The organism is Pseudomonas sp. 8209 (genome assembly GCF_028682105.1).
Classification (GTDB): Bacteria; Pseudomonadota; Gammaproteobacteria; order Pseudomonadales; family Pseudomonadaceae; genus Aquipseudomonas; species Aquipseudomonas palmensis.
Genome location: NZ_JANIAH010000001.1, coordinates 1 through 57,671 on the forward strand (window position 1 = coordinate 1; position 57,671 = coordinate 57,671).

Sequence of the window (57,671 nt, forward strand, 5' to 3'; positions counted from 1 at the left end):
GTGTGTTGAATCACGCGGTGAGACGAACTGGCGTATCTGTGGCTTGATCAGACTGCAAGGCCAACAGGTACTCAGAGGCTTCCCGGGCCTGACCACTGGCGCGGAAAATGGCTCGTTTGTCTTCCTTGAGTATCTTCAGCCAGGACGCTAGGTATTCCTCGCGACGCAGCTCACCCTGGGTACCGGTGAGTGCGCAGAGAAGCGCGGCGCCCATTTCTGCGACCAGCTCCTCAAAGGCATACGCGGTGGAGCCGAATGCATGCCCGCCGGTGATACCTTCACGGTTCAGACGCGACCGGTGGCCCGACCAGTGCGTCAGCTCATGCAGAGCCGTTGCGTAGTAGCTGCCGACGTCTTCGAACTGCGCCTTCGTAGGTAGTTGGATCAGATCATGAATCGGCTGATAGAACGCGTCATCGCTGTAGCGATGCTCGATGCGCGCACCGCTGGCGACCAGCAGTTGCTCGGCCGGTTCATGATCGATGAAGGTCGCCGGCTCAGTGTGCTCGGTGGAGGCTGGCTCCTCGTCAGGCAAGCCTTCGGTCTGCTCAATGTTGAACAGGCAGTGGGTGCGCAGGATCGCGAACTGCACCAATTTGATGTTGCCCTGTTCATCGCGAACGACCTGGCCGTCCTCGTCATGCGCCTCCTTGCTCATCAGTTTGTATAGCACCGCGAGGGTGGATTGCTCGCCCTTGCGCATGGCCGCCAGCCTTGCGTGCCTGATTGAAGGTCAGCCAGCGATCCTGGGTGAACCCTCGCAGGCGGGCCTCAGCCCACAAGAGTGGAACGTTGATGCCGGCGTAGGGCCGCCGGGTAATGGCGTTGATGGGAAATGGGGAGTCAGCGCTCGTACCTGTGGTGGTCCAAGGTTTGATCCAGGGAATCATGCCCTGGCTCAGGGCACTGACGATCTTGTTGGTGACGTCCAAGTAGATATCGGACATGGCGTTCTCCGGTCGGAAGGGGGAACGCTGCCCGGCCGGGAAGGGTTCCCGGTGGGGGTAGAGGGGGCAGTGAAGGTGCTAACTGGGTCAGAGGGCGGCGATGTCTACCGCGCTCTCATCAGGCAGTCGGATGAGCAAAAACGTCGGGCCGCTGCGTGGTGTGACATGAGCCAGCTGAAGCTGCGGCAGATGGGCGATTGATGAGGTGCCGTTGCTCTGCAGGTCGAGTTGCAGTTCTATGGGACGGTGCAGGGCGAGCGGTGCAGAAGTCAGCGCGCTATTGATCAGTTCTGCCAAGCGCAGTGCGGACTGTCCAACCGGTTCCTCGCCTGTGGCAGGTTCAATGAACTGCCGCCAAACACCTGGGCTCAGCACAATGGCAGTGGAGAGGTGGATCATCCTGGACATTGTGGCCTCCGGTTAGCCGATTCCGCGTCACCTTTTTGAGGTTTGGTGTGCATTTGCACGATCCGATCAACCTGCCAAGCAGGTAGCGTTCGTCCATTGAAACGCGTCCGAACGTGGGGTCAATCTCCGATCCTGACCTCGTTAGAGTGGGGCCATCCAGGGTCTTCCAAGGAAGACTATCGGCCTTTAATTCCTGACCAGCGGCGATCTCCAGTTAGTCTGAACATGGTGCGGAATGCCTCCCGAGAGGTCTGCTAGGTGCCTCTCGGGAAGCGCTAAGTGCTCGCTTTTACGTTCAAGGTTTTCCCGCGGGATCAACCTCGGCGGCCAGGTACAGGTGGGTGGAGGTGGCCTCCACCACCAGCGATCCAGCAGTGCCGCGAAGGCTGGCGAGAACGGGACCATCGATGTCAAAGTACTCGGCAAAATCATCGCCGCCGAATTCATGGCGGGCGCGATTCCACCAGGTGTCGAAGCCGTCGACGGCAGGGTTGCAACCGGTGGCGTAGGCGACGCGTTTACGGCCACCGCCATCCGGTTTGCTTTCACCGATCTCGGAGATGAGGTAGACGCCGTGGTCTTTGACCAATATCACTCTGCAACCGTTGATACCGGCCTCTGCTAATACAGCGTGAAGTTCTATGCCCGTGAAACGCAGCATGATGAGATCCTCCAGAAGGTGCGGAGGAATGCCACCCATGCGGGAGAATTCCCAGCACTGGAATGGATTGGGTAAGGTGAGTTGAAGACGCTGGCTCAGTGAGCTTTGGGAATCAGAAAGCGTTCACCACCGGGGAACGGTGACCATGCGAGCTGCCGAACGCGAATCGCATTTGGGGATAACCATCACGTTCGTGACGTAGCCTTAAAGGTTATGGCTACCTGGGATGCTGGAAAACCAGCGATTGCACTTACTCAATATCAGGCAGGCTTGCTGTGGTCAACAGTGGGCAGATGCAGAGTCGGGTTTCGTGTCCGCATTGTTCCATGGCGATGTTTCAGTTCGCTTCTGAACGATGAGCGGTGCTATTCGCGGGGCCGAGAGGAGTAGACTTGAATCTTGGATCCAACGGGTTACCGGCCTGTGCAGGCGTAGGGAGGGAATTCGTCATCTGCGGGTACTTTTTTTCGAAAAAAGAAAAGTACCCAAAAATATACCCGCAGGCGCGTCGGAAATGAGTGGAATGCGACGGACGGATTTGGACTAAATTAATAAGTAAGATACTGAATTCATTAGCTTTTTTGGGTCTTGATGGAAGTCAGTCACAGGCTGTCGGGATCCCCAAAAAACATCTGAATCCGCGACCGCAACCACCGCTCCCCCGGATCATTGTCCTGCGACCCGCGCCACGCCATATGCAGCTCGAAGCTCTGCACCTCCAGCGGCGGGTCTTCGGCGCGCAGGCCGCCGGCGGCGGTCAGCTGCTCGGCGGTGTAGTCCGGCACCGTGGCGAGGATGTCGGTGCCGGTCAGCAGGCTGCCCAGGCCGTTGAACTGCGGCACGGCCAGCACCACATGGCGCTTGCGCCCCAGCTTCTCGAGAATCTCGTCCATGAACCCGCTCAGGTCGCCGGCAAACGACACCAGGGCATGCGGGCGTGCGCAGAACTCATCCAGGCTGAGGCTGCCCGGCTTGCTGTCGGCACGCAGCACCTTGGGCCTGCTGCGACGCAGCACCTTGCGCTTGGCGTTGGCCGGCAGGTCGCTGGTCCAGCTCACGCCCACCGAGATTTCACCCGACGCCAGCAGCGAGGGCATCAGCAGGTAGTTGACCCGGCGCACCACCAGCACGATGCCCGGCGCCTCGGCGCGCACACGTTTGAGCAGTTGCGGCAGCAAGGCGAACTCGGCGTCGTCGGAGAGGCCGATGCGAAACACCGCCGTGCTGGTGGCCGGGTCGAAGTCGGCAGCGCGGCTTACCGCCGTGGAGATGGAGTCCAGCGCGGGGGAGAGCAGGGCGAAGATCTCCACCGCCCGCGCCGAGGGCTCCATGCTGCGCCCGGTACGCACGAACAGCGGGTCGTCGAACAGGCTGCGCAGGCGCGACAGCGCCGCACTGATGGCCGGCTGGCCGAGGAACAGTTTTTCCGCGGCGCGGGTGACGCTGCGCTCGTGCATCAAGGTCTCGAACACGATCAGCAGGTTCAGGTCGACGCGACGCAAGTCGTTACGGTTCATCGGCTTCGCTTCATAGGTCTGGTCGGGGCAGGGGTGAATCTTAAGGGCAAAGACGGTACCCTGCACCGCATAAATTGCGCAGCAGGCGCTATCACCAATCAATGACAGGCATGTTGACTATTAATGGCCACTGATGGTCTAACCGCTATAGCCCCGATAGAGTTGCGGGTATTAGAGGTTCACTAGGCGAGGTTTGCGATGTCCCGCATGATCCGTTTTCACAAATTCGGCCAGGCCGAGGTGCTCAAGTGCGAGGACGTGGCCACGCCGCAACCGGCTGCCGGTGAAGTACAGGTGCGGGTGCAGGCTATCGGCATCAGCTGGTACGACGTGCTGTGGCGGCAGAACCTGGCGCCGTCCCATGCGCGCCTGCCAGCCGGCATCGGCCACGAAATGGCCGGTGTGGTGACCGCCCTCGGCGCCGGCGTCGACGACCTGGCCATCGGCGACAAGGTCGCCAGCTTTCCGGCCACCAGCCCCAACGAGCACCCGGTGTATGGCGAGGTCATCGTGCTGCCGCGCAACGCACTGACCCGCTACCCCGATATCCTCAGCCCGATCGAGGCCAGCGTGCACTACACGCCGCTGCTGATCGCCTATTTCGCCTATGTCGACCTGGCGCGGGCCAAGGCCGGGCAGACCGCCCTGGTCACCGACGCCAGCCACTGCGCCGGGCCGGCCTTCGTGCAGCTGGGCAAGGCCCTGGGCCTGAAGGTGATCGCCGCCACCAAGGACAGCGCCGAGCGCGACAACCTGCTCAAGCTGGGGGCAGAGAAGGTCATCGTGACCGAAGAGCAGGACCTGCTCATGCAGATCAACAAGTACACCGACAACCGCGGCGTGGACATGGTGCTCGATGGCCTGGGTGGCCCGCAGATGTCGTTGCTGGGCGATGTGCTGGCGCCACGCGGCAGCCTGGTGCTGTACGGCCTGCAGGGCGGCAACCAGACGCCGTTCCCGGCCTGTGCGGCGTTCCAGAAGAACATCCAGTTCTTCGTGCACTGCGTGAGCAACTTCACCGGCAAGCCGGAGCTGGGCATCACCCAGGACCAGGTGGCGCTGCAGCGCGCACTGCGCGATATCAACCAGTTCACCGCCGACCGCCAGGTATTGCCACACATCATCAAGGCCTACCCGTTCGACGAGGTCGTCGCCGCACACCGCCACATGGACGAGTGCCCGTGTGGAGGCCGCGTGGTACTGGTGCTGCCTGACGCCTGACAGGCTGCGCGACACGCCAAGCCCGAGCCGAGTCTCGGGCTTTTTTGTGGAAATTTCTTATTAAAGTTTCAGATGTTTCCTATTTAACTTGTGCGGACTAAGTACGGCGCTTGCGTTATGTTGTGGGCGTGGGAATAAAGACTTTCCGGTGTCCGTAAAATTACATCTTCGCGTGGAAGGGCTGCTGTTTCCTATGGGCGTCGGGCACTGTCGTGCCTAAGGCGGCGCTGTTCATCCAACCATCAATCATCTCAAGGAGCGAGATATGGTGTGCCAGCTGTACTGTTCATGGAGGTGGGGCCCTCGCGCAACGCGCCGGGGGGCGCTGTCCGGGGCAAGGGTGGTCATCGGGCGATGCTGTTTCGATCTGAGTCGGAACAATCGTAGGAAGTTGTAAGAAACATCCTAAGACCATCATTCTTTTTTTAATTCACTTTGCCGTTGTTGCGCAACGATGTCCTGTTACCCGCATCGGGTAACTTCCGGCTGCCGGCAGTCGTTATCGAATCAGGTATACACCATGAGTACCCTCCACGATCAAGCCATGACTCACATTTACCAGCAGGTCCTGCAGCGACTGCTCGAGTGCCTTACCCAGGGCCAGCGCGCGTCGCTGCAATTGCTTAGCGCATGCTGGTGGCCGCCGGCGGGATCGAGCGCATAGGCGACTTCAAGGTGATGCTGGCCCATGGCGGCGGCAAGGACAGCTCCTTCGCCCTGGCGTTTCTGCGCGCCGCGCAGTTGAGCATTGCGGCGCGTGCGCCGGCCACCTTCGAGCTGCGCGTGGTCACCGCCCGCCATGTGGGTATGTCGACGGCGGTGATCGAGAACATCGAGCGTGGCTACTCGGCGCTGGTGCTGCATGACGACCTGCGGGTCGAGCTGCTGGTGCTGGACGACGGCGGCCTCCAGCACTTCGATGCACTCAAGCCGCTGTCGCCGCGTCAGCAGCAGGTCGAGCGCTTCGACACCCTGGTTGCCGGGCACCTGACCGCCGGCCAGGTGCGGCCGATGTTCTGCAATCGCTTCTACCTGGCGCTGGCCGAACTCTACCGCCAGGGCATGGGCTGGGAGGGCGGGGTGGACGCATTGATCAACGCCGACCCGATGCCCGAGCGCAAACGCTACCTGGCGTGGGGCCGCCGCATGATGCGCGAGGCCGGGTTGAGCAGTGCAAGGCCGGCCCACTCACACCCTGGCGCCCTGTTGCAGGGCCTTGGCCAACTGCGCCGCATCTACCTCAACGAGGTGCTGGGGCTGCCAGCCGAGCCCCTTCGGCAGGTCCCGGGCCCCCGCCGTATCCCGCGCTTCATCGACATCGCCGACCTGCTGCAGGACAGCCAGCAGGGGCAGAGCGTGCTGCTGCTCGAATTTCTCAGGTTTCGCTATGACGAGCTGGCCCTGGGGTTCAGCCAGTCGGCCTGTGCCAACCCGTTGCTGATGGCACACCTTGCCGGGCTGCGCGCGCAGTGGGTGCAGGGGCAGGACTATGCGCTGGGCATTGCCGAGCACCTGCAGCAGGTCAAGGCCCAGCTGCGGCGCAAACCGGTGCCGGCGGCGCTGCAGGCACTGGCCATGGAAACCTGGCAAGACCGCGAGCGCCACGGCCAGCGCCGCCGCCTGGCAGACGACTTCGCCCTGCAGGGCTACAACCTGAACGAAGAACAGCTGGCCTGCCTGCTGTTCGCGCCCTTCGTCGACCGCGGGCGCAACCTGGAGCGCTTCGTACAGGCGCGGCACCCCGGCATGCAGGCGGCGCTGCCCTACCTGCACAAGGCACTCAAGGGCGTACCCTCGCCACAGCCCATGGTGCAATGGCTGGAGGATATCAGCGGCTTGCCCCTGAGCACGCTGCAGATGCTCTACCAGCGCGAAAGCGAAGCGGCCACCGGTGGACGTTCGCTGCTGGCGCGGGCCCGCGACAGCGATCCGGGCCGGTTGCGCCATTGATCCGCTGAGGTTGCCAAGCTCGCCTGTCTGTATGTATAACCAGTGGATTCCTTCTGCTGGTTACCCGCTCCGTGATCGCCCATTCCGTCGCCGACCCGTTCTATTACCTGTGCAACTTTCAGCAGGTACTGGCCTGGGTGCAACTGCGCTACGCCGACCTGCTCGATGAACACGAACACGCCTTCATTCAACAGTTCGCGACGCTGGGCCAGGCCTCCCAGGCCCTGCTGGTACGCATGGTGATGCGCAAGGGTGTGATGTTTCGCGCCAGCAAGCTGACCTACCTGGAAATCGGCGCAATCGAGCCTGCCGCCGCGCCGCTGGTGGCGCTGGGCTGGCTCGACGACCAGCCGAGCCTGGGCCTGGACCACCTGTTCCAGTTGCTGCGCAAGGACGAAATCGCCCGCTGTTTCGCCGACGTGCTGGAGCGCCCGCGGGCTGCCAAGGGCGAACTGCTCGAACAGTTGTCGGCGCTGTATGCCGAGGCCAGGCCCCTGCGTCAGTGGTGGCCCGAATTCGACGAACCGGTGTACGTGCTGCACCTGCAGGCGCTGTGCGATCGTCTGCGTCTGCTGTTTTTCGGCAACCTGCACCAGGACTGGTCGGAGTTCGTGCTCGCCGACCTTGGCCTGCTGCGCTACGAGCAGGTCGCGTTCGGCGAGGATTCCCGGGCGCTGCGCGAGCGCGCCGATATCGACCTGTGCCTGGCCCTGCACACCTGTGCCGAGCAGCTCGAGGCCGGGCAGCCGGTCGAGCAGGTGCTGGCACTGCTGGACGGCCTGCAGCCGAGCAACCCGTGGCTGGAACGGCGCCGCGCCAGGTTGCTGTTCCAGCTTGGCCAGCATTGCGAGCGCAGCGGCGACTGGGCCCAGGCCCTGAACATCTACCCCCGCAGCAACCACCCTCAGGCACGCATCCGGCATATCCGCGTGCTGGAGCGCAGCGCCGATCATGCCGCCGCCCTGGAGCTTGCCAGCGTAGTGGGCGCCAAACCGGCCAACGCGCTGGAGGTCCAGGCGCTGGCGCGCATCTTGCCCCGCCTGCAGCGCAAGCTGGGCGGCCCGCCACAGCGTCGGCGCGCCCCGGCAGCGATCAGCCGGCTGGACCTGTGCCTGCCTGTCGATCTGTCGACGCTTGGCGTGGAGCAGGCGGTGCAGGTGCACCTGGCGGCCGATGACGGGCCGGTGCACTACGTCGAGAACACCCTGTTCAACAGCCTGTTCGGGCTGCTGTGCTGGGAAGCCATCTTCGCGCCCGTGCCCGGCGCGTTCTTCCACCCGTTCCAGAGCGGCCCGCTGGACCTGCACGATGCCGGCTTCCAGGCGCGCCGCGCCGAGCATTTTGCCGCCTGCCTGGGGCAGCTGGACGATGAGCGCTACCGCCACACCATCCTGGCCAACTACCAGGCCAAGCACGGCCTGCAATCACCCTTCGTGTACTGGGAACTGCTGGATGCCACGCTGTTGCAGCAGGCCCTGGACTGCCTGCCGGCGGCGCACCTCAAGCGCTGCTTCGAGCGCCTGCTGGAGGATATCCAGGCCAACCGCGCCGGCATGCCGGACCTGATCCAGTTCTGGCCCGGGCAACGGCGCTACCGCATGATCGAAGTGAAGGGCCCGGGCGATCGCCTGCAGGACAACCAGCTGCGCTGGATCGCCTTCTGCACCGAGCACGGCCTGCCCGTCGAGGTGTGCCACGTGCAGTGGGCACAGCCGGCAGCATGAGCTACAAGGTAGCGGTGCGTGCGCTGTGCGAGTTCACCGCCAAGGTCGGTGACCTGGACCTGCGCTTCACCCCGTCGCCCTCGGCCCAGGAGGGCATCACCGGCCACCGCACGGTGGTCACGCGCCGGGGTCGGGGCTATGAGTCGGAGGTGGCGCTGGAGGGGCAGTTCGAGCAGTTGCAGGTACGCGGGCGCGCCGACGGCTACAACCCGGCGCTCAACCGCCTGGAAGAGATCAAGACCTACCGCGGCGACCTGGCCAGCCAGCCCGACAACCACCGCCAACTGCACTGGGCACAGGCCAGGGTGTATGGCTGGCTGCTGTGCCAGCAGCGAGAACTGGCCGAGGTGAACCTGGCGCTGGTGTACCTGGACGTGGACAGCGACCGAGAAACCCTGGTGGAGGCCCGCCATACCGCCGCCGAACTCGAGCAGTTCTTCATCGCCCAGTGCACGCTGTTCCTGCGCTGGGCCCAGCAGCAGATGCAACGCCAGGCCTTGCGCAACAGCGGCCTGCAGGCGCTCGCGTTCCCCCACGCCAGCTTTCGTATCGGGCAGCGCGAGCTGGCCGAAACCGTGTACAAGGCGGTAAGCACCGGCCGCTGCCTGATGGCCCAGGCCACCACCGGCATCGGCAAGACGCTGGGCACGCTGTTCCCGTTGCTCAAGGCGATGGTGCCGCAGCAACTGGACAAGGTGCTGTTCCTGACCGCCAAGACGCCGGGGCGGGCGCTGGCGCTGGAGGCCGTGCAGCGGGTCATGCACAGCAGCCCCGAGCTGGCCTTGCGTAGCCTGGAACTGGTGGCACGGGAAAAGGCCTGCGAGTTTCCCGGCACCGCCTGCCACGGCGAAGCCTGCCCGTTGGCCAAGGGTTTCTACGACCGCTTGCCCGCCGCCCGCCAGGCCGCCGCGCAGCAGCCGGTGCTGGACCAGGCCCGCCTGCGCGAGGTAGCCCTGGCGCACCAGGTGTGCCCGTACTACCTGGGGCAGGAGATGGCGCGCTGGGTGGATGTGCTGGTGGGCGACTACAACTACTACTTCGACCAGAGCGCCTTGCTGTTCGGCCTGGCCCAGCTCGACCAGTGGCGGGTGGCGGTGCTGGTGGACGAGGCGCACAACCTGGTGGAGCGTGCACGCCAGATGTACAGCGTGAGCCTCGATCAATGGCAATTGAAGGCCCTGCGGCGTGATCCCCCGGCAGGCATGGCCAATGCCTTGCAGCGCCTTGACCGGGCCTGGAACGCCGTGCACAAGGACCAGGACGTTCCCTACCGCGCCACCGGCCAGTTGCCCGAGGCCTTTCTCAAGGCGCTGCAGCGTTTTGTCAGCCATGTGCAGGACAGCATGAACCAGCAGCCTGCCGGCGTCGAAGGGCCGCTGTTGCAGCTCTTCTTTCAGGCTTCGCAGTTCCTGCGCCTGTGCGAGGTGTTCGACGAGCATTTCGTGTTCGACATCAGCAAGCGCGACGGCCCGGGCCGGCGCAGCCTGTCCACCCTGTGCCTGCGCAACGTGGTGCCGGCGCCGCTGATCGGCCCGCGCATGGCCGCTGCGCGCAGCGTCACGCTGTTTTCCGCCACCCTCAGCCCACGCCATTACTACGCCGACCTGCTCGGCCTGCCGGCCGACACCGCGTGGCTGGATGTGGCCTCGCCGTTTGCCGCCGAGCAGTTGCAGGTGCGCGTGATCAGCAGCGTGTCGACGCGTTTCCAGCACCGGCAGGCGTCACTGGCGCCGATCGTGGAACTGATCGCCGAGCAGTACCGCCTCCAGCCGGGCAACTACCTGGCGTTCTTCAGCAGCTTCGACTACCAGCAGCAGGTGGCGCGGCTGCTGGCCGAGCGCTACCCGCACATCGTGCAATGGTCGCAGTCGCCCGGCATGGACGAGGCGCAGCGCAAGGGCTTTCTCGAACGCTTTGTCGAAGACGGGCAGGGCGTGGGCTTCGCCGTGCTGGGCGGGGCGTTCGGCGAAGGGGTCGACCTGCCGGGCACCCGGCTGATCGGCGCCTTCGTTGCCACCCTGGGGCTGCCCCAGGTCAACCCGGTGAACGAACAGCTCAAGCTGCGCATGGGCGCTCTGTTCGACGCGGGCTTCGACTACACCTACCTGTACCCCGGCGTGCAGAAGGTGATCCAGGCGGCCGGGCGGGTGATACGTGGCACTGAAGATCGCGGTGTGGTCATGCTGATCGACGACCGTTTTGCCGAGCCCCGGGTGCAGCGGATGTTTCCCGGCTGGTGGGCACCGCAGTACAAATAGTCGCGGCGGGCGGGATCGCCGCCGTCGCGTTGTGGTCGAAGTGCCAGTAAACTGCGTATTTTCATCACCCTGTACATCTTTACTTGAGGTTTTGCATGAAGCTCAGTCCCTTGGCGGGTAAACCGGCGCCAGCCTCCGTGCTGGTCGATATCCCCCAGCTGCTGACCGCGTACTACACCGGCCAGCCCGATGCAGGCGTCGCCACCCAGCGCGTTGCCTTTGGCACGTCGGGGCACCGCGGCAGCTCCGTGGACCTGGGCTTCAACGAAGCGCACGTGCTCGCCATCAGCCAGGCCATCTGCCTGTACCGCAAGGCGCAGGGCATCGACGGGCCGCTGTTCATCGGCATCGACACCCATGCGCTGTCGACCCCGGCGGCGGCTACCGCACTGGAGGTGCTGGCAGCCAACGGCGTCGAGGTGATGCTGGCCAAGGATGACGAGTACACCCCGACCCCGGCCATCTCCCACGCCATCATCTGCTACAACCGTGGCCGCAGCCGTGGCCTGGCCGACGGCATCGTGATCACCCCGTCGCACAACCCGCCGCAAAGTGGCGGCTTCAAGTACAACCCGCCCAATGGCGGCCCGGCCGACAGCGACGTGACCAAGTGGATCGAGGCCAAGGCCAACCAACTGCTGGCCGACGGCCTCAAGGGCGTGCAGCGCATGGGCCATGCACAGGCCCTCAAGGCCAGCACCACGCACCGTCACGACTACCTGGGCAGTTACGTCAGCGACCTGGTCAATGTGATTGATTTCGATGTGATTCGTGGTGCGGGCCTGCGCCTGGGTGTCGACCCGCTGGGCGGCGCCGGGGTGCGTTACTGGTCGGCGATTGCCGAGCACTACAAGCTCGACCTGGACGTGGTCAACACCGAGGTCGACCCCACGTTCCGCTTCATGTGCGTGGACTGGGACGGCCAGATCCGCATGGACCCGTCCTCGCCTTACGCCATGCAGGGCCTGATCGGCCTGCGCGATCGGTTCGACGTGGCGTTCGGCTGCGACCCCGACCATGACCGCCACGGCATCGTCACCCCGTCAGGCGGCCTGCTGGCGCCGAACAACTACCTGGCGGTGTCCATCGACTACCTGTTCCAGAACCGCCCGCAATGGCGCGCCGATGCGGCCGTGGGCAAGACCGTGGTCAGCAGCGGCATGATCGACCGCGTGGCGGCACGCCTGGGGCGTCGCCTGTACGAAGTGCCGGTGGGCTTCAAGTATTTCGCCGATGGCCTGTTCGACGGTTCGCTGGGCTTTGGCGGGGAGGAGAGCGCCGGCGCCTCGTTCCTGCGCAAGGACGGCACGGTGTGGAGCACCGACAAGGACGGCCTGATCCCGTCGCTGCTGGCGGCAGAGATGACCGCCCGTACCGGGCGCGACCCAAGCCAGGCATACGAGGCGCTGACCGAGGCGCTGGGCAGGCCGTTCTCCACCCGGGTGGATGCCAAGGCCACGCCGCAGCAGAAGGCCCAGTTGGGCAAGCTGTCGCCGCAGCAGGTCAAGTCGACCACGCTGGCGGGCGAGCCGATCGAGCAGATTCTCAGCCATGCGCCGGGCAACGACCAGGCGATTGGCGGCTTGAAGGTGATGACGGCCAACGGCTGGTTCGCGGCGCGGCCTTCGGGCACCGAAGACATCTACAAGATCTATGCGGAGAGCTTCGTCGACGACGCGCACCTGCAGCGCCTGGTGGGTGAGGCGCAGGAGCTGGTGGACGCTGCCATCGCCTGATTCGGCCTCTTCGCCGGCAAGGCCGGCTCCTACAGGTGATGCGTGAACCTGTAGGAGCCGGCCTTGCCGGCGAAAGGGTCAATGCCTACGCCACATCCACCAGCACAATCTCGCTGTCTTGCCGCGCCACCACCCTGAGCACCTGCTCATCCTCCACCGCCACCCCGTCGCGGGCCTCGGCGCGCAGGCCGTTGACCTCGATCACGCCCTTGGCCGGCACCAGGTAGGCCCGACGACCCGCATCGATGCGGTACTCGGCGCTTTCCCCGGCCTTCAGCGTCGCCGCCACCAGCCGCGCATCGGCGCGGATCCCCAGGCTGCCTTCATCCCCCTCGCGCCCGCTGGCCAGGGTCACGAACCCTTCGCCGCGCTCGCCCTTGGGAAACGGCCGCACGCCCCACGACGGTGCCTGGCCCACACGCTGGGGCACAATCCAGATCTGGAAGATCCGCGTGTCCACGGCCTCCACGTTGTACTCGCTGTGGGTGATGCCGGTACCGGCGCTCATCACCTGCACGTCACCGGCTTCGGTACGGCCCTTGTTGCCCAGGCTGTCCTGGTGGGTGATCGCGCCTTCACGCACATAGGTGATGATCTCCATGTCGCGGTGCGGGTGCGGCGGGAACCCGCTGCCGGCGGCGATCAGGTCGTCGTTCCATACCCGCAGCGTGCCCCAGTTCATGCGGCGCGGATCGTGGTATTCGGCAAAGGAGAAGTGATGGTGGGCATCCAGCCAGCCATGGTTGGCGTGGCCAAGGGTGTCGAAGGGGCGCAGTTGCAGCATGCTCGTGTCCTCGGTAATCAGGTGGATGGCGCTGATGATCCTCTCGATAAACATCGAAAAAAAGCGTAAATATCGGCTAAATATGATCGTTATATTCGATATATAACCTGCGGTAGTTTCGCCGCTTCGTCGCCTAATCCACTGATCTGAAAGCATTCGGCTGGTGATTTGGTCGTGATAAGGCGAACATGGCCGCTGATTGAATTGATTGCCGGAGTCGGTGTGTCACACGAGCGTCCCAAGCTACCCACGGATCTAACCCCACCCGCGCAACTGCCCTGGGTCAGACGTCTGGCCGCACGCCTGCTGGGCCTTGGCCTGAGCCGGTTGCAGGCACAGCACCGCGATTCGTGGTTCCAGGGCCATGCCAACGGCCAGCGCACCGGGCATGCCGACGGGCTGCGTGAAGGCTATGAAGAAGGGCGCGTGGACGGTTTCGAGGCCGGGCGCCAGGTGCTGGTGATCCGCGATACGCGCCCGGATGCCCACGGCGTGCCGGGGCTGGACGATGCCCTGTTCGACGACTGGCGCCTGCCGCTGACCCCCGAGCTGAAGAAGCGCTTCAAGGCCGACGTCGCTGCGCGCCTGCCGGCCCACGCCCAGCCCAGCGCAGCGCAGTGGAAGATGATCTTCAGCGACACGCCGTCCACCTGCGTGATCGCCGGCGCCGGCGCTGGCAAGTCCACCTCGCTGGTGCTGCGTATCCTGTTGCTGCGCCATTACCTGGGCTTCGAGCTGGAGGCCATGACCGTGGTCACCTTCACCCGCGAGTCGCGCAAGGACTTCATTGCCCGCCTGGTGCAGGTGTTCGGCCTGTGGCAACTGGCCCTGAGCCCGGTGCAGGCGCGTGAGCTGGTGCGCACCTTCCATTCGCGCATCCTGCCCCTGGTGCGCAGCCTGCCGGGCTTCAGCCAGGTGCGGGCATTCGAGACCCTGGGCAGCGAGCAGCCCGGGGGCAGCGAGGCGGGCGTGGACAGCAACCCGTTCGACCTGCGCATCAACGATGCCCAGCGCCAGCAACTCAACCTGTGCTACCGCGACCTGCTGCACACCAGCCCGCGGTTCGCCGAGCTGATTGCCGGGCTGCGCCGCGAAGCCCTGCAGCTCAAGGCCCTGGACCGCGACCACCCCGACGTGCAGAAGCGCGTGGCGGTGACCCAGCTGTCGTCCGGGCGCGACGAAGAGCTGTGCGACGTGATCGAAGACCTGTGGTTCCAGGCAGGTGCCTGGCCGATCAAGGGTATCGAGCCCAGCCGCGAAACCGTCGAAATCAACGGCAGCCGCTTTCATTTCCACGGCCATATCGCCGAGCTTGACGCCTGGGTGGTGCTGGGTTTCGACCCCAAGGAGAATCAGCAGTACAAGCGCCCCGGCGCCAAGCTGCCGGTGTGGGCCGAATGGGTGATCAAGCGCACGCTGTTCCAGGCGTTCTGCGACAAGCCGGTGATCTGGCTGGAAAACTACGCGGCGGCCAAACGCCTTACCGCCTCGCTGGCCGGCGATGCGGTGGCCGGGCCCGGCTTTGACTACAAGGTAAAGGGCGAGCTGGGCGCGGCGCCCTTGCTGGATGCCTTCGTCGGCGCTGCCGGGTTCATCGAGAACCTGGGGCTGGATGTGAGCGTGGCGGTGGGCGGCATGAGCTTCCCGCAGGGCGACACCGACGCGCTGTTCTTCGAGGCCCTGAGCCTGTACTGGAAGGCGCTGGAGGCGCACCTGCTGGCACAGTCGCCGCCAATCATGAGCTACAACCGCATGTTCGCCCTGTTCGGCGAGAACAACCCGGAAAACCTGCGCCTGCTGCCCGACCCGATGCTGCGCCCGTTGTCGCACCTGATGATCGACGAGTTCCAGGACGTGTCGCCGCAGATCGTCTCGTGGCTTCGCGCCTGCCTGCGCGAGATCCGCCGGCGCGGCCCGGCCATGCACGTGGGGCAGGTGGCGCAGCACTCCTCGCTGCTGTGCGTGGGGGACGACTGGCAGTCGATCTATGGCTGGCGCGGCAGCTCGCCCAAGTACTTCATGGAGTTCGCCAAGCAGTTCGTCGCCCCCAGCACCACCCGCGTGATGCTGGCCGACAACTACCGCAGCCACCAGCACATCATCGATGCAGCCGAGCATATCGTTAAGTCGGCCCCGGCAATTGCCGGCAAGAAGGCCCGTGCCTGCGGCCCGGCGGCCGAGCAGCCGGTGCCGGTGATGGTGATGGAGCGCGACGAAGCCACACTGGCCCGGCAGTTGATGGACCACTACCGCGATGGCGAGTCGGTGATGCTGCTGTACCGCAAGAGCGTCGACAAGTCGGTGATTGCCGAGCACCTGCAGCCCTTGCTCAACCACGAGGCCAGCCTGCCGGCGGCGCAGCGGCGGTTCCGCCAGCTCACCTACCACAGCGCCAAGGGCCTGCAGGCCGATGCGGTGTTCATGCTCGGTGACTGCCAGCACCTGACGCGCTCGCCGTACAAGAACCAGGTGTACCGCCAGGCCGGGCTGGGCCGCGCGGGCGACCCCGAAGGCTACGACAACGCCCAGAAGGACGAGATCCTGCGCCTGGCCTACGTGGCCATCACCCGCGCGATCAAGCACTGCTACTGGCATGTGGAGACGCCGACCGGGGAGGCGGCGAACCTGCCCCGGGCGTCTGTTCAGGTGGACGGGAACAAGGCCTGCTTCGAAGACCTGCGTGGGGCGCAGCCTCAGGACGCCTCGCGGTAGGGGTTGCGTGGGTCGTGCAGCCAGTCCAGGAACGGCTTGCCGGTGTCCTGGGGCACCATCTCGATGCAGCCCTCCACCGGGCAGGTGATCTGGCACAGGTTGCACCCCACGCACTCGGCGTCGATCACCTCGTAGCGGTGCCCGCCCTCGGCCTTGACCAGGCTGGCGATGGCCTGGTGCGAGGTGTCTTCGCAGGCAATGTGGCAGCGCCCGCAGCCGATGCAGGCCTGCTGGTCGATCCTGGCGATCACCTGGTAGTTAATGTCCAGGTACTTCCAGTCGGTGGTGTGGCCCACCGCGCGCCCGCGAAAGTCCTGCAGGCTGTGGTAGCCCTGACTGTCCATCCAGCGCGAGAGGCCGTCCTTCATTTCATCGACGATGCGAAAACCATGCAGCATCGCCGCGGTGCACACTTGCACCGAGCCGCAACCCAATGCAATGAACTCGGCGGCGTCCCGCCAGCTGCCAATGCCGCCGATGCCACTGATGGGCAGCCCGTGGGTGGCCGGGTCGCGGGCGATCTCGGCCACCATGTTCAGCGCGATCGGCTTCACTGCCGAACCGCAGTAGCCACCGTGGGTACTGGCCTCGCCGACGATCGGCAGGGCGATCATGCGCTCAAGGTCGACGCTGGTGATCGAGTTGATGGTGTTGATCAGCGACACCGCGTCGGCGCCGCCCCGGTGCGCGGCGCGGGCCGACTGGCGGATGTCAGTGATGTTGGGGGTGAGCTTGACGATCACCGGCAGCGAGCAGTAGGTCTTGCACCAGCGTGTCACCTGCTCGACGTACTCCGGTACCTGGCCCACCGCCGCGCCCATGCCGCGCTCGGGCATGCCGTGAGGGCAGCCGAAGTTCAGCTCGATGCCGTCCGCCCCGGTGGCCTCCACCAGCGGCAGGATGGTTTTCCACGCGTCCTCCACGCACGGCACCATCAGCGACACGATCAGCGCGCGGTCGGGCCAGGCCTTTTTCACCTGGGTGATCTCGCGCAGGTTGATCTCCAGCGAGCGGTCGGTAATCAGCTCGATGTTGTTGATGCCCAGCACCTCGCGGTTGGGCCCGAAGTGCGCCGAGTAGCGTGACGACACGTTGACGGCGGCGGGGTCTTCGCCCAGGGTTTTCCAGACCACGCCACCCCAGCCGGCCTCGAACGCACGTATCACGTTGTAGGCCTTGTCGGTGGGCGGTGCGGAGGCCAGCCAGAACGGGTTGGGCGCCTTGATGCCAGCGAATTCGATCGACAGGTCTGCCATTTATGCGGCCTCCACGTTGAGGGTCAGTTGGGCATGGATGGCCTCGGCGGCCCGCTTGCCGTGCTGCACGGCCTGTACGGTGAGGTCCTGGCCCAGGTGCGTGCAGTCGCCGCCGGCGTACACGCCCGGCAGGCTGGTGCGCAGGTTGTCGTCCACGCGGATACGCTCGCCATCACGCTCCAGTTGCAGGGCCTGCGGGTCGCTCAGGGCCTGGCCGTCGAAGGCCTGGCCGATGGCCTTGAAGATCGCATCCGCCGCCAGTTCAAAGGTTTGCCCAGTGGTTTGCAGGCGTCCGTCCACCAGGTGCGTGCGGGCAAAGCGCATGCCGCGCACCCGGCCCTGGTCGTCGAGCAGCACCTGCTCGGGCTGGGCCCATGTCAGCAGCCGCACCTGGTTGGCCTTGGCGATGTCCTGTTCATGCTGGGTGGCGCCCATGTCCTGCAGGCCACGGCGGTACACCAGATTGACGTCATGGGCGCCCAGGCGGGCCATCTGTACTGCCATGTCGATGGCGGTGTTGCCGGCGCCGAGCACGATGCAGCGTTCGGCCAGGGGCAGGGTGCTCAGGTCGTCGGCCTGGCGCAGTTCGCGGATGTACTCGGTGGCGCTGAGCAGGCCCGGGGCGCCTTCGTCGGGCAGGCCCAACTGGCGGCTGGCGGCCAGGCCCAGGCCGAGGAACACCGCGTCGAACTGCTGTTGCAGCTCGCCCAGGCTGAGGTTGTCGCCCAGCACCTGGCCGTGGCGGATCTCGATACCGCCCACCTGCAGCACGAAGTCCAGCTCGCGCTGGGCGAAGTCGTCCACCAGCTTGTACTTGGCGATGCCGTATTCGTTGAGGCCGCCGGCCTTTTCCCGTGCTTCGAAAATCACCACCTCATGCCCGTGCCAGGCCAGCCGGTGGGCGCAGGCCAGGCCTGCGGGGCCGGCGCCGACCACGGCGATGCGCTTGCCGGTGCTGGGCGCACGCTGGAACGGGTGCTCGGCGAACTCGGCATGATCGACCGCGTAGCGTTGCAGCAGGCCGATCAGCACCGGGGCGCATTCCTGGGCGTTGTTGCGCACGCAGGCCTGCTGGCAGAGGATCTCGGTGGGGCACACCCGGGCGCAGCTGCCACCGAGGATGTTGGCCGAGAGAATCTTGATGGCCGCACCCTGCACGTTGTCCTGCTGGATGTTGCGGATGAAGGAGGGGATGTCGATGTCGCTGGGGCAGGCGTCGACGCAGGGGGCGTCGTAGCAGTACAGGCAGCGCGCGCTTTCCACGGCGGCCTGGCGCGGGGTGAGGGGTGGAGCCAGGTCGCTGAAATGCGTGGCGAGGGTGGCGTTGTCGTCTTGCGGGTGCGGGAGATGGTTCAAGGCGTTGATCACGGTAGTGGCCTCTTTGTTTTTTTATAGAAACCGGGGCGCTGGCGCGCCCATCGCGGGTCAAGCCCGCTCCCACCGGGATCGCACGATACCTGTGGGAGCGGGCTTGACCCGCGATGCTTTAAAGGCTCAGCGCTTGACCGCGCCGGGCCTGCACTGCTGCGCACGCTTGCTCAGCAGGTCGAACACCGCCGGGTATGCCGGCCGTTCGACATAGCGCCCGGCGCCGCGCTCGGCGCGCAGGTCGCCGTCGGCCCACACCAGCTTGCCCTGGCTGATGGTATGGCTGGGCACCCCGCGCACTGTCTTGCCTTCGAAGATGTTGAAGTCGACATTCTGGTGGTGGGTCTTGGCCGAGATGGTGCGCGTGCCGTGCGGGTCCCACAGCACCAGGTCGGCATCGGCGCCGACCCGCAGCGCACCCTTGCGTGGGTACAGGTTGAAGATCTTGGCGGTGTTGGTGGAGGTGAGGGCGACGAAGTCCTGCATCGACAGCCGGCCGGTGTTCACGCCTTCGTCCCACAGCACCGCCATGCGGTCCTCGATGCCCGCCGTGCCGTTGGGGATACGGCTGAAATCGTCACGCCCCGCGGCCTTCTGCTCGGCGCAGAAGCAGCAATGGTCGGTGGCGGTGGTATGCAGGTTGCCCGATTGCAGCCCGTGCCACAGGGCCTCCTGGTGCCCGCGCGGGCGAAACGGCGGGCTCATCACATAGCCGGCCGCCGTCTGCCAGTCGGGGTGCTGGTACACGCTGTCGTCCAGCAACAGGTGCCCGGCCAGCACTTCGCCGTACACCGGCTGGCCCTTGGCGCGGGCATAGGTGATCTCGTCCAGCGCCTCGCGGGTGGACACGTGCACCAGGTACAGCGGGGTGCCGAGGGTTTCGGCAATGCGGATGGCACGGCTGGCCGCTTCGCCTTCCACCTGCGAAGGGCGCGACAGCGGGTGCGCTTCGGGGCCGGTGATGCCCTGGGCCAGCAGCTTGCGCTGCAGGTGGTACACCAGCTCGCCGTTCTCGGCATGCACCGTGGGCACCGCGCCCAGCTCCAGGCAGCGCTCGAAGCTGCCGACCAGGGTGTCGTCGGCGGCCATGATCGCGTTCTTGTAGGCCATGAAGTGCTTGAAGCTGTTCACCCCGTGGTGGTTGACCAGCTCGGCCATTTCCTCGCGCACCTGCTCGCTCCACCAGGTGATGGCCACGTGAAAGCCGTAGTCGGCCGCCGATTTCTCGGCCCAGCCGCGCCACTGGTGAAAGGCTTCGAGCAGCGATTGCTGCGGGTTGGGGATCACGAAGTCGATGATCGAGGTGGTGCCGCCGGCCAGGCCGGCGGCGGTGCCGGTGTAGAAGTCCTCGCTGGCCACCGTGCCCATGAAGGGCAGCTGCATGTGGGTGTGGGGGTCGATGCCGCCGGGCATCAGGTACTGCCCGCTGCCATCGAGCACGGTACAGCCGGCGGGGACGTCGAGGTTGTGGCCGATGGCCTGGATCAGGCCGTCTGCGCAGTACACGTCGGCCGGGTAACTCTCGTCATGGGTAATCAGGGTGGCGCCACGAATCAAAAGCGTCATCACGAAGCTCCTCGCAGGCTTGACCGGTTGCTACCGGCTCTAGATTTTTGTCGTGATCGGCGCCGGAGTAATCCTGTCATCGCCGTCAAGAATTGAATCTAGTTGGCGATCCGGGATTGGGCAAGATTATTTTTTATATGCTTATTCTGTTTTCAACTTATTGAAAAATAAGAATAAAACTTCTTTTTACGGGTTAGGAAAGGTTTCTGGCGAGTCCTGTCTTGCTTGACAGGATGCGTAAATGGTCAAGATTTCTCAGATCACCTGACCGTGATTGCCTTACCTGCACGCGCAAGACTCCGGCGCCTCATCGCGAGGTGCACATAACCAGAAAAGTGGAGCGGCCAATGCACCAGACCCGATCGCAAGTGAGCGAGCGTGACGGCTTGTTCGAGCTCGACGCCGGCACCGACGTCCTCGACAGCCCTCGCTACAACCATGACATCGCCCCGACCAAGGTGGGGCAGCGCACCTGGAACAAATGGCACATCACCGCACTGTGGGTCGGCATGTCGATCTGCGTGCCCACCTACACCCTGGGCGGGGTGCTCACGGCGTATTTCGGCCTGACGGTGGGCGAGGCGCTGCTGGCGATCCTGCTGGCCAACACCATCGTGCTCATCCCGCTGACGCTCAATGCCTTCCCCGGCACCAAGTACGGCATCCCGTTCCCGGTGCTGCTGCGCTCCTCGTTCGGCATCATCGGCTCCAACGTGCCGTGCCTGATCCGCGCGCTGGTGGCGTGCGGCTGGTTCGGTATCCAGACGATGTTCGGCGGGCTGGCCATCCACCTCTTCCTGGGCTCGTTCTGGCCGGAATGGAAGGCGCTGGGCGGCACCGGCGAGGTCATCGGCTTCATGCTGTTCTGGTGCCTCAACCTGTGGGTGGTGCTGCGCGGCGCCGAGTCGATCAAGTGGCTCGAAACCCTGTCGGCACCGCTGCTGGTGCTGGTGGGTGCCGGGCTGCTGGTGTGGGCGCTGCCCAACGTGTCGTTCAGCGAACTGCTGGCGCAGCCGCCCAAACGCCCCGAAGGCGCCAGCGTGACCGGCTACTTCTTCGCCGGGCTGACCGCCATGGTGGGTTTCTGGGCCACGCTGTCGCTGAACATCCCGGACTTCAGCCGCTATGCCCGAAGCCAGAAGGACCAGATCCTGGGGCAGATCTTCGGCCTGCCGCTGACCATGTTCCTGTTTGCCGCGCTGGGGGTGGTGCTGACCGCGGCCTCGGCCTCGCTGGTGGGCGAGACGGTGTCCGACCCGGTGAGCCTGATCGGGCATATCCAGAGCCCGCTGTGGGTGGCGCTGGCCATGGCGCTGATCATCATCGCCACACTGTCGACCAACACCGCGGCCAACATCGTTTCGCCCACCAACGACTTCCAGAACCTGGCGCCCAAGTGGATCGGGCGTACCACCGCCGTGCTGCTGACCGGGCTGGTGGGCCTGCTGCTGATGGCCCATGAGCTGCTCAAGAAGCTCGGCCTGATCGTCTCGGACGTGAGCCTGGAGTCGGTGTATTCCAACTGGCTGCTGGGCTATTCCAGCCTGCTGGGGCCGATTGCCGGGATCATGGTGGTGGACTACTTCCTGCTGCGCAAGCAGACCCTCGACCTTGCCGGGCTGTACCGCGACGACGTGTACCCGGCCTGGAACGCGACCGGCTTCATCGCCTTCGGCGTGCCGGTGGTGCTGACCCTGTTGTCGCTGCACAGCCCGGCGTTCAGCTGGTTCTACGACTTCGGCTGGTTCACCGGCTCGGCGCTGGGCGGGGTGATCTACTACGCCCTGGGCAGCCTGAAGGGCGCGCGTGCCACCAGCCTCAAACCCACCGTGTAACCCCACGGCCCGCAGAGGCCGGCCAAGCAGGAGATGCTCATGCAAACCGCTAAGGACGTTCTGCAAAGTACCCAGGCCCACATCGATGGCCAGCGCCTGTGGCAGTCGCTGATGGAGCTGGCGCAACTGGGTGCCACCGCCAAAGGAGGCGTATGCCGCCTGGCCCTGACCGACCTGGACCGCCAGGCCCGCGACCTGTTCGTGCAATGGACCGAGGCTGCCGGCTGCACCGTCAGCGTGGACGGGGTGGGCAACATCTTTGCCCGCCGGCCCGGGCGCAACCCGCAACTGCCGCCGGTAATGACCGGCAGCCATATCGACACCCAGCCCACCGGCGGCAAGTTCGATGGCTGCTTCGGAGTGCTGGCCGGGCTGGAAGTTCTTCGTACACTCAATGACTTGCAGATAGAGACTGAGGCGCCACTTGAGGTTGTGGTGTGGACCAACGAGGAGGGCTCGCGGTTCGCGCCGTGCATGATGGGCTCGGGCGTGTTCGCCGAGAAGTTCACCCTTCAGGAGACGCTGGCCAAGCGCGATGCCCAGGGCGTGAGCGTGGGCGAGGCGCTGAATGCGATCGGCTACGCCGGCACCCGCGCGGTCAGTGGGCACCCGGTGGGCGCCTATTTCGAGGCGCATATCGAGCAGGGGCCGATCCTGGAGGACCAGCGCAAGACCATCGGCGTGGTGCTCGGCGCGCTGGGGCAGAAATGGTTCGACCTCACCCTGCGCGGTGTCGAGGCCCACGCCGGGCCGACCCCGATGCACCTGCGCAAGGACGCCCTGGTAGGCGCCAGTGCGGTGGTGGCGGCGGTCAACCGCGTGGCTCTGGAGCATCAGCCCCATGCGTGCGGCACGGTGGGCTGCCTGCAGGCGTACCCGGGCTCGCGCAACGTGATCCCCGGCGAGGTGCGCATGACCCTGGATTTTCGTCACCTGGAGCCGGCGCGGCTGGACTCGATGATCGCCCAGGTGCAGGAGGTGATCGCCGCGACCGCGCAGCAGCACGGGCTGACCTACACGCTGACGCCCACCGCGGACTTCCCGCCGCTGTACTTCGACAAGGGCTGCGTGGAGGCGGTGCGCAGCGCGGCGCAGGGGCTGGGCATGTCGCACATGGACATCGTCAGCGGGGCCGGGCACGACGCGATCTTCCTGGCCGAACTGGGCCCGGCCGGGATGATCTTCGTGCCGTGCGAGGGCGGCATCAGCCATAACGAAATCGAGAATGCCGACCCCAAGGACCTGGCGGCCGGGTGCGCAGTGCTGCTCAGGGCGATGCTGGCGGCGGCGCAGGTGGTGGCGCAGCGTGAAGCTGCTTAACTACATGAGGTTGTTGGCTTATCTGATTGATATATATGAAATAAAAATCACAACTTAAAGTGGTTTCTAGGTTGTGGATGCTGGCCTCTTCGCCAGCAAGGCCGGCTCCTGCAACGCCAGTAGGAGCTGGCGTTGCCGGCGAAGGGTTCACCAGGCCCGGCAACAGCCCAGCGTTTTTTTGTCGATTGCCCGGCGCAGCCTGTATAAACTGCACGCCACCTTGCTGGTCGCTACCTGAACCGGCAGCTGAAACAAGAGAGTCGAGATGGGCGCACAGTGGAAAGCCAAGCATAGAGAAGTAGCAGCCAACGCCAAGGGCAAGATCATGGGCAAGCTGTCCAAGGAGATCCAGATCGCGGCCAAGGCCGGTGCCGACCCGGACATGAACCCGCGCCTGCGCCTGGCCGTGGAACAGGCCAAGAAGGCCTCGATGACCAAAGAGACCCTGGAACGCGCCATCCGCAAGGGCGCGGGCCTGGATGGCGACGCGGTGCAGTACCACCACGTTACCTACGAAGGCTTCGCCCCGCATCAGGTGCCGCTGATCGTCGAATGCCTGACCGACAACGTCAACCGCACCGTGGCGCAGATTCGCGTGCTGTTCCGCAAGGGCCAGCTGGGCGCTTCGGGCTCGGTGGCCTGGGACTTCAACCATGTCGGCCTGATCGAAGCCAGCCCTGAAACCCCTGATGCCGACCCGGAAATGGCCGCCATCGAAGCCGGTGCACAGGACTTCGCGGAAGGTGAAGAAGAGGGCTCGACCCTGTTCATCACCGACACCACCGACCTGGACGCGGTACAGAAGGCCTTGCCGCAACAGGGCTTCAAGGTGATCTCGGCCAAGATCGGCTACACCCCCAAGAACCCGGTCAGCGGGCTCAGCGACGAGCACATGGCTGAAGTCGAGGCATTCCTGGAAGCCATCGACGACAACGACGACGTGCAGAACGTGTACGTCGGCCTGGCGGGCTGATAACCCACTTCGCCGGCAAGGCCTGCTCCTACGCCTCTTGCGGGAGCCGGCCTTGCCGGCGAAGCACCCGTTCAACCTGCGCAAAATCCGGCCTTGTCAGCACCTGCGGCTGAACACAGCTCGCCTGCAAGTCCGCCAGTTCCTCTGACGCCTCCCCGCAACACGCCAGCAGTTCCCCCAGCAACACCCCGAACGCCCGCACCTCGATACGCTGCAATGCGTCTGCTGCAACACTGCCATCCTGCGCAAAGAACGATGCCGCGCCAAAGTCCCCGAGCACCGCGTTGCCCTGTGCATCGCACAGGATGTTGTGCGCGTACAGGTCGCCGTGGGTGATGCCGCGCTGGTGCAGGTGCGCTGCGACCGACGCGATGGCCGTCGCCAGCCGGGTTGCGGCTTGCAGGCCAAGGCACAGGTCAGGCGGGTAGACGTCTCGGGTGCAGGTTTGCAGGCTGGGCGGCCCGGCCAGGGCAGACAGGTGGGTGCCCACCAGCGCCATCAGCAACCCCGGCACCTGGTGCGGGTGGTTGGCTACCTGCCCCAGCAGCGGGATCAGGTTCGGGTGGGCGCCAGCTGCCACGCACGCCTGCATTTCGTTGAGCGGCGAGCCATCGCTGGTCATCTGGCCCTTGTACAGCTTGAGCGCCGCCTTTCGGCCCGCCACCTGCACGCGGTGAATCACCCCGGAGGCGCCCTGGCCCAGCACCTCGCCCAGCTCGAGGGCGTGCCAGTCGATGGCGTCGCACCGGCCCGGCGCCTGCGGCGCCGCAAGGCCCTGGGGCAAGGGGTTGCCGGCATACGCCAGCCACGCCAGGCGGGGCATCGTCAGCAGCCACTGGGGCAGTTCGCTCAAACGGTTGGCCGACACCCGCAGCAGTTCGAGCCGCTGGCACCGCGCAAGGCTGGCCGGCAGGGCGCGCAGGCGGTTGCACGCCAGCATCAGCTTTTGCAGCTGCTGGCAGTCGCCCAGTGCGTCGGGCAACTGTTCAAGGCAATTCTCGGTCAGCACCAGTGCCCGCAGGTTGGGGCCCAATGCGGCGGCCGGCAGGTGCGTGATGCGGTTGTTGCGCAACCCGACCATTTCCAGGCGCAGGCACTGGCCTACGCTGGCCGGCACCTCGGTGAACCGGTTGTGGGAGCAGAACAGCACCTTGAGCCGGTGCAGCCGGCCCAGGTCATGGGGCAGGCTGCTCAACGCATTGCCGCTCAGGTTGAGCACTTCGAGGCTGTCGGCCAGTTCGAAGATCTCATCCGGGAACTGCGTGAGCCCGCAGCTCAGGTCGAGGCGGGTGGCACCTGCCAGGCGGCCGTGCCTGAGGTCGTCGAGGGTGTGCATGAAGGGGCTGCAAGGGCAATGAAGACGGCGGCGATGATACCCGACTTAAGTACCATGGCAGGCGCGCAATTGGCGTCCATACTCGATATTCGCCCTTTTAATAACAACAAAGTTCAGGGTTACCGATCGATGACTTACCAGCACAGCTACGACCGCTCCATTGCCGACCCCGCCGCGTTCTGGGCCGAACAGGCTGACCACCTGGCCTGGTACCGCAAGCCTGCGCAGACCCTTGTGGCCAACCCCGACGGCACCCACCAGTGGTTTGCCGACGGGCAACTCAACAGTTGCTACCTGGCCCTCGACCACCAGATAGAGCAGGGCCGTGGCGAGCAGACCGCACTGATCTACGACTCGCCCGTCACCGACACCCGCCAGACCTACACCTTCGTGCAACTGCGCGACGAGGTGGCGCGCCTGGCCGGCCTGCTGCGCGAGCTGGGGGTGAAGCAGGGCGATGGGGTGATCATCTACATGCCGATGGTGCCGCAGGCGGCCATGGCAATGCTGGCCTGCGCCCGCATCGGCGCGGTGCATTCGGTGGTGTTCGGTGGCTTTGCCGCCAACGAGCTGGCCCTGCGCATCGACGATGCGCGGCCTGCGCTGCTGCTCACCGCCTCCTGCGGGCTGGAGTTCGACCGCGTGATCGAATACAAGCCGCTGGTGGACAAGGCCCTGCAACTGGCCACCCACCAGCCGCGCCAGGTGCTGGTGCTGCAGCGCCCGCAGGCCCGCGCCGAGCTGCGCGAAGGCCGCGACCTGGACTGGCAGGCGGCAGTGGCTGCGGCCAGCCCGGTGCCACCGGTGGCCTTGGCCGCAGGCGACCCGCTGTACATCATGTACACCTCCGGCACCACCGGCAAACCCAAGGGCATCGTGCGTGAGAACGGCGGCAACGCCGTGGCGCTGCGCTTTGCCCTGCGCCATATCTACGGCATGCAGCCGGGGGATGTGTGGTGGGGCATCTCCGACGTGGGCTGGGTGGTGGGGCACTCGCTGATCGTCTACGGGCCGCTGATGAACGGCTGCACCACGGTGTTCTACGAGGGCAAGCCGATCCGCACCCCGGACGCTGCCGCCTACTGGCGCGTGGTGGAGCAGTACCGGGTCAACGGGCTGTTCTGCGCACCCACGGCCATGCGCGCAATCCGCAAGGAAGACCCGCAGGGCGAGCTGTTCAAGCGCCATGACCTGAGCTCGCTGCGCCAGATCTTCCTGGCCGGGGAAAAACTCGACTCCAGCACCCATCAATGGCTGGAGGCGGCCAGCGGCAAGGCCGTGCACGACCACTGGTGGCAGACCGAAACCGGCTGGCCGGTGACCGCGCCCTGCGTCGGGCTGGAGGGTTGCGGGGTGCGTCCGGGTTCGAGCAACCGCGCCGTGCCGGGTTACCACGTGCGCGTGCTGGACGACGACGGGCACCTTCTGGGCCCCAACGAGCAGGGTGCCATCGTGATCGCACTGCCGCTGCCGCCCGGCTGCAGCCAGACGCTGTGGGGCGACCATGCGCGCTACCTGCAGGCCTACCTGCATAGCCACCCCGGCTATTACCACACCGGCGATGGCGGCTACCTCGACGAGGACGGTTTCGTCTACATCATGGGGCGCACCGATGACGTGATCAACGTGTCCGGGCACCGGCTGTCCACCGGCGAGATGGAAGACCTGGTGGCGCGCCACCCGGCGATTGCCGAGTGCGCGGTGGTGGGGGTGCGCGACGAAATCAAGGGCCAGGTGCCGTTGGGCCTGGTGGTGCTCAAGGACGGGGTCAGCCTGAGCGAGCAGCAGTTGCAGGCCGAACTGGTGGCCAGCGTGCGCGAGCAGATCGGCGCGCTGGCCTGCTTCAACCAGGTGCGGGTGGTCAAGCGCCTGCCCAAGACCCGCTCGGGCAAGATTTTGCGGGCGGTGCTGCGCAAGATCGCCGACCACCAGCCCTACACCCCGCCCTCGACCCTGGACGACCCGGCCGTGCTGGCCGAGATAGAAGGGGTGCTGGCCAGCCTGGCGCGGGCCAGCTGAGGGTCAACCCGGGCAGGCTACCGGGCCCAGCACATTGAGCTGGCCCAGCCGGCTGCGGGTGCGGGCCAGGTCGATGGCGCTGCCGCCCAGGCTTTCGCACAGCGAGGCCTGGCCGACCAGCACCAGGTGCTTGTCCTGGTCATACAGCACGTCCACCAGGTTGATGAAGCGCTGCTGCGCCGCCATCGAGCACTGCGCCAGGTCCGGCAGGTGCTCGATCACCCAGTGGTCGTAGCGGCGCGCCAGCTCCAGGTAGTCCATCACCGCCGTGGGTTGTTCGCAGATCGCCTCGAAGCTGAAGCCTACCGCGCGCTCCTGGCTGAACAGGGCGTGCAGCGAGCGCTTGCCCACCTGCAGCCTTACCGGGGCGCCGGCCTGATCCAGGCCGGCGGCATGGCGCTGCGCCGGGCTGCCGGGCCAGAGGTAGTGACCCTGGGTGAAGCGCTGCTGGCTGCCGGAGGCCGGGTGGCTGCGGTAGTCCTGCTCGCCGCCCACTTCAAGCACCTGCATGTGCGCCTCGATCAGGCGGATCACCGGTTCGAAGCGCTGGTGGTAGAGCGGGTTGGGCAGCAGCCCGGCAGGCGGGTAGTTGGAGGTCAGCAGCACGAACACGCGGCGCTCGAACAGCGCCTTGAACAGGCCGGTGATGAGCATCGCGTCGCCGATGTCGTGCACGTGGAACTCGTCGAAGCACAGCACCTGGCAGCCTTGCAGCAGCTCGTCCAGGGTCGCGCCCAGCGCATCGTCCTGCTGGCGATGGCGGAACATGCCCTCGTGCAACTGGGCGAAGAAATCGTGAAAGTGCAGGCGGCGCTTGTGCGGATGCTCCAGTGACTGGAAGAAGCCGTCCAGCAGCCAGCTCTTGCCCCGTCCCACCGCCCCGTACAGGTACAGGCTGCGCGCCGTGCCGTCAGCCAGGTGCGCGGCCTGCTCGGCCATGCAGGCGATCACCCGCTGCTGGCCGTGGCTCAAGGTATAGCCCTGCTCATCGGCCTTTCGTCGGAAGAATTCATCGACTTCAACAGCCGCCAGGCGCTTGGCCGGCGGGTGTGCACGGGCAGCCAGGCGCTGGCGCAGGGCGCGCAGCGGCGAACGGATCCAGGACGGCGGTAAGGCGGTCAATCTCAGGCTCCTTGGGGGTGCCGGGCACAGGGGCCGGCTGAGTGGGCGGCGCTAATGTACCGAATAGGGGGTTGGGCTGCCAGTCATGTCGTGCCTGGCAGGTCATGTAGGAAGGTTCTTGTACGCGGCCTATACATTTCCGAGCTTGCTGGCAGGTTTTTCTTCGGCTGCTACCCTCTGGAACAGATGGATCCTGCATTGCAAGGAGGGTAACGGTGAAGGGACGCTCTCTGGCTGCGCTGCTCGGGCTGGTTGTCGCAGACGCTGCCGCCGCCGCAGATTTTCTGGTGGAAGTTCGCGTGGATGTACAGCGCGGTTGCCAGCTGGTGCACCAGACCCGCGATGCCGGCGCCCAGGCCCAGGGCCTGCTCGACTTCGGCCGTACCGCGCGCCTGGACGATCCGCAAGGCCCGCTGACCGGCGCCTTGCTGCAACAACGCCCCCCACGTCTGGAATGCAACCCCGATACGCTGTACCAGGTAAAGGTCGATGGCGGCCAGCATGGCGGCGTCGGCGAGGTGCGCTACCTGGCCAGCGACACGCCACAGGCCCGTCCCATACCGTACCGCCTCTACCAGGACCCGGCCTGGCGCACTCCGCTGGCGGTGAACATCGCCCAGCATGCACGCGTACCCGACTCGGGGTCGGTGGAACTGCCGCTGTACGCCCGCATCGACACCCTGGCCCAGGTGCCCCGTGTCGGCCATTACTCGGACTTGCTCAAGGTGACCGTCACCTGGTGACCCTGTGCGTGCTAAAGGAACTGGCAGCATGAAGACATCGCAGATTCTGTTGATCAGCCTCGGGCCCTTGCTGTTGTGTCCGATGGCCAATGCCGCCCTCAGCGGGCATATCCAGGCACGCCTGGTGATCAGCGCAGCCTGCCAGATCAGCAATGTGCCGGACGACAGCCCGGCCGGTGGCGGCCTGGGCCTGCTGGACTTCGGCACCCAGGGGCCAAGCTGGGCCCGCCCGCTGAGCGCCAACCTCGACCAGACCGGCGGCAGCGGCACCCTGCAGGTCAGCTGCAACCCCTCGGTGCGGGCCTTCACGGTGAGCATCAATGGCGGCAGCAACGATGCCAACGGCGTGCGCCGCCTGCGCAACGGCAGCGAGCTCATCCCCTACCAGCTGGCGGCCGATCCAAGCGGTGCAGTGCGCTACGGCATCGGCCAGCAGCGCAACTTCTCGATCAGCAGCGCTGCGCAAATCCCCATACCGATCTACGGCGCCGTGGTGGCACACCCCAGGGCGCTGCCGGCCGGCATCTACCGTGACACCCTGATGGTGACCCTGGACTGGTAACAACAAGGAGTGACTCATGCATCCCAACGTCTCACGCATACTCTTCGCCGGGCTTGGCCTGGCCCTTGCCAGCCAGGCCCAGGCGGCCACGGTCACGGGCAATATCAACGCCACCTTGACCCTGACCGCGGCCTGTCAGGTGAACGGTTCGACCGCCACCACCGGGGTCAACTTCGGTAACCTGGATTTCGGCTCGCAGATTGCCCTGTTCACCGAGGCCAGCGCCCAGGTGATCGGCACCGGTGGTGGCGGCGCCATCAGTGTGCTGTGTTCGCCCGGTGCCACGCCGGTGGTGAAGGTGGGCGCAGGCGCGCATGACGCGGCCACCACCGGTGGCAGCCGCGCGCTGGCCATGGGCACCAACTACGTGCCCTATGACTTCTATACCGATGCCGGGCACACCAATCTGCTGGCAATCAACGGCACCATCACCCTCGCCACCAGCACCGGGGTGGCGCAGACCGTCAACCTGTACGGCCGCGCCGTGGGCAAGCCGTCGCTGCCGCCAGGGGTGTACACCGACACGGTGGCGGTCGAGCTGAGCTTCTAGGTCATGCGCCGGTTGCTCGGTGGCCTTGCGGTGCTGGCCTGGGCAGTGCCCATGCCGCTGGATGCCGCGCTCACCAGCACGCTTCAGGTCAGCGCAACGATTGCGGCAGGTTGCCTGGTGGTGGGCGGCGCCAGCAACTACGGCACCCTGGACTTCGGCACCCGTCCGGCGCTCGGCGCCGCCAGCGTGAACACCCAGCTGGCAGGCACCACGGTGACCCTGCAATGCACGCCCGGGGTGGCCCTGAAGATGAGCGTCGACGGTGGCCTGAACAACAACGGGGTACGCAACCTCAAGCGCACCAGCGGTACCTCGCTGGTGGCCTATCAGTTGTACCGCGACGCGGCCTTGTCCCAGGTGCTGGGCATCGGTCAGCTCGTGGCGGTCAGTTACAGCGATCCGACGGCGATCAAGCTGCCGGTGTATGCGCAAGCCCAGTTACCCGGCGTGTTGCCGGCGGGCACCTACACCGACGTGGTGCAAGTGGTGTTGTCCTGGTGAGTGCGCTCCCGGGGTTGTATCGGAACAAGCCAAAGGAGAGGGTGCATGGCGCTGTACGCACGTGGATGGCAAGGGATGGGCAAGTGGCTGCTGGTGGGCGCCTTGCTCGGCGCAGGGGGCGCCCAGGCGGCCACATCGGTGTTGATCTGGCCGATCGACCCGGTGCTGGAGGCCGACCAGAAGGCCGGGGCGTTGTGGTTGGAAAACCGTGGCACCACCCCGGCGAACCTGCAGGTCAGGGTGTTCGCCTGGCGCCAGGACGGGTATGACGACCAGTTCCAGCCCCAGCGCGAGATCATCGGCAGCCCGCCGGTAGCGACCATCAAGCCGGGTGAGAAACAGCTGATTCGCCTGACCCGCACCGGCCAGTCGCCGGCCGGCCAGGAACAGGCCTACCGCATCATCATCGACGAAATCCCACCCGCCCTGCCGGCCAGCGATGCGCAGACTTCCCAGGCGCAGATCCGCTTCCAGATGCGCTACTCGGTGCCATTGTTCGTCTACGGCCAGGGGCTGTGGAGCAAGCCGGACGCCGAGGGCAAGCGTGATGCAGCGGGCGTGGGCACGCCGTTGCTGAGCTGGCGACAGGTATCGCAGCAGGGCAAGCCCTTCGTCGAGATCCGCAACGTGGGGCCGGTGCATGCGCGCCTCACCGATGTGGTGATGCAGCAGGGCGCCCAGAGCAAGCCGCTGGTCGACGGCTTGCTGGGTTATGTACTGCCCGGCGCGAGCATGCGCTGGCCGGCACCTGCAGCAGCCTCGGCGGCCAGTGTGCTGAAAGGGCGCGTCAACGGGGCCGAGCCGCCCCAGACCATCAACCAGGGCCACTGAGCCCGGCGCCTCAAGGGCGCATGAAGATGGAGCAGGGGCCAGGGAGGACCCGGACATGGTGGGACGGCGTGCGTGAGTACTTCTCTGGCCTGCACCCGCAGCGTGACGCTGGCGGTGCTGCTGGCGGGCAGCGCGGTCGCAGGCGAACTGCCGCCACCCCCTGCGAGTATGGAGGCTGTCGCCGATGCGCCGTTGTACCTGGAACTGGTGGTCAACCAGATGAGCAGCGCTAGCGTGGTGCTGGTGCACCAGCGGGCCGGGCGCCTGTACATGGCCACCGCCGACCTGCAGGCGGCGGGCGTGCAACTGCCCGGGCAGCCCGGCCCGGAACTGGCGCTGGACGCCATCGATGGCTTGCACAGCGAGTACGACAGCCAGAACCAGCGGCTGCTGGTGCAGGTGCCGGCGGCGTGGCTGCCCAACCAGCGTATCGGCGAGCGCTCGCTGGGGCCGGCCGGCGAGGCGTTGAGCAGTTTCGGCGCCTTGCTCAACTACGACGCCTACTTCAACGACACCGATGAGGGGGGCACCTACCTGGCAGCCTGGAACGAACTGCGGGTGTTCGACAGCTGGGGCACCTTCTCCACCACCGGGCAGTGGCGCCAGCGCCTCGGCGGGGCAGGCTACGAAGGCGCCCAGGAAGGTTTTCGGCGGTACGACACCACCTGGCGCTACACCGACGAGGCGCGCCTGCTGACCTTCGAGGCCGGCGATGTGCTGACCGGCGCCTTGCCCTGGACCAGCTCGGTGCGGGTGGGCGGGGTGCAGCTGTCGCGGGACTTTGCCGTGCGCCCGGACCTGGTGACCTACCCCTTGCCGGCCTTCGCCGGTGAAGCCGCGGTGCCCTCGTCGGTGGACCTGTTCATCAATGGCTACAAGAGCGCCAGTGCCGACCTGCAGCCAGGCCCCTATACCCTGACCAACGTGCCGTTCATCAACGGTGCCGGCGAGGCGGTGGTGGTGACCACCGACGCCCTTGGCCGGCAGGTCTCGACCACGTTGCCGTTCTACGTCACCAGCAGCCTGCTGCAACAGGGGCTGGCGGACTTCTCGGTGGCGGCCGGCGCCCTGCGCCGCGACTATGCCGTGCGCGACTTTGCCTACGGCCCCGGTGTTGCGGCGGGCAGCCTGCGCTATGGCCTGACCGACTACTTCACGCTGGAAAGCCATGCCGAGGCGGCCGGGTCCCTGGGCCTGGGCGGGCTGGGCGGCAACCTGCGGGTGGGCAACTTCGGCGTGCTCAACACGGCGCTGAGCCAGAGCCGCTTCGAAGGCCGCAGTGGCCAGCAGTTGAGCCTGGGCTACCAGTACAACAACCGCTGGCTGGGCTTCAACTACCAGCGCCTGGAGCGTCATGGCGACTACGCCGACCTGTCGCTGGTCGACAGCCCGTATATCCGCCTCAGCCAGCGCAGCGAGCAGGTCACCCTGAGCCTCAACCTGCAACGCTATGGCAGCCTGGGGGCGGGCTACTTCGATGTGCGCGCCGCCGACAACTCGCGCACGCGCCTGCTCAACCTCAGCTGGAGCAAGCCGCTGTGGGGCAACAGCAGCCTGTACCTGTCGGCCAACCGCGACCTGGACGACAGCCAGTGGGCGGTGCAGGCGCAGGTGGTGGTGCCCTTCGACCTGCACGGCACGCTGGCCCTGAGCCTGGAGCGCAACCAGCAGGGCGAGAACCTGCAGCGGGTCAACTACAGCCGCGCCGTACCCGCCCAGGGCGGCGTGGGGTTCAACCTGGGCTATGCCGGCGGCGACCGTGAAACCTACCGTCAGGCCGACCTGACCTGGCGCCTGCAATCGGTGCAGTTGCAGGCCGGGGTGTACGGCAGCAGCGACAACATGACCCGCTGGGCCGACGCCAGCGGCTCGGTGGTGCTGATGGACGCCGGGGTGTTCGCGGCCAATCGCATCGACGACGCCTTCGTGCTGGTCAGCACCGAAGGCTTTGCCGATGTGCCGGTGCGCTACGAGAACCAGGTGGTGGGGCACACCGACAGCCAGGGGCACCTGCTGGTGCCCTACGGCAGCGGCTACTACCGCGGCAAGTACGAGATCGACCCGCTGGAACTGCCCCCCGATGTGCGCTCGCCGAATGTGGAGCAGCGCGTGGCGGTAAGGCGCGGCGCCGGCTACCTGCTGGAATTTCCGTTGCGCCGGGTACTGGCCGCCAGCGTGGTGCTGGTGGATGCCGGCAACAACGAACTGGCCGTGGGCAGCCAGGTACGCCACGAGCAGAGCGGCGCGCTGGCGGTGGTGGGCTGGGATGGCCTGGTGTACCTGGAGGACCTGAGCGAACACAACAGCCTGGTGGTGCAACTGGCCGGAGGCGGCAGTTGCCGGGTGCAGTTCGAGCTCAAGGCGCAGGCCGACCAGGTGCCGCTGATCGGCCCGCTGGTGTGCCAGTGAAGCGCCGGCTGACGGGGCTGCTTGCGCTGCTGGCACTGCTGGCCGGCATGCGCGCCCAGGCGCTGTGCCAGGTGCTGGCAACCACGCCGGCCACTTTCGGCCTGGTCAACTCCACCCTGATACGCACCACGGTGCAGACCACCACGGCGCCCAGTGCCGGCTTGAGCTGCACCGGTTCGCTGCTGACCCTGCTGCGTTCGGATGACTCCTTCAAGGCCACCTTCACCGCCAACAACGGCACCACCGGGCTGGTGGGCCCCACCGGCGACGTCATCCTCTACACGCTGTACGCCAACAACAGCACCAGCTACCCGATCACCCGGGGCCAGCCCTACGATTTTGCGCGCAACGGCATCATCGATGCCCTGGGCCTGCTCGGCGGCACCTCGCCCAAGACCGTGCCCATCTACCTGCGCACGCAAATGACCAGCAACGTGGCGGCCGGCCTGTACCAGGAGACGTTCACCGTGGCCTGGAGCATCGACTATTGCTGGGGGCTGGGTCTGGGCAGCGCCTGCCTGGGGCGGCAGGTGTTCAACGCCACTACCACCCTGACCATCAACCTGACCGTCACCAACGACTGCCAGATCAGCTCGCCCAACATCGTGTTCGGCAGCGCGCCGGTGGTCAGCGGGTTCGCCACGGTGAGCCAGAACGTCAACCTGGCCTGTACCAAAGGCAGTGCCTACACGGTGGGGCTGGATGACGGGCAGAACGTGGCAGGCGGGCGTCGGCGCATGAAGTCCAGCGCCGGCAACTACCTGGCCTATGACATCTTCAAGAGTGGCGGGGGCGTGCGCTGGGGCAGCCTGAGCAGTGCGCGGCGCGCCAGCAGCGACGCCGACATCAACCCGGGCAACGGCAATGGCAGTGGCAGCGCGGCCGGCAGCCAGGTGTTCAACTACAACGCCAGGGTCTACACCGACCAGGCCACGCCGCCGGCCGGCGACTACCTGGACAGCGTGATACTCGACGTGCAGTTCTGAGCCGGCTGGCGCACGGTGCGCCACCAGTACCCCAGTGCCAGCACATTCAACCCCGCGCCCAGCACGCATACCAGCAGCCAGCCGCCCCAGGCGTAGGCCAGCGTCGAGGCCAGCGAGCCCAGTGCACTGCCGATGGAGTAGAACAGCATGTAGGCGGCGGTGAGCCGGCTGTGAGTATCGGCCGGCAGGCGGTAGATCAGGCTCTGGCTGGCCACGTGCAGCGCCTGCAGGCCCAGGTCGAACACCACCACCCCCAGCAGCAGTGCCCACAGCGATTGCTGGGTGAGGGCGATGGCGCCCCACGAACCGATCATCAGCAGCAGCGAGAGGCCGCTGACCCGTTGCCCCAGGCCACGGTCGGCCAGCCCGCCGGCACGCGCGGCGGCCAGCGCCCCGGCTGCGCCGGCCAGGCCGAACAGGCCCACCTCGGTTGCCGACAACGACAGCGGCGGGGCGCTCAGGGGCAGTACCAGCGGGGTCCACAGCACCATGGCCGAAGCGAAGCTGAGCATCGCCAGCAGGGCCCGCTGGCGCAGCACCGGCTGCTCGCGCACCAGTTGCCACAACGACACCAGCAGCGCGCCGTAGCCAGTGTTGGGGCGCGCAGCCGTGTGTGCGGGCAGCACGCGCCACAGCAGCAGGGTCATCAGCAGGGTCAGCGCTGCCGACAGGGCGTAGATCGAGCGCCAGCCGGCCAGATCGGCCATCGCCCCGGACAGGGTGCGGGCCAGCAGGATGCCGATCACGATACCGCTGGTGACCATGCCCACCACATGCCCGCGTTCGGTGTCGGCCGATACGCTGGCGGCATGCGCCACCAGCAGTTGCGCCACCACCGCCAACAGGCCGGTCAGGGCCATGCCGACAAACAGCCAGGCGCTGCTGGTGGCCAGCGCGATCATCAGCAGGGCCAGCACCGACAGCAGCGACTGCAGCACGATCAGCCGGCGCCGCTCGAACAGGTCGCCCAGAGGCACCAGCAGTATCAGGCCCAGGCCGTAGCCCACCTGGGTCAGGGTCACCACCAGCCCCACCAGCGCCGGGTCGATGGCGAAGTCGCGGGCCATCGCGTCCAGCAGTGGCTGGGCGTAATACACGTTGGCCACCGCCAGTGCGCAGGCGACGGAGAACAGCAGGGCGAGCCACGGCGAAAGCCGGGGCGCAGGGGAGGCGGGCATGGCGATATCCTATGTGGTTGCATAATGAAACTGGTTGTATGCTGAGAGGACCGGTTTTATATTGCAACTACTTTTTTCAGCCTGCCGAGAGCGACCATGGTTCAGCGTACCCGCCTGCAAGATGCCGAATGCCCGGTGGCCCGGTCACTGGACGCGATCGGTGACTGGTGGTCGCTGTTGATCGTGCGTGATGCGTTTGATGGCTTGCGCCGCTTTGGCGAGTTCCAGCGCAACCTGGGCATGGCCAAGAACATTTTGGCCTCGCGCTTGCGCCAGTTGGTGGAGCACCGGATTCTGGAGCTGGTGCCGGCGTCGGATGGCAGCGCGTACCAGGAGTACGTGCTGACCGAGAAGGGGCGCGGGTTGTTTCCCTTGATCGTGGGGCTGCGCCAGTGGGGCGAGGCGTTTTTCTACCAGCCTGGCGAGGCGCATTCGGTGCTGGTGGACCGCCAGAGCGGGGCGCCGGTGGGCCCGCTGCAGCTGCGAGCGGCGGATGGGCGGGTGCTGGGGCCGGATGATTGTGTGCGGGTGGCGGGGCCGCCGCCGGGCTGACCTGCCTCATCGCGGGTCAGGCCCGCTCCTACAGGGCACTGCAAGCCTTGTGGGGGCGGGCTTGAACCGCGATGGGGAGCGCTGCGGGGCGGCGGTGCGTCAGCCCTAGCGCAGTTCTGCGACCAGCTTCGCCAAGGTGTCGATCACTGCGCTGCCCAGCGCCTTGGAGCGTTCACCCGACCAGCCGGTCACCGCATCGGGCGCGTCGTCGTGATCCTTGAACGGCATCTCCAGGGTCAGCGACAGGCAGTCATGCGCCTGGCCCACCGCATTGCATGCCAGGGTCATGTTGGCCTGCCCAGGCTTGCTGCGCGGGTAGCCGTGGGTGGTCTGGAAGTCCCGGGTCACGCTGCACAGGGTGCTGCGAAAACGCTCCTCCAGTGCCGCGATCCGATCCGTGTAGCCCGGGTTGCCTTCGCATCCGGCCGTGAACACATGGGGTATTTCCTCATCGCCATGGGCATCCAGGAACAGGTCCACGCCATACAGCTTCATCTGCTGCTGGGCGAACAGCACCTCAGGGGTGTGTTCGATGTTCGCATCCTGCCAGGCGCGGTTGAGGTCCTTGCCCCTGGCATTGGTGCGCAGGTGCCCGGCAGCGGCACCGTCCGGGTTCATGTTGGGGATCAGGTACAGGTCGGCGACCGCCAGCAGGGCCTGCACGGTGGCATCGTTACCCTGTATGCGGTCGATCACGCCCTCCATGAACCACTCGGCCATGTGCTCGCCGGGGTGCTGCTGGGCGATGATCCACAGCTTGCGCTTGCCCGCGCCCCCGTCGCCCGCCCGCAGCAACGGGATATCGCGCCCTTCGACGCTGCGCCCGGTGGCCAGCAGTTCGACGCCCGGCAAGGCGCTGGCGCGTTCGATCAGCTGATTGTGCCGCGCGCGCGGGTAGGGCTCGAAGTAGGCGAACCAGGCCTGTGTTTCGCGGGGCTCAAGGCTGAAGTGCAGGGCCTTGCCGTCGTAGCGGGTCGGCACGCGAAACCAGTTCTGCTGGTCGTAGGACGCTACCGCCTGGTAGCCCTCCCATGCGGCGCTATAGGACGACTGGCTGGCGTTGTCCAGGCTGAAGGCGTGGGTATGCCCGGGCGTCAGCCCGCTGGCCTTGAAGTGAAACCACTGGAAATGCCCGCTGTGGGTGTCGGGGCGGATGTTCAGGTGAATCCGGGACGGGTTGCCGGCATCGACGAGCAGGATGTTGCCGGCATCGAATGCGCAATCGATGCTAACGGGGGACAGCGTCACGGTCATGGCCAGGCTCCGGTAGAGTTGTTGTGCCAACCACTCTACACCCCTGGATCACGACCAGAAACCGATCGCCAGCGCCGCTGCCAACCCCAGGCCGAGCGCCACCGAGCAGCCTCCCAGCGAAACACCGGCCCAGGCCTGGCGATACCAGTGCCCATCGCCCAGTTGCCGGGCCGGTGCCAGCAGGTTGCGCCAGCGCAGTTCGGTGGCATGGAACGCATGCAGGTGTTCGGGGGCGGCATCCAGCCAGCGGCGAAAGTCGATGCGCTCGCTGGCGGTGATGTCCGGGCTCTGCAGGCGCACATACCATTGCGCCGCCGCAGTGCTGGAGGCGCTGCGCACCGGCAGGGCGGCCTGCAGTACCTGGCCCATGTGCCGTTCCACGGTCGGTGCGCCGATGTCCAGGCGCTGGGCGATGGCGGCGAACGACAGTTGATCGAGGCGATTGAGCAGGAACACCTGCTGTACCCGGCGTGGCAGCTTTTTCAGGCGCACGAGCAGGGCATCTTCGCCGAGGTCGGCGCTATCGTGATGGTGTTCAAGGGGCAGCAACAGACGGGTCATGTACGAGCTCCTTGCAGAAAGAAACGACTGAAGAGAAGGGGGCGTCTTCCCTGACGCTGCGACAGCTTAATCTACATGAGATTGATTCTCAAGTGCTGAATCGGCAAAGGCTTGCCTCGGGGTTACATATCGAGACATACATTTGCTATCATCGCTGCCATTCAAGCACCACCCGCCTTCATTAGCCTGAAGAGCCAAAAAAAAAGACCCGGCAAAAAGCCGGGTCAAAAACCGTGATTAGCCTGATGAGGAGATAATCTGAGAGTCCGACCTAAGGGCTTTCAGTTATCCAACCAGTCTCGCGACCAGTTGTTTGCAATAATAATCGTTCTCATTTTCAAGTCAAATGAATTTTCTGTTATCCAGCAAAAAATTCCGCATCGCTGTGCCTGGTCGTTGAACCACGGCCTGCCCCACCGCCGTTCCCGTTGCCCATCATCCCTCCCTTGATTGAAGCTCCTGCCGCCTGGCCTGTTCCGCGAGGCTGCGGTCCAGCAGCGCCCTGGCCATGTTGATCATGTGCATCACCGAGAAGGCCATGTCCCGTGAGTTGCCCTTGAGGTTGTCGGCCGACTCGTAGGCGCTGGCCGCGGCGCAGCGCAGCATGCTCGAGGCGTGTTCGGTGGCCGCTTCGGCCGAGAGGTCCTGGCGGGCGATGAACAGCTGGTCGTCCGTGTGGCTGACCGTAGATGGGGTAGGGTTGAGGTAATAGTCCAGTGCGCGGCGTGCCGCTTCGCTGTCCAGGTCGTTGAAAGGGGGTGGGGTCATGGGGCTGCCTTCCTTGTAGTGAGTAGGAAAAGATTACCCTTCAATCCTAAGTACATATTGTATTGTATTCCATCGCTTAAATACTACAGAGTATGTATTGAGTCGCTGCTGTCAGTCCGTATCGTGCCAGCGATGAAAAAATGGAATGAACTGGCGAAAGCCAGAATGCGCGAGCTGGGCCTCACGCAGGAGAAACTGGCCGAACGCCTCGGGGTGACCCAAGGTGGCGTTGGCCATTGGATTCGGGGAAGGAACAACCCACCGCTGGCCACCATCGACGAGATCCTGCGGATACTGGGCATGGGGCGCATGGGCGTGGTCTGCGACGACGCCGTCGCGGAGCCGTCCGGGGTCTATGCCACACCGGCGCTGGGTGCATTCCGCTACCCGCTGTCGGACTGGGAGCACCTGGCCGAGCCTGTCGAAGGTGCGCCGACCGTGCTCAGCGACCACCTGGCCGATGGCCCGTGCTACTGGCTGACGGTGGAAGGTGACGCGATGAATTCGCCCATGGGCCTGAGCGTGCCGGCGGGCATGATGGTGCTGGTGGACAGCGGTCGAACTGCCGAGATCGGCGCGCTGGTGATCGCGCGCCTGTCCGGCAATCCTGTCGCGGTGTTTCGCCAGCTGGTCGAGGAGGGTGGTCAGCGGTACTTGCAGCCGCTCAATCCCACCTGGCCCAAACTGACGTGGGAGGAGGGCACCGAGGTGCTCGGTGTGGTGGTGCAGGCGTCTATCCGGCTGGGCTGAAAAGCGTCGCTGGCAAGCCGGCCCACACAGGGTTTCATGGCGCCCACAAAACCCTGTGCAGGTGCAGAGCCGTCAGCCTTCCTGAACCTCCAGCTCCACCAGCGCGGCCCCTTCGCTGACCATCTCGCCTTCCTGGCAATACAGCGCCTTGACCGTCCCGGCCTGGGGTGCGCGGATGCTGTGCTCCATCTTCATGGCCTCCAGCACCACCAGTTGCGTGCCAGCCTCGACCACCTGACCGACCTCCACCAGTACCCGCACGATGCTGCCGTTCATGGGCGCACTCATGCCGCCCTGGTGCGCATGGCCGGCGTCCGCCTCGGCAATCGGGTCGAAAGCGCTTACCCCGTGCAGCTCGCCATCCCACTCCAGATACAGCGTTTGCCCACGGCGCACGGCCAGGTGCCTGCGCCGCACGCCTTCGTGCTCGATCACCAGGTGCTCGCCGTCCATGCGCGCGGACACCGACCCGGGGTTCAGGCTCAGTGCCCGGTCTTCGCCATTGCAGCGCAGGTGCAGGGCGGTCTGCGCCGGTACGCCCGGCCTGAAACCGGTGGCGGCTGCCCACGGCGAGTGCCGGTCATCAGCGCGCACGCAGGCGGGGCGCGATTGCTGGAAGGCCTGCCCGGCAGCCTGCCAGAACGCTGTCGGCAACGCGACGGGGGCGGGCAGCAGTTGATCCTGATAGCGCGGGATGAACCCGGTATCCAGTTCGGCCTCGGCAAAGGCGCGGTGGGCCAGGATGCGGCGCAGGAAGGCGATGTTGGTCTTCAGGCCGCCAATGGCGAAGCTGTCGAGCATCGCCAGCAGGCGCAGGCGTGCCTGCTCCCGGTTCTCGCCCCAGGCAATCAGCTTGCCCAGCATCGGGTCGTAGAACGGCGAGATGCTGTCACCTTCGCACACGCCGCTGTCGACCCGGCGCCCTTCGCCCGGCGCCGACTCGCGGTACAGCGCCAGGTGCCCGGTGGCCGGCAGAAAGTCGTTGGCCGGGTCCTCGGCGTACAGGCGTACTTCGATGGCATGCCCGTGCAGCGGCACCTGATCCTGCGTCAGCGGCAGCGCCTCGCCGCACGCCACGCGGATCTGCCAGGCCACCAGGTCCAGGCCGGTGATCGCCTCGGTCACCGGGTGCTCCACCTGCAGGCGGGTGTTCATTTCCATGAAGAAGAATTCGCCGCGGGCATCGAGCAGGAACTCGACCGTGCCTGCGCCCACATAGCCGATGGCCTGGGCCGCACGTACCGCCGCCTCGCCCATGGCCTGGCGCTGCGCCTGGCTCAGGCCGGGGGCCGGGGCTTCCTCGACCACCTTCTGGTGACGACGCTGGATCGAGCAGTCGCGCTCGTTCAGGTACAGGCAGTTGCCATGCTGGTCGGCGAACACCTGGATTTCGACGTGACGCGGCTTGAGCACGTACTTTTCGACCAGCATGCGTGCATCGCCGAACGACGACAGCGCTTCACGCTGGGCCGAGGCCAGGGCTTCACCCAGCTGGCTTTCCTGCTCGACCACCTTCATGCCCTTGCCACCGCCACCGGCGGTGGCCTTGAGCAGTACGGGGTAGCCGATGCGCTGGGCGGCCGCGCGGAAGGTCTCCAGGTCCTGGGCTTCGCCGTGGTAGCCAGGCACCAGCGGTACCCCGGCCACTTCCATCAGCGCCTTGGCCGCCGACTTGCTGCCCATCGCGTCGATGGCACTGGCCGGCGGGCCGAGGAAGATCAGCCCGGCTTCTTCGATGGCCCGGGCAAAGCCTGCGTTCTCCGACAGAAAGCCATAGCCCGGGTGTATCGCCTGGGCGCCGCTGGCCTTGGCCGCGGCAATCAGCCTGGGGATGTCCAGGTAGCTCTCGGCCGCCTTGGCGCCACCCAGGTCAACCCGGATATCCGCTTCGCGGCTGTGCCGCGCATCGCGGTCGATGGCGCTGTGCACGGCCACGGTGGTCAGGCCCATGGCCTTGGCGGTGCGCATCACGCGGCAGGCGATCTCGCCACGGTTGGCGACCAGCAGGGTGGTCAGCAGAGGGCGGCTCATGGGCGTGGCTCCTTGTCCGAAGCAGGGGTTTGCCAGGCTGGCGTGCGTTTTTCGAGGAAGGCGCGCAGGCCCTCCTGGCCTTCGGCGCTCACGCGGATACGCGCAATGGCGCCTTCACAGTAGCGGCGCAGGGCAGGGGTGAGCTCACCATTGCCCACTTCGCGCAGCAGCTCCTTGCTGGCGCACATGGCCTGCGGGCTGTTGAGCAGCAGATTGTCGACCCAGCGCTCGACCTCGGCATCCAGCTGCGCGGCCGGGCAGGTTTCGGCCAGCAGGCCCAGTTCGCGGGCCCGCTCGCCGCTGAAGCGTTCGGCGGTCAGGGCATAGCGGCGGGTGGCGCGCTCGCCCATGGCCTGCACCACGAACGGGCTGATCACCGCCGGCGCCAGGCCGATGCGCACTTCAGACAGGCACAGCTGCGCGTCGTCGGCACCGATGGCCATGTCGCAGCAACTGATCAGCCCCACGGCACCGCCGAAGGCTGCGCCCTGGACCACCGCCAGGGTCGGCACCTTGAGCCGCGCCAGGTTGTACATCAGCTCGGCCAGCTCGCGGGCGTCGTCCAGGTTGGTGTTGTAGTCCAGCTGCGCCGACTGCTGCATCCAGGCAAGGTCGGCGCCGGCACTGAAGTGCCGGCCGCGCCCGCGCAGCACCATGAAGCGCAGGCTGGCGTCGTTGCCGATCTGGTCGGTGGCGATGATCAGTTCGCGGATCATCTGCGCGTTGAAGGCGTTGTTCTTGGCCTCGCGGCTCAGCCACAGGGTGGCGAAGCCGCGCGGGTCGCGAATCAGTTCAAGGGTAGAGAAGTCGCTCATCGGTCACATCCGGAAAATGCCGAAACGGCTCGGTTCGATCGGGGCATTGAGGGCTGCCGAGAGGGCCAGGCCGAGAATCTCGCGGGTTTGCGCGGGGTCGATGACGCCGTCGTCCCACAGCCTTGCGCTGGAATAGTAGGGGTGGCCCTGGTGTTCGTACTGGTCCAGGATCGGCTGCTTGAGCTGCGCCTCGTCCTGCGGGCTGAAAACCTGGCCGCTGCGCTCGCTCTGTTCGCGCTTGACCTGGGCCAGCACGCCTGCGGCCTGTTCGGCGCCCATCACGCCGATGCGCGCGTTGGGCCACATCCACAGAAAGCGCGGGTCGTAGGCACGCCCGCACATGCCATAGTTGCCGGCACCGAAGCTGCCGCCGATGATCACGGTGAACTTGGGCACCTGGGCACAGGCCACTGCGGTCACCAGCTTGGCGCCATGCTTGGCGATGCCGCCGGCCTCGTACTTCTGGCCCACCATGAAGCCGGTGATGTTCTGCAGGAACAGCAGCGGGATGCCGCGCTGGCAGGCCAGCTCGATGAAGTGCGCGCCTTTCTGCGCGGCCTCGGCGAACAGGATGCCGTTGTTGGCCAGAATCGCCACCGGGTAGCCGTGCAGGTGGGCAAAGCCGCACACCAGCGTGGTACCGAACAGCGCCTTGAACTCGTCGAACAGCGAGCCGTCCACCAGGCGCGCGATCACCTCGCGCACATCGAACGGCTGCTTGGCATCGGCCGGCACCACGCCGTACAGCTCGTCGGCTGCGTACAGCGGGGCGATCGGGGTGCGCACCTGCAGCTGGCCCAGCTTGCGCCAGTTGAGGTTGGCCACGCAGCGCCGGGCGATGGCCAGGGCGTGTTCGTCGTTGTCGGCATAGTGGTCGGCCACGCCGCTGACCTTGCAGTGCACGTCGGCACCGCCCAGGTCTTCGGCGCTGACCACCTCGCCGGTGGCGGCTTTGACCAGCGGCGGGCCGGCCAGGAAGATGGTGGCCTGCTGGCGCACCATGATCGCCTCGTCGGCCATGGCCGGCACGTAGGCACCGCCGGCGGTGCACGAGCCCATCACCACGGCGATCTGCGGGATGCCCTGGGCGCTCATGGTGGCCTGGTTGAAGAAGATGCGGCCGAAGTGCTCGCGGTCGGGGAACACCTCGTCCTGGCGCGGCAGGTTGGCGCCGCCAGAGTCCACCAGGTACACGCAGGGCAGGCGGTTCTGCTGGGCGATGGTCTGGGCGCGCAGGTGCTTCTTGACGGTCAGCGGGTAGTACGAGCCGCCTTTGACCGTGGCGTCGTTGGCCACGATCATGCACTCCACGCCCTCGATGCGGCCGATGCCGGCGATCACGCCGGCGGCAGGCACGTCTTCGCCGTACACCTCGTGGGCGGCCAGCTGGCCGATCTCCAGAAACGGCGAACCGGGGTCGAGCAGGCGGTCGATGCGGTCGCGCGGCAGCAACTTGCCGCGTGAGGTGTGGCGCTCCTGGGCCTTGGGCCCGCCGCCCTGGTGCACGCTGGCGAGCAGGTCACGCAGGCCCTGGACCTGTTCGAGCATGGCCGCGCTGTTGAGCGCGAATTCGGGCGCGCGGGGGTTCAACTGAGACTTCAGAATCATCGTGGCTCCTGGCGCAGCTTCAAGCGGCAAGCTCCAAGCTGCAAGAGTGGGTCTGCGTTATGGCGGCGTTGCCGCTGAGCGCCTCAGCGCGTCTCGTTGAACAGCTCGCGACCGATCAGCATGCGCCGGATCTCGCTGGTGCCGGCGCCGATCTCGTACAGCTTGGCGTCGCGCAGCAGGCGGCCTGCGGGGAATTCGTTGATGTAGCCGTTGCCGCCCAGAATCTGGATTGCCTCGAGGGCCATCTGGGTGGCGCGCTCGGCGGTATAGAGGATCACCCCGGCGGCGTCCTTGCGGGTGGTCTCGGCGCGATCACAGGCCTGGGCCACGGCATACAGGTAGGCGCGGCTGGCATTGAGCTGGGTGTACATGTCGGCGATCTTGCCCTGGATCAGCTGGAACTCGCCGATGCTCTGGCCGAACTGCTTGCGGTCGTGGATGTAGGGCACCACCAGGTCCATGCACGCCTGCATGATCCCGGTAGGGCCGCCGGAGAGCACCACACGCTCGTAGTCCAGGCCGCTCATCAGCACCTTCACGCCACCGTTGAGCTGGCCGAGGATGTTCTCCTGGGGCACCTCGACGTTGTCGAAGAACAGCTCGCAGGTGTTGGAACCGCGCATGCCCAGCTTGTCGAACTTGTTGCTGCGGCTGAAGCCGGCCCAGTCGCGCTCGACGATGAACGCGGTGATGCCGTGGGGGCCCTTTTCCAGGTCGGTCTTGGCGTAGATCACGTAGGTGTTGGCGTCGGGGCCGTTGGTGATCCAGGTCTTGCTGCCGTTGAGCACGAAGCGGTCGCCGCGCTGTTCGGCACGCAGTTTCATCGACACCACGTCGGAGCCGGCGTTGGGCTCGCTCATGGCCAGGGCGCCGATGTGCTCGCCGCTGATCAGCTTGGGCAGGTATTTGGCTTTCTGTTCGGCGGTGCCGTTGCGGTTGATCTGGTTGACGCAGAGGTTGGAGTGGGCGCCGTAGGAGAGCGCGACCGAGGCCGAGCCGCGGCTGATTTCTTCCATGGCCACCACGTGGGCCAGGTAGCCCAGGCCCGCGCCGCCGTATTCTTCGCTGACGGTGATGCCCAGCAGGCCCATGTCGCCGAACTTGCGCCACATGTCGGCGGGGAACAGGTTGTCCTGGTCGATCTGCGCCGCACGCGGGGCCAGCTCGGCTGCGACGAACGCCTGCACCTGGTCGCGGAGCATGTCGATGGTTTCGCCCAGGGCGAAGTTCAGGGTCGGATAACGCATGCTGGCACCTTTCTTGTCGATTGTTCTTTGAGTGGCGTGGTGGTTGACCCGCGATCAAGGCGCTGCGATCTGTCACCTTTACGTTAACGTAAACCCCGCACCGAACACTGTCAATCTCCCCATGACCTTTACGTTAACGTTAATTTGCGCCACATTAGGTCTCGCGTGAATCAGCACCCACAACAATCACAATACGGGGTCGTCATGAATCAACCGAGCTACACCCAGGGTCGCCAGGACAAACCGCTGCTGGCCATGACCATCGGCCAGGCCTTGGACAACACCGTGGCGCGCTTTGCCGAGCGCGAGGCACTGGTGGTGCGCCACCAGCGACTGCGCTACAGCTGGCGCGAACTGGCCGACAGCATCGACCTGCATGCCCGCGCCCTGATGGCGCTGGGCCTGAAGACCGGCGACCGCCTGGGTATCTGGGCGCCCAACTGCGCGCAGTGGTGCATCGCCCAGTTCGCCACCGCCAAAATCGGCGTGATCCTGGTCAACATCAACCCGGCCTACCGCACCAGCGAACTGGAATACGTGCTGCGCCAGTCTGCCTGCCAGTGGCTGATCTGCGCCGGCACCTTCAAGACCTCCGACTACCATGCCATGCTCGGCGAACTGCTGCCGGAGCTGGCGCACCAGGCGCCAGGCCAGCTCAATGGCGAGCGCCTGCCCGACCTGCGCGGGCTGATCAGCCTCGACGACGCGCCGCCGGGCGGCTTCCTGCCGTGGGCGGCGCTGGCCGGCATGGCCGAGCAGGTCGCCCCGGCCGAGTACCAGCAGCGCCAGCAGAGCCTGCAGTTCGACCAGCCGGTGAACATCCAGTACACCTCCGGCACCACGGGCTTCCCCAAGGGCGCGACCCTGAGCCACTACAACATCCTCAACAACGGCTACATGGTCGGCGAGAGCCTGGGCCTGACCGAGCATGACCGCATGGTGATCCCGGTGCCGCTGTACCACTGCTTCGGCATGGTCATGGGCAACCTGGGCTGCATCACCCACGGCACCACCATGATCTACCCCAACGACGCCTTCGACCCGCTGCTGACCCTCGAAGGCGTGGCCCGCGAGCGCGCCACCGTGCTGTACGGGGTGCCGACCATGTTCATCGCGCTGCTCGACCAGCCGCGGCGCGGCGACTACGACCTGAGCAGCCTGCGCACCGGCATCATGGCCGGTGCTACCTGCCCGATCGAAGTGATGCGTCGGGTGATCGACCAGTTGCACATGGGCGAGGTGCAGATCGCCTACGGCATGACCGAGACCAGCCCGGTGTCGCTGCAGACCGGCCCGGACGACGAGCTGGAGCTGCGCGTGACCACGGTGGGGCGCACCCAGCCGCAGTTGGAGAGCAAGATCGTCGACGAACACGGCTGCATCGTGCCGCGTGGCACCATCGGCGAGCTGTGCACCCGCGGCTACAGCGTGATGCTGGGCTACTGGGGCAACCCGGCGGCCACCAGCGAGGCGATCGACCCGGCGGGCTGGATGCACACCGGCGACCTGGCGAGCATGGACGAGCAGGGCTACGTGTGCATTGCCGGGCGCAACAAGGACATGATCATTCGCGGTGGCGAGAACATCTACCCGCGCGAGCTGGAGGAGTTCTTCTTCACCCACCCGTCGGTGGCGGACGTGCAGGTGATCGGCATTCCGGATGAGCGTTACGGCGAGGAGATCGTGGCGTGGATCAAGCTGCACCCTGGGCACAGCGCCACCGATGGGGAGCTGCAGGCCTGGTGCAAGAGCCGCATCGCGCACTTCAAGACGCCGCGACATTTTCGTTTCGTCGAGGAGTTTCCGATGACGGTGACCGGCAAGATCCAGAAGTTTCGCATGCGCGAGATCAGCATCGAGGAGTTGTGCAACCGTTGATATCGCATCGCCGGCAACGCCGGCTCCTACAGGTCGGCGCGTTTACTGTAGGAGCCGGCGTTGCCGGCGAAAGCAGCACCACCGTGCAACCCCGTCTACGCTTGCACCTTCACCGGCGGCTCTTCACTGGGCGGGTCGCCCACGGGCTCCTGCTCCTTGGGCGGCTCAGGCTCCTTCTCGGGCACCGGTGGTGGCAGATTGGGGTCATCGATATTCGGATCGGGCGTTTCAGCAGGAATAGGAATATTCATGGGCCGAACCTCACATAAAGGGCTGTTCAAAGGCTGACCCATTCTTCGACCGTGGCCGCGCCGCATCGCTCATTTTTTATTGAACCCCCACGCCTGCCATTGCTCTGAACCTTACCGTCACAGCGTAACGGAGCGATGTTCGATGACCCGCGATGAGCCTTTCAGCACCGATGAAACCAGCGAGCACACCCTGACCCTGGCCAGGGCGCTGCTGCTGCCGCGCATAGTGATCGAGAACACCGAACCTGTGCTCGACGCCGGCCAGCACGCGGTCAAGGGTACCGTGGGCGAACAGGTCACCGTTACCAGCAAGGTCTTCGCCGACGGCCACGACGTGCTGGCCGTGCGCCTGAGCTGGCGCCGCCTGCAGCACCCCAACTGGCACGAAGTGCCCATGACGCTGCTGGGCAACGACAGCTGGGAGGGGCGCTTCACGGTCAGCGAGGTGGGCCGCCACCTGTTCATGATCGAGGCCTGGATCGACCAGTACGCCAGCTACTGCTACGAGCTGGAGAAGAAATTCGCCGCCGGCGTCGACGTAGGCCTGGAGCTGGAGGAGGGCCGCCGCCATCTGATGCAGAGCGCCGAGCGCAGCAGCGAGCCGCTGCGTGCGCAACTGGAGGCGGTGGCCCTGCAACTGTCCAGCCTGCCTGCCCAGGCCGGCGTCGAGCTGCTGCTGCACGACGACACCCGCGCCCTGATGGGCCGCGCCGACCACCGTGCCTACCTAAGCCGCAGCGCCGAGTTCCCCCTTGAGGTGGAGCGCGAGCGCGCACGCTTTGCCAGCTGGTACGAGCTGTTCCCGCGTTCGGTCACCGACGACCCGGCCCGCCACGGCACCTTCAACGACGTGCATCAGCGCCTGCCGATGATCCGCGACATGGGCTTTGACGTGCTCTACTTCCCGCCCATCCACCCCATCGGCACCCAGCACCGCAAGGGCCGCAACAACGCCTTGCAGGCCGGCCCCGACGACCCCGGCAGCCCCTACGCCATCGGCAGCGCCGACGGCGGGCACGAGGCCATCCACCCGCAGCTGGGCAGCCGCGAAGACTTCCGCCGGCTGGTGGCCGCCGCCGCCGAGCATGGTCTGGAAATCGCCCTGGACTTCGCCATCCAGTGCTCTCAGGACCACCCCTGGCTCACCGAGCACCCGGGCTGGTTCAGTTGGCGCCCCGACGGCACCATCCGCTATGCCGAGAACCCACCGAAAAAATACCAGGACATCGTCAACGTCGACTTCTATGCCGCCGACGCGGTGCCCGCCCTGTGGCTGGCCCTGCGCGACGTGGTGCTGGGCTGGGTGCAGGAGGGCGTGACCCAGTTTCGCGTGGACAACCCGCACACCAAGCCGCTGCCGTTCTGGGAGTGGCTGATCGCCAACGTGCGCAGCCAGCACCCGCAGGTGATCTTCCTCGCCGAGGCCTTCACCAAGCCGGCGATGATGGCGCGCCTGGGCAAGGTCGGCTATTCGCAGAGCTATACCTACTTCACCTGGCGCAACACCAAGGCCGAGCTGCAACAGTACTTCGGCGAACTCAACCAGCCGCCGTGGTCGTACTGCTACCGCCCCAACTTCTTCGTCAACACGCCGGACATCAACCCGTTCTTCCTGCACGACTCCGGCCGCCCGGGCTTTCTGATTCGCGCAGCGCTGGCCACCATGGGCTCGGGCCTGTGGGGCATGTATTCGGGGTTCGAGCTGTGCGAGGCGGCGGCGATACCGGGCAAGGAGGAATACCTGGACTCGGAGAAGTACGAGATCCGCCCGCGCGACTACACCCAGCCCGGCAACATCATTGCCGAGATCGCCAAGCTCAACCGCATCCGCCGCCAGCACCCGGCCCTGCAGACCCACCTGGGCATCCGCTTCTACAACGCCTGGAACGACAACATCCTGTACTTCGCCAAGGGCGATCCGGCCAGCGGCAGCCTGATCCTGGTGGCCGTCAGCCTCGACCCGCACAACGCCCAGGAGGCGCACTTCGAGTTGCCGCTGTGGGAGCTGGGCCTGGAGGACGACGCCGAAACCTTCGGCGAAGACCTGATGAGCGGCCATCGCTGGAGCTGGTACGGCAAGACCCAGTGGATGCGCATCGAACCCTGGCACCAGCCGTTCGGCATCTGGCGCATCACCCCGGCCCGCTAGCCCCCCGCCAACCAGAAGGAGTCGTACATGGCGAAGAAAGCCCGCCCAGCCACGTTCATCAACGACCCGCTGTGGTACAAGGACGCGATCATCTACCAGGTGCACGTCAAGTCGTTCTTCGACTCCAACGGCGACGGCATCGGTGATTTTCCCGGCCTGATCGCCAAGCTCGACTACATCGCCGAGCTTGGGGTCAACACCCTGTGGCTGCTGCCGTTCTACCCCTCGCCACGGCGCGACGACGGCTACGACATCGCCGCCTACAAGGCCGTGCACAGCGACTACGGCACCCTGGCCGACGTGCGACGCTTCATCGCCGAGGCGCACAAGCGCAACCTGCGGGTGATAACCGAGCTTGTCATCAACCACACCTCCGACCAGCACCCGTGGTTCCAGAAGGCCCGGCGCGCCAAGCCCGGCTCCAGGGCGCGGGACTTTTATGTGTGGTCCGACACCGATACCAGGTACGACGGCACGCGCATCATCTTCCTCGACACCGAGCACTCCAACTGGACCTGGGACCCGGTTGCCGGCCAGTACTTCTGGCACCGCTTCTATTCGCACCAGCCCGACCTCAACTTCGACAACCCGCAGGTGCTCAAGGCGGTGATCGGGGTGATGCGCTACTGGCTCGACCTGGGCGTGGATGGCCTGCGCCTGGATGCCATCCCGTACCTGATCGAGCGCGATGGCACCAACAACGAGAACCTGCCCGAAACCCACCAGGTGCTGAAGAAGATCCGCGCCGAAATCGACGCCAACTACCCCGACCGCATGCTGCTGGCCGAGGCCAACCAGTGGCCCGAGGACACCCAGCTGTACTTCGGCGAAGGGCAGGGCGACGAGTGCCACATGGCCTTTCACTTTCCGCTGATGCCGCGCATGTACATGGCGCTGGCCCAGGAAGACCGCTTTCCGGTCACCGACATCCTGCGCCAGACCCCGGAGATCCCGGCCAACTGCCAATGGGCGATCTTCCTGCGCAACCACGACGAGCTGACCCTGGAGATGGTCACCGACCGCGAGCGCGACTACCTGTGGAACTACTACGCCCAGGATCGTCGCGCGCGCATCAACCTGGGCATCCGCCGGCGCCTGGCACCGTTGCTGCAACGCGACCGGCGCCGGGTCGAGCTGCTGACCAGCCTGCTGCTGTCGATGCCGGGCACCCCGACCCTGTATTACGGTGACGAGATCGGCATGGGCGACAACATCTACCTGGGCGACCGCGACGGCGTGCGCACGCCGATGCAATGGTCCATCGACCGCAACGGCGGCTTCTCCCGCGCCGACCCGGCACGCCTGGTGCTGCCGCCGATCATGGACCCGCTGTACGGCTACCAGTCGGTGAACGTCGAGGCCCAGGCCAGCGACCCGCATTCGCTGCTCAACTTCAACCGTCGCCTGCTGGCGGTGCGCAAGCAGCAAAAGGCCTTTGGCCGCGGCAGCCTGACCATGCTCTCGCCCAGCAACCGCCGCATCCTGGCGTATGTCCGCGAATTCACCGGCAGCGACGGCAAGGGCGAAACCATTCTGTGCGTGGCCAACGTGTCCCGCGCCGCCCAGGCGGCAGAGCTGGACCTCTCGGCCTATGTCGACCAGGTGCCGGTGGAGATGCTCGGCGGCAGCGCGTTCCCGCCGATCGGCCAACTGCCGTTTCTGCTGACCTTGCCGCCCTATGGCTTCTACTGGTTCCTGCTCGCGCCCAGGGACCAGATGCCCAGCTGGCATGTGCAGCCCGCGCAGCCGCTACCGGAGTTCACCACCGTGGTGCTCAAGAAACGCATGGAAGAGCTGCTCGAATCGCCGTCGCGCGACACCCTGCAAGACGCCATCCTGCCGCAGTACCTGCCCAAGCGCCGCTGGTTCGCGGGCAAGGGCGCCGCGCTGGAAAAGGTGCGCATCGCCTATGGCGTGCGCTTCGGTGCGGCCACCAGCCCCGTGCTGCTCAGTGAAATCGAGGTCGACAGCGGCGGGCAGACCAGCCGCTATCAGTTGCCGTTCGGCCTGATCGGCGAAGACCAGCTGACCAGCGCATTGCCCCAGCAACTGGCCCTGTCACGGGTACGCCGGGGGCGCCAGGTGGGCCTGATCACCGATGGTTTCGTGCTCGAAAGCTTCATTCGCGCGGTGCTGGCCGGCTTTGCCGATGGCACGCGCCTGAGCTGCAGCGACGGCGAGTTGCAGTTCCAGGCCACCGAGCAGCTGGCCGCCCTGGAGCTGGGCGACGAGCCGGCGGTGCGCTACCTGTCGGCCGAGCAGTCCAACAGCTCGGTGGTGGTAGGGGGCAGCCTGGTGCTCAAGCTGATCCGCCGGGTCAATGGCGGCATCCACCCCGAGCTCGAGATGAGCGCCTACCTCACTGCCGCCGGCTACCCGAACATATCACCGCTGCTGGGCTGGCTGAGCCGGGTGGACGCCACCGGGCAGCCGCACCTGCTGATGATCGCCCAGGGCTACCTGAGCAACCAGGGCGACGCCTGGGACTGGACCCAGAACACCCTGGAACGCGCGATTCGCGACGAAATGGAACCCGGCATCCAGGCCCCGCAGGCCCATGCCGATGCCTTGCAGGAGCTGCAGGCCTTTGCCGCGCAGCTGGGCCAGCGCCTGGGCCAGATGCACCAGGTGCTGGCCGCGCCCACCCAGGACCCGGCGTTCAAGCCGCGGGTGAGTAGCGCGCGCGATGGCAAGGCCTGGGGCAAGCAGGTCAGTGCCCAGCTCAACCAGGCGTTCGACCTGCTGGAGCAGCACCGCGATGAGCTGGATGCCGACAGCCAGGCGCTGGTCGACGACCTGGGCAAGCAGCGCAAGGGCCTGCTCGAACAGGTCAGCGAACTGGCCATGCAGGCGGTCGGTGGCGTGCTGATACGGGTACACGGCGACCTGCACCTGGGCCAGGTGCTGGTGGTGCAGGGCGATGCCTATCTGATCGACTTCGAAGGCGAGCCGGCGCGCCCGCTGGAGGAGCGACGCGGCAAGCACAGCCCGTACAAGGACGTCAGCGGCGTGCTGCGTTCGTTCGACTATGCTGCTGCGATGGTGTTGCGCAGCGCGTCGGGGGTGGACGTCTCGCCGCCGGCCCGCCAGGCCCGTCAGCGCGTGGCGCGGCGCTACCTGCACCAGGCCCGGCATGCCTTTGTTCAGGCCTACGATCTGGCCACCGCCGACCTGCCGCACGCCTGGGAACAGCCCGGCGGGGCACGCGCGGCGCTGGACCTGTTCAGCCTGGAAAAGGCTGCCTACGAAATTATGTATGAAGCCGAGAATCGCCCGAGCTGGTTGGCCGTGCCCTTGCATGGCCTCCATGGGCTTGTCAGTACGTGGGGAGAATGAATGAGCGCGCACAAGCGGGAACAGGCTGGGTTGGGCACAAGGGATATCGATGACCTGGTCAATGCCAGGCACGGCGACCCGTTCGCGGTGCTCGGGCCGCACCCGGATGGCGCGGGCGGGCAGTGGATACGCGCCTACCTGCCCGATGCCCTGAGCGCCCGGGCGGTGGCCCGCGACAGTGGGCAGGTGCTGCTGGAGCTGGAGCAGGGCAGTGTGCCCGGGCTGTTCAGCGGGCGGTTGCAGCAACAGCAGGCGTACGACCTGCACATCAACTGGGCAGGGGGCGAGCAGGTCACCGAAGACCCCTACAGCTTTACCCAGCTGCTGCTGGGGGAGATGGACCTGTACCTGTTCGCCGAGGGCAATCATCGCGACCTGGCCAAGGTGTTCGGCGCGCAGCCCGCACAGGTGGACGGCATCGACGGGGTGCGCTTTGCGGTGTGGGCGCCGAATGCGCGGCGGGTGTCGGTGGTCGGTCACTTCAACAACTGGGACGGGCGCCGCCACCCGATGCGCAAGCGCGTGCCCAGCGGTGTGTGGGAGCTGTTCATCCCGCGCCTGCAGGCCGGCGAGACGTACAAGTACGAACTGCTCGGGCCCGACGGCATCCTGCCGCTCAAGGCCGACCCGCTGGCACTGGCCACCGAGCTGCCGCCCAGCACCGCCTCGAAGGTGGCCGCCGCGCTGGGCCATGTGTGGCAGGACCAGGGCTGGATGCGCGTGCGTGCGGCGCACCAGGCCACCAACGCGCCGCTGTCGATCTACGAACTGCACGCCGGTTCCTGGCAATGCGAGCTGGATGAAAGCGGTGAAGTGGCCCGCTACTACAACTGGCGCGAACTGGCCGAGCGGCTGGTGCCCTACATCCAGGAACTGGGCTTCACCCATATCGAGCTGATGCCGATCATGGAGCATCCGTTTGGCGGCTCGTGGGGCTACCAGCCGTTGTCGATGTTCGCGCCCACCGCGCGCTATGGCACGGCCGAGGATTTCGCCGCGTTCATCGACGCCTGCCACCAGGCCCACATCGGCGTGATCCTCGACTGGGTGCCGGCGCATTTTCCCACCGACGAACATGGGCTGGCGCAGTTCGATGGCACCGCATTGTATGAGTACGCCAACCCGCTGGAGGGCTTCCACCAGGACTGGGACACGCTGATCTACAACCTGGGGCGCAACGAGGTGCACGGCTTCATGCTGGCTTCGGCATTGCACTGGCTCAAGCATTTTCACATCGACGGGCTGCGGGTGGATGCGGTGGCCTCGATGCTGTACCGCGACTATTCGCGCAAGGCCGGCGAATGGGTGCCCAACCGCCACGGCGGGCGCGAGAACCTGGAGGCCATCGATTTTCTGCGCCACCTCAACGACGTGGTGGCCCAGGAGGCGCCGGGGGCGCTGGTGATCGCCGAGGAATCCACCGCCTGGCCGGGTGTCAGCCAGCCGACCCAGCAGGGCGGCCTGGGTTTCAACTACAAGTGGAACATGGGCTGGATGCACGACACCCTGCATTACATCCAGAACGACCCGATCCACCGTGCGCATCATCACAACGAGATGAGCTTCGGCCTGATCTACGCGTATTCCGAGCATTTCATCCTGCCGATTTCCCATGACGAGGTGGTGCACGGCAAGCACTCGCTGATCGACAAGATGCCGGGCGACCGCTGGCAGAAGTTCGCCAACCTGCGCGCGTACCTGGCCTTCATGTGGTGCCATCCGGGCAAGAAGCTGCTGTTCATGGGCTGCGAATTCGGCCAGTGGCGCGAGTGGAACCATGACGCGGAACTGGACTGGTACCTGTTGCAGTACCCCGAGCACAAGGGTGTGCAGTCGCTGGTGGCCGACCTGAACCGGCTGTACCGCGACGAGAAGGCGCTGCATCAGCAGGACTGCGTGCCGCAAGGGTTCCAGTGGCTGATCGGCGACGATGCGCGCAACAGCGTGTATGCGTGGCTGCGCTGGAGCGACGAGGGCGAGCCGTTGCTGGTGGTGGCCAACTTCACGCCGGTGCCGAGGGAGGGTTATCGCATCGGGGTGCCGTTTGGCGAACAGTGGGTGGAGGTGCTCAACAGCGATGCCCAGGTGTATGCCGGGTCCAACTACGGCAACCTCGGGGCGGTGAACAGCGAGGCGTTGCCCAGCCATGGGCAGCCGCTGTCGCTGGCGGTGAACCTGCCGCCACTGGCGGTGCTGGTGCTGCGCCCGGCTTGAGACCTTGGGCCTGCTGCGCAGGCCATTCGCGGGTCAAGCCCGCTCCCACAGGGATTGCAGTGTTTTCAGGAACTGCGCTGCACCTGTGGGAGCGGGCTTGACCCGCGATTCGATCTACAGGTCCAGCACCAGCCGGGCCGTGCGCGCCCGCGACACGCACAGCATCATGCTCTGCTGCGAAGCCTTCTCTTCATCGCTCAGGTACTGGTCGAAATGCTCGGCCTCACCCTCCAGAATCATGGTCTCGCAGGTGCCGCACACACCCTCGCGGCACAGGCATTCCACCTTGGCCGCCTTGGATTTCTCGATGGCCTGCAAGATGGTCATGCCTTCCTCCACCTGCAACTCCTGCCCCGAGCGCGCCAGCACCACGGTAAACGCTGCACCGGTCACCGGCGCCGCGGCAAACTGCTCCCAGTGCACGCGCTGCTCGGCAATGCCCAGCGATGCTGCGGTGGCGATCACCGCATCGATCAGCGGCTTGGGCCCGCACACATACACATGCGCCGCGTCATCCAGGCCCGCAAACAGCGTGGCCAGGTCCAGCTTGCGCTCCAGGCTGTCGATGTAGAACTGCGTGTTGGCCGCATGCGGCCCGCTGCTCAGTTCGGCCTGGAACGCGCCATGCTCGGGGCTGCGAAAGGCATAGTGCAGCTCGTAGGCGGTGCTGCCGGCCTCCAGTTCATGCAACTGCGCCAGAAACGGCGTGATGCCGATGCCGCCGGCGATCAGTACGTGCCGGCCCGCGCTCGGGTCCAGTGCGAACAGGTTGTTGGGGCTGGAGATGGTCAGCACGCTGCCCACCTCGACCTGCTGGTGCATGAACGCCGAGCCACCCTTGGACTGCTCTTCAAGGCGCACGCCGATCTGGTAGCTGCGGGTGTCGCGCGGGTCGCTCATCAGTGAGTAGGCGTTGCTGAACTGGCGCCCGTCGGCGCCCTGCATCTGCACGATCACGTGGCTGCCACCGGTAAATGCCGGCATCGGCGCGCCGTCCTCACGGGCCAGGGTGAAGCGCTTGATCAGCGGCGTCGCCTGCTCGACGGCGGTTACCTGCACACTGAACATCTCGTATTTGTTGGCCATGATTCACCTCGACTGCCACTGGCTCACACGGCCAGGCACAGGTACTTGATTTGCAGATAGTCTTCGATGCCGTAGCGCGAGCCTTCGCGGCCCAGGCCCGACTGCTTGACGCCGCCAAACGGCGCCACTTCATTGGAGATCAGCCCGGTATTGATACCGACCATGCCGTACTCCAGTGCCTCGGCCACCTTGAACACCCGGGCGATGTCGCGGCTGTAGAAGTACGCCGCCAGGCCGTACAGGGTGTCGTTGGCCTGGGCAATCACCTCTTCGTCGCTGCGAAAGCGCACGATGGCCGCCACCGGGCCGAAGATCTCGTCCTGCAACAGCTGGGTGCCCGGCGCAATGTTGGCCAGCACCGTGGGTGCGAAGAAGTTGCCGCCCAGCGCATGGGCTTCGCCGCCCAGCAGCAGGTCGGCGCCCTTGGCCACGGCGTCGTCGATCAGGCTGCGCACCTTGGCCACGGCCTTGTCGCTGATCAGCGGGCCGACCTGGCTCGCGGCGCTGGTGCCGTGGCCCACGCCCAGGGCGCGCACGCGCTCCACGAAGCGTTCGGTGAACTGCGCATACACGCTGTCATGCACGTAGAAACGGTTGACGCATACGCAGGTCTGGCCGGCGTTGCGGTACTTGGCTGCCAGCGCGCCTTCGACGGCGGCGTCGATGTCGGCATCGTCGAACACGATGAACGGCGCGTT

43 protein-coding genes and 1 pseudogene (1 of these 44 running past the window's edge) are annotated in these 57,671 nt (G+C 66.1%); 23 read left to right on the forward strand and 21 right to left on the reverse strand.

The annotated features are described in order from the left end of the window. Positions 1-10: 10 nt before the first annotated feature. The 4 genes and pseudogenes from NP552_RS00005 to NP552_RS00020 form a co-directional block, all read right to left on the reverse strand. Positions 11-947 (reverse strand): annotated as a pseudogene (locus NP552_RS00005) (ArdC family protein). Positions 948-1,034: 87 nt separating this feature from the next. Then, positions 1,035-1,355 (reverse strand): hypothetical protein, encoded by a 321-nt coding sequence (locus tag NP552_RS00010; RefSeq protein ID WP_274096255.1) that lies wholly within the window; start codon positions 1,353-1,355, stop codon positions 1,035-1,037. A gap of 295 nt (positions 1,356-1,650) precedes the next feature. Then, complete coding sequence (locus tag NP552_RS00015; RefSeq protein ID WP_274096256.1) at positions 1,651-2,016, reverse strand: DUF3085 domain-containing protein; 366 nt, start codon at positions 2,014-2,016, stop codon at positions 1,651-1,653. Positions 2,017-2,618: 602 nt separating this feature from the next. Continuing rightward, a complete protein-coding gene (locus NP552_RS00020; protein ID WP_043863986.1) occupies positions 2,619-3,533 on the reverse strand; it encodes a LysR family transcriptional regulator in 915 nt (304 codons plus the stop codon). 198 nt (positions 3,534-3,731) lie between these two features. Here NP552_RS00020 and NP552_RS00025 point away from each other — a divergent pair, with 198 nt between their 5' ends. The 5 genes from NP552_RS00025 to pgm all read left to right on the forward strand — a co-directional run bounded on the left by NP552_RS00025 (position 3,732) and on the right by pgm (position 12,422). After that, positions 3,732-4,754, forward strand: coding sequence for a zinc-dependent alcohol dehydrogenase family protein (locus NP552_RS00025; RefSeq protein ID WP_043863985.1), 1,023 nt, complete (start codon positions 3,732-3,734; stop codon positions 4,752-4,754). A gap of 630 nt (positions 4,755-5,384) precedes the next feature. Further along, positions 5,385-6,704, forward strand: coding sequence for a hypothetical protein (locus NP552_RS00030; protein WP_274096257.1), 1,320 nt, complete (start codon positions 5,385-5,387; stop codon positions 6,702-6,704). Between the two features lie 71 nt (positions 6,705-6,775). Then, positions 6,776-8,428, forward strand: a complete 1,653-nt coding sequence (locus NP552_RS00035) for a VRR-NUC domain-containing protein (RefSeq protein ID WP_078481719.1) — start codon at positions 6,776-6,778, stop codon at positions 8,426-8,428. After that, positions 8,425-10,686 carry an ATP-dependent DNA helicase gene (locus tag NP552_RS00040; RefSeq protein WP_054914388.1) on the forward strand — a complete coding sequence of 754 codons (2,262 nt, stop codon included), beginning with the start codon at positions 8,425-8,427 and terminating at the stop codon, positions 10,684-10,686. Before NP552_RS00035 ends, NP552_RS00040 begins: the two co-directional genes overlap by 4 nt. 95 nt (positions 10,687-10,781) lie before the next feature. Further along, positions 10,782-12,422 (forward strand): phosphoglucomutase (alpha-D-glucose-1,6-bisphosphate-dependent), encoded by a 1,641-nt coding sequence (pgm, locus tag NP552_RS00045; protein WP_123753106.1) that lies wholly within the window; start codon positions 10,782-10,784, stop codon positions 12,420-12,422. An 85-nt stretch (positions 12,423-12,507) separates the two neighbouring features. Here the strand turns inward: pgm and NP552_RS00050 are convergent, their stop codons facing one another. Further along, positions 12,508-13,206: a pirin family protein gene (locus NP552_RS00050; protein ID WP_274096258.1), complete on the reverse strand. Its 699-nt coding sequence runs from the start codon at positions 13,204-13,206 to the stop codon at positions 12,508-12,510. Positions 13,207-13,428: 222 nt separating this feature from the next. Between NP552_RS00050 and NP552_RS00055 the strand changes: the two genes are divergently transcribed. Beyond that, a complete protein-coding gene (locus NP552_RS00055; RefSeq protein WP_078481718.1) occupies positions 13,429-15,918 on the forward strand; it encodes a UvrD-helicase domain-containing protein in 2,490 nt (829 codons plus the stop codon). On the opposite strand, the gene preA is transcribed toward NP552_RS00055, so the two are convergent. The 3 genes from preA to hydA form a co-directional block, all read right to left on the reverse strand. Next, on the reverse strand, positions 15,900-17,174 hold the full coding sequence (preA, locus tag NP552_RS00060) for an NAD-dependent dihydropyrimidine dehydrogenase subunit PreA (RefSeq protein WP_043863980.1): 1,275 nt from the start codon (positions 17,172-17,174) through the stop codon (positions 15,900-15,902). The two genes, NP552_RS00055 and preA, sit on opposite strands and share 19 nt — an antisense overlap. Further along, the gene (locus NP552_RS00065; RefSeq protein ID WP_043863979.1) at positions 17,175-18,542 is read right to left on the reverse strand and encodes an NAD(P)-dependent oxidoreductase; all 1,368 of its coding nucleotides are present in this window, start codon (positions 18,540-18,542) and stop codon (positions 17,175-17,177) included. It lies immediately after the preceding gene. 126 nt (positions 18,543-18,668) lie between these two features. Then, on the reverse strand, positions 18,669-20,108 hold the full coding sequence (hydA, locus tag NP552_RS00070) for a dihydropyrimidinase (protein WP_054914390.1): 1,440 nt from the start codon (positions 20,106-20,108) through the stop codon (positions 18,669-18,671). A gap of 347 nt (positions 20,109-20,455) precedes the next feature. On the opposite strand from hydA, the gene NP552_RS00075 reads away from it, so the two are divergent. The 3 genes from NP552_RS00075 (at position 20,456) to NP552_RS00085 (ending at position 24,236) form a co-directional block, all read left to right on the forward strand. Next, positions 20,456-21,943 carry an NCS1 family nucleobase:cation symporter-1 gene (locus NP552_RS00075; RefSeq protein ID WP_043863977.1) on the forward strand — a complete coding sequence of 496 codons (1,488 nt, stop codon included), beginning with the start codon at positions 20,456-20,458 and terminating at the stop codon, positions 21,941-21,943. A gap of 39 nt (positions 21,944-21,982) precedes the next feature. Next, the gene (locus tag NP552_RS00080; RefSeq protein ID WP_274096259.1) at positions 21,983-23,263 is read left to right on the forward strand and encodes a Zn-dependent hydrolase; all 1,281 of its coding nucleotides are present in this window, start codon (positions 21,983-21,985) and stop codon (positions 23,261-23,263) included. 265 nt (positions 23,264-23,528) lie between these two features. Beyond that, entirely contained in the window at positions 23,529-24,236 is a 708-nt protein-coding gene (locus NP552_RS00085; protein WP_043863975.1) for a YebC/PmpR family DNA-binding transcriptional regulator, read from the forward strand. A 28-nt stretch (positions 24,237-24,264) separates the two neighbouring features. On the opposite strand, the gene NP552_RS00090 is transcribed toward NP552_RS00085, so the two are convergent. After that, positions 24,265-25,572, reverse strand: a complete 1,308-nt coding sequence (locus tag NP552_RS00090) for a leucine-rich repeat-containing protein kinase family protein (protein WP_274096260.1) — start codon at positions 25,570-25,572, stop codon at positions 24,265-24,267. Positions 25,573-25,701: 129 nt separating this feature from the next. Between NP552_RS00090 and NP552_RS00095 the strand changes: the two genes are divergently transcribed. Beyond that, positions 25,702-27,591 (forward strand): propionyl-CoA synthetase, encoded by a 1,890-nt coding sequence (locus NP552_RS00095; protein WP_054914393.1) that lies wholly within the window; start codon positions 25,702-25,704, stop codon positions 27,589-27,591. 3 nt (positions 27,592-27,594) lie between these two features. Here NP552_RS00095 and zapE read toward each other — a convergent pair whose 3' ends face one another. Beyond that, a complete protein-coding gene (zapE, locus tag NP552_RS00100) occupies positions 27,595-28,713 on the reverse strand; it encodes a cell division protein ZapE (RefSeq protein WP_167400187.1) in 1,119 nt (372 codons plus the stop codon). Between the two features lie 215 nt (positions 28,714-28,928). On the opposite strand from zapE, the gene NP552_RS00105 reads away from it, so the two are divergent. From NP552_RS00105 to NP552_RS00135, 7 genes are all read left to right on the forward strand, one after another. Further along, a complete protein-coding gene (locus NP552_RS00105; RefSeq protein ID WP_078481712.1) occupies positions 28,929-29,456 on the forward strand; it encodes a Csu type fimbrial protein in 528 nt (175 codons plus the stop codon). Positions 29,457-29,484: 28 nt separating this feature from the next. Continuing rightward, positions 29,485-30,018, forward strand: coding sequence for a Csu type fimbrial protein (locus NP552_RS00110; RefSeq protein WP_043863971.1), 534 nt, complete (start codon positions 29,485-29,487; stop codon positions 30,016-30,018). A 16-nt stretch (positions 30,019-30,034) separates the two neighbouring features. Next, a complete protein-coding gene (locus tag NP552_RS00115) occupies positions 30,035-30,568 on the forward strand; it encodes a Csu type fimbrial protein (RefSeq protein ID WP_043863970.1) in 534 nt (177 codons plus the stop codon). 3 nt (positions 30,569-30,571) lie between these two features. Next, on the forward strand, positions 30,572-31,069 hold the full coding sequence (locus NP552_RS00120; protein ID WP_043863969.1) for a Csu type fimbrial protein: 498 nt from the start codon (positions 30,572-30,574) through the stop codon (positions 31,067-31,069). A 45-nt stretch (positions 31,070-31,114) separates the two neighbouring features. Further along, the gene (locus NP552_RS00125; protein ID WP_078481711.1) at positions 31,115-31,900 is read left to right on the forward strand and encodes a fimbrial biogenesis chaperone; all 786 of its coding nucleotides are present in this window, start codon (positions 31,115-31,117) and stop codon (positions 31,898-31,900) included. A 168-nt stretch (positions 31,901-32,068) separates the two neighbouring features. Next, positions 32,069-34,309 carry a fimbria/pilus outer membrane usher protein gene (locus NP552_RS00130; RefSeq protein ID WP_116055334.1) on the forward strand — a complete coding sequence of 747 codons (2,241 nt, stop codon included), beginning with the start codon at positions 32,069-32,071 and terminating at the stop codon, positions 34,307-34,309. Positions 34,310-34,356: 47 nt separating this feature from the next. Next, positions 34,357-35,295, forward strand: coding sequence for a Csu type fimbrial protein (locus NP552_RS00135; protein WP_100632862.1), 939 nt, complete (start codon positions 34,357-34,359; stop codon positions 35,293-35,295). On the opposite strand, the gene NP552_RS00140 is transcribed toward NP552_RS00135, so the two are convergent. Beyond that, positions 35,259-36,473, reverse strand: coding sequence for an MFS transporter (locus NP552_RS00140; RefSeq protein ID WP_078481709.1), 1,215 nt, complete (start codon positions 36,471-36,473; stop codon positions 35,259-35,261). The two genes, NP552_RS00135 and NP552_RS00140, sit on opposite strands and share 37 nt — an antisense overlap. A gap of 96 nt (positions 36,474-36,569) precedes the next feature. On the opposite strand from NP552_RS00140, the gene NP552_RS00145 reads away from it, so the two are divergent. Continuing rightward, positions 36,570-37,025 (forward strand): winged helix-turn-helix transcriptional regulator, encoded by a 456-nt coding sequence (locus NP552_RS00145; RefSeq protein ID WP_104572531.1) that lies wholly within the window; start codon positions 36,570-36,572, stop codon positions 37,023-37,025. A gap of 105 nt (positions 37,026-37,130) precedes the next feature. Here NP552_RS00145 and NP552_RS00150 read toward each other — a convergent pair whose 3' ends face one another. From NP552_RS00150 to NP552_RS00160, 3 genes are all read right to left on the reverse strand, one after another. Beyond that, entirely contained in the window at positions 37,131-38,279 is a 1,149-nt protein-coding gene (locus NP552_RS00150) for a M14 family metallopeptidase (protein ID WP_210014728.1), read from the reverse strand. Positions 38,280-38,327: 48 nt separating this feature from the next. Next, positions 38,328-38,840 carry a DUF4880 domain-containing protein gene (locus NP552_RS00155; RefSeq protein WP_043863965.1) on the reverse strand — a complete coding sequence of 171 codons (513 nt, stop codon included), beginning with the start codon at positions 38,838-38,840 and terminating at the stop codon, positions 38,328-38,330. A gap of 435 nt (positions 38,841-39,275) precedes the next feature. Further along, the gene (locus tag NP552_RS00160; RefSeq protein ID WP_054914395.1) at positions 39,276-39,608 is read right to left on the reverse strand and encodes a DUF6124 family protein; all 333 of its coding nucleotides are present in this window, start codon (positions 39,606-39,608) and stop codon (positions 39,276-39,278) included. A 132-nt stretch (positions 39,609-39,740) separates the two neighbouring features. Here NP552_RS00160 and NP552_RS00165 point away from each other — a divergent pair, with 132 nt between their 5' ends. Continuing rightward, complete coding sequence (locus tag NP552_RS00165; protein WP_274096261.1) at positions 39,741-40,358, forward strand: LexA family protein; 618 nt, start codon at positions 39,741-39,743, stop codon at positions 40,356-40,358. Between the two features lie 72 nt (positions 40,359-40,430). Here NP552_RS00165 and NP552_RS00170 read toward each other — a convergent pair whose 3' ends face one another. The 4 genes from NP552_RS00170 to NP552_RS00185 all read right to left on the reverse strand — a co-directional run bounded on the left by NP552_RS00170 (position 40,431) and on the right by NP552_RS00185 (position 46,059). Further along, complete coding sequence (locus NP552_RS00170) at positions 40,431-42,389, reverse strand: acetyl/propionyl/methylcrotonyl-CoA carboxylase subunit alpha (RefSeq protein ID WP_274096262.1); 1,959 nt, start codon at positions 42,387-42,389, stop codon at positions 40,431-40,433. Continuing rightward, complete coding sequence (locus NP552_RS00175; protein ID WP_274096263.1) at positions 42,386-43,204, reverse strand: gamma-carboxygeranoyl-CoA hydratase; 819 nt, start codon at positions 43,202-43,204, stop codon at positions 42,386-42,388. The genes NP552_RS00170 and NP552_RS00175 overlap by 4 nt, the downstream gene beginning before the upstream one ends. Before the next feature lie 3 nt (positions 43,205-43,207). Continuing rightward, positions 43,208-44,812 carry a carboxyl transferase domain-containing protein gene (locus NP552_RS00180; RefSeq protein WP_043863960.1) on the reverse strand — a complete coding sequence of 535 codons (1,605 nt, stop codon included), beginning with the start codon at positions 44,810-44,812 and terminating at the stop codon, positions 43,208-43,210. Positions 44,813-44,895: 83 nt separating this feature from the next. Next, positions 44,896-46,059 carry an isovaleryl-CoA dehydrogenase gene (locus tag NP552_RS00185; RefSeq protein WP_043863959.1) on the reverse strand — a complete coding sequence of 388 codons (1,164 nt, stop codon included), beginning with the start codon at positions 46,057-46,059 and terminating at the stop codon, positions 44,896-44,898. A gap of 204 nt (positions 46,060-46,263) precedes the next feature. On the opposite strand from NP552_RS00185, the gene NP552_RS00190 reads away from it, so the two are divergent. After that, positions 46,264-47,937: an AMP-binding protein gene (locus NP552_RS00190; RefSeq protein ID WP_116053828.1), complete on the forward strand. Its 1,674-nt coding sequence runs from the start codon at positions 46,264-46,266 to the stop codon at positions 47,935-47,937. A gap of 95 nt (positions 47,938-48,032) precedes the next feature. On the opposite strand, the gene NP552_RS00195 is transcribed toward NP552_RS00190, so the two are convergent. Beyond that, the gene (locus NP552_RS00195) at positions 48,033-48,188 is read right to left on the reverse strand and encodes a hypothetical protein (protein ID WP_167400188.1); all 156 of its coding nucleotides are present in this window, start codon (positions 48,186-48,188) and stop codon (positions 48,033-48,035) included. A gap of 142 nt (positions 48,189-48,330) precedes the next feature. On the opposite strand from NP552_RS00195, the gene NP552_RS00200 reads away from it, so the two are divergent. The 3 genes from NP552_RS00200 to glgB are packed head-to-tail and all read left to right on the forward strand — an operon-like array spanning position 48,331 to position 55,887. Next, the gene (locus tag NP552_RS00200; protein ID WP_274096264.1) at positions 48,331-50,337 is read left to right on the forward strand and encodes an alpha-1,4-glucan--maltose-1-phosphate maltosyltransferase; all 2,007 of its coding nucleotides are present in this window, start codon (positions 48,331-48,333) and stop codon (positions 50,335-50,337) included. Between the two features lie 27 nt (positions 50,338-50,364). Next, on the forward strand, positions 50,365-53,673 hold the full coding sequence (gene treS / locus NP552_RS00205; RefSeq protein ID WP_043863956.1) for a maltose alpha-D-glucosyltransferase: 3,309 nt from the start codon (positions 50,365-50,367) through the stop codon (positions 53,671-53,673). Continuing rightward, positions 53,674-55,887 (forward strand): 1,4-alpha-glucan branching protein GlgB, encoded by a 2,214-nt coding sequence (gene glgB / locus NP552_RS00210; protein ID WP_274096265.1) that lies wholly within the window; start codon positions 53,674-53,676, stop codon positions 55,885-55,887. A 114-nt stretch (positions 55,888-56,001) separates the two neighbouring features. On the opposite strand, the gene NP552_RS00215 is transcribed toward glgB, so the two are convergent. Continuing rightward, positions 56,002-56,973 carry a PDR/VanB family oxidoreductase gene (locus NP552_RS00215; protein ID WP_043863954.1) on the reverse strand — a complete coding sequence of 324 codons (972 nt, stop codon included), beginning with the start codon at positions 56,971-56,973 and terminating at the stop codon, positions 56,002-56,004. Between the two features lie 23 nt (positions 56,974-56,996). Then, positions 56,997-57,671, reverse strand: the 3' portion of a protein-coding gene (locus tag NP552_RS00220; RefSeq protein WP_043863953.1) for an NAD-dependent succinate-semialdehyde dehydrogenase. It continues 774 nt past the right edge of the window; the window shows 675 of its 1,449 coding nt (coding positions 775-1,449); the start codon falls outside the window, past its right edge — the gene reads right to left on this strand; it ends in the stop codon at positions 56,997-56,999.

Bases quoted from the DNA above. Each gene is read 5' to 3' on its own strand.
- NP552_RS00010 (WP_274096255.1), bottom strand. From the start codon at position 1,355: ATGTCCAGGATGATCCACCTCTCCACTGCCATTGTGCTGAGCCCAGGT.
- NP552_RS00015 (WP_274096256.1), bottom strand. From the start codon at position 2,016: ATGCTGCGTTTCACGGGCATAGAACTTCACGCTGTATTAGCAGAGGCC.
- NP552_RS00020 (WP_043863986.1), bottom strand. From the start codon at position 3,533: ATGAACCGTAACGACTTGCGTCGCGTCGACCTGAACCTGCTGATCGTG.
- NP552_RS00025 (WP_043863985.1), top strand. From the start codon at position 3,732: ATGTCCCGCATGATCCGTTTTCACAAATTCGGCCAGGCCGAGGTGCTC.
- NP552_RS00030 (WP_274096257.1), top strand. From the start codon at position 5,385: ATGCTGGTGGCCGCCGGCGGGATCGAGCGCATAGGCGACTTCAAGGTG.
- NP552_RS00040 (WP_054914388.1), top strand. From the start codon at position 8,425: ATGAGCTACAAGGTAGCGGTGCGTGCGCTGTGCGAGTTCACCGCCAAG.
- pgm (WP_123753106.1), top strand. From the start codon at position 10,782: ATGAAGCTCAGTCCCTTGGCGGGTAAACCGGCGCCAGCCTCCGTGCTG.
- NP552_RS00050 (WP_274096258.1), bottom strand. From the start codon at position 13,206: ATGCTGCAACTGCGCCCCTTCGACACCCTTGGCCACGCCAACCATGGC.
- preA (WP_043863980.1), bottom strand. From the start codon at position 17,174: ATGGCAGACCTGTCGATCGAATTCGCTGGCATCAAGGCGCCCAACCCG.
- hydA (WP_054914390.1), bottom strand. From the start codon at position 20,108: ATGACGCTTTTGATTCGTGGCGCCACCCTGATTACCCATGACGAGAGT.
- NP552_RS00075 (WP_043863977.1), top strand. From the start codon at position 20,456: ATGCACCAGACCCGATCGCAAGTGAGCGAGCGTGACGGCTTGTTCGAG.
- NP552_RS00080 (WP_274096259.1), top strand. From the start codon at position 21,983: ATGCAAACCGCTAAGGACGTTCTGCAAAGTACCCAGGCCCACATCGAT.
- NP552_RS00085 (WP_043863975.1), top strand. From the start codon at position 23,529: ATGGGCGCACAGTGGAAAGCCAAGCATAGAGAAGTAGCAGCCAACGCC.
- NP552_RS00090 (WP_274096260.1), bottom strand. From the start codon at position 25,572: ATGCACACCCTCGACGACCTCAGGCACGGCCGCCTGGCAGGTGCCACC.
- NP552_RS00095 (WP_054914393.1), top strand. From the start codon at position 25,702: ATGACTTACCAGCACAGCTACGACCGCTCCATTGCCGACCCCGCCGCG.
- NP552_RS00110 (WP_043863971.1), top strand. From the start codon at position 29,485: ATGAAGACATCGCAGATTCTGTTGATCAGCCTCGGGCCCTTGCTGTTG.
- NP552_RS00115 (WP_043863970.1), top strand. From the start codon at position 30,035: ATGCATCCCAACGTCTCACGCATACTCTTCGCCGGGCTTGGCCTGGCC.
- NP552_RS00120 (WP_043863969.1), top strand. From the start codon at position 30,572: ATGCGCCGGTTGCTCGGTGGCCTTGCGGTGCTGGCCTGGGCAGTGCCC.
- NP552_RS00125 (WP_078481711.1), top strand. From the start codon at position 31,115: ATGGCGCTGTACGCACGTGGATGGCAAGGGATGGGCAAGTGGCTGCTG.
- NP552_RS00130 (WP_116055334.1), top strand. From the start codon at position 32,069: ATGGAGGCTGTCGCCGATGCGCCGTTGTACCTGGAACTGGTGGTCAAC.
- NP552_RS00135 (WP_100632862.1), top strand. From the start codon at position 34,357: ATGCGCGCCCAGGCGCTGTGCCAGGTGCTGGCAACCACGCCGGCCACT.
- NP552_RS00140 (WP_078481709.1), bottom strand. From the start codon at position 36,473: ATGCCCGCCTCCCCTGCGCCCCGGCTTTCGCCGTGGCTCGCCCTGCTG.
- NP552_RS00145 (WP_104572531.1), top strand. From the start codon at position 36,570: ATGGTTCAGCGTACCCGCCTGCAAGATGCCGAATGCCCGGTGGCCCGG.
- NP552_RS00150 (WP_210014728.1), bottom strand. From the start codon at position 38,279: ATGACCGTGACGCTGTCCCCCGTTAGCATCGATTGCGCATTCGATGCC.
- NP552_RS00155 (WP_043863965.1), bottom strand. From the start codon at position 38,840: ATGACCCGTCTGTTGCTGCCCCTTGAACACCATCACGATAGCGCCGAC.
- NP552_RS00160 (WP_054914395.1), bottom strand. From the start codon at position 39,608: ATGACCCCACCCCCTTTCAACGACCTGGACAGCGAAGCGGCACGCCGC.
- NP552_RS00165 (WP_274096261.1), top strand. From the start codon at position 39,741: ATGAAAAAATGGAATGAACTGGCGAAAGCCAGAATGCGCGAGCTGGGC.
- NP552_RS00170 (WP_274096262.1), bottom strand. From the start codon at position 42,389: ATGAGCCGCCCTCTGCTGACCACCCTGCTGGTCGCCAACCGTGGCGAG.
- NP552_RS00175 (WP_274096263.1), bottom strand. From the start codon at position 43,204: ATGAGCGACTTCTCTACCCTTGAACTGATTCGCGACCCGCGCGGCTTC.
- NP552_RS00180 (WP_043863960.1), bottom strand. From the start codon at position 44,812: ATGATTCTGAAGTCTCAGTTGAACCCCCGCGCGCCCGAATTCGCGCTC.
- NP552_RS00185 (WP_043863959.1), bottom strand. From the start codon at position 46,059: ATGCGTTATCCGACCCTGAACTTCGCCCTGGGCGAAACCATCGACATG.
- NP552_RS00190 (WP_116053828.1), top strand. From the start codon at position 46,264: ATGAATCAACCGAGCTACACCCAGGGTCGCCAGGACAAACCGCTGCTG.
- NP552_RS00195 (WP_167400188.1), bottom strand. From the start codon at position 48,188: ATGAATATTCCTATTCCTGCTGAAACGCCCGATCCGAATATCGATGAC.
- NP552_RS00200 (WP_274096264.1), top strand. From the start codon at position 48,331: ATGACCCGCGATGAGCCTTTCAGCACCGATGAAACCAGCGAGCACACC.
- treS (WP_043863956.1), top strand. From the start codon at position 50,365: ATGGCGAAGAAAGCCCGCCCAGCCACGTTCATCAACGACCCGCTGTGG.
- glgB (WP_274096265.1), top strand. From the start codon at position 53,674: ATGAGCGCGCACAAGCGGGAACAGGCTGGGTTGGGCACAAGGGATATC.
- NP552_RS00215 (WP_043863954.1), bottom strand. From the start codon at position 56,973: ATGGCCAACAAATACGAGATGTTCAGTGTGCAGGTAACCGCCGTCGAG.